The 54,042-nt window shown below is 63.9% G+C and carries 58 protein-coding genes and 2 tRNA genes (2 of these 60 cut by a window edge); 30 read left to right on the top strand and 30 right to left on the bottom strand.

The features are described 5' to 3' along the window. The 5 genes from EG244_RS11885 to EG244_RS11865 form a co-directional block, all read right to left on the bottom strand. A protein-coding gene (locus EG244_RS11885; protein ID WP_124965211.1) for a SixA phosphatase family protein crosses the window boundary here: on the bottom strand, positions 1–478 show its 5' portion. 35 nt of this gene lie to the left of the window's left edge; only the first 478 of its 513 coding nucleotides appear in the window; the start codon lies at positions 476–478; the stop codon falls past the left edge of the window. 679 nt (positions 479–1,157) lie between these two features. Continuing rightward, positions 1,158–2,036 carry an acetylglutamate kinase gene (gene argB / locus EG244_RS11880; protein ID WP_124965225.1) on the bottom strand — a complete coding sequence of 293 codons (879 nt, stop codon included), beginning with the start codon at positions 2,034–2,036 and terminating at the stop codon, positions 1,158–1,160. A gap of 106 nt (positions 2,037–2,142) precedes the next feature. Further along, on the bottom strand, positions 2,143–2,847 hold the full coding sequence (locus EG244_RS11875; RefSeq protein ID WP_124965210.1) for a hypothetical protein: 705 nt from the start codon (positions 2,845–2,847) through the stop codon (positions 2,143–2,145). Positions 2,848–3,060: 213 nt separating this feature from the next. Further along, on the bottom strand, positions 3,061–3,711 hold the full coding sequence (locus EG244_RS11870) for an OmpA family protein (protein WP_124965209.1): 651 nt from the start codon (positions 3,709–3,711) through the stop codon (positions 3,061–3,063). 315 nt (positions 3,712–4,026) lie between these two features. Further along, positions 4,027–4,854, bottom strand: coding sequence for a bifunctional helix-turn-helix domain-containing protein/methylated-DNA--[protein]-cysteine S-methyltransferase (locus EG244_RS11865; RefSeq protein ID WP_124965208.1), 828 nt, complete (start codon positions 4,852–4,854; stop codon positions 4,027–4,029). 194 nt (positions 4,855–5,048) lie between these two features. Between EG244_RS11865 and nth the strand changes: the two genes are divergently transcribed. Both nth and EG244_RS11855 read left to right on the top strand, forming a co-directional pair. After that, a complete protein-coding gene (nth, locus tag EG244_RS11860) occupies positions 5,049–5,693 on the top strand; it encodes an endonuclease III (protein ID WP_124965207.1) in 645 nt (214 codons plus the stop codon). Further along, positions 5,690–6,676, top strand: coding sequence for an adenosine kinase (locus EG244_RS11855; protein ID WP_124965206.1), 987 nt, complete (start codon positions 5,690–5,692; stop codon positions 6,674–6,676). Before nth ends, EG244_RS11855 begins: the two co-directional genes overlap by 4 nt. 45 nt (positions 6,677–6,721) lie before the next feature. On the opposite strand, the gene EG244_RS11850 is transcribed toward EG244_RS11855, so the two are convergent. The 7 genes from EG244_RS11850 to EG244_RS11820 form a co-directional block, all read right to left on the bottom strand. Beyond that, positions 6,722–7,699, bottom strand: a complete 978-nt coding sequence (locus EG244_RS11850; protein ID WP_124965205.1) for an ABC transporter substrate-binding protein — start codon at positions 7,697–7,699, stop codon at positions 6,722–6,724. Between the two features lie 25 nt (positions 7,700–7,724). Next, positions 7,725–8,669 (bottom strand): ABC transporter permease, encoded by a 945-nt coding sequence (locus EG244_RS11845; RefSeq protein ID WP_124965204.1) that lies wholly within the window; start codon positions 8,667–8,669, stop codon positions 7,725–7,727. Beyond that, positions 8,666–9,559 (bottom strand): ABC transporter permease, encoded by an 894-nt coding sequence (locus EG244_RS11840; RefSeq protein WP_124965203.1) that lies wholly within the window; start codon positions 9,557–9,559, stop codon positions 8,666–8,668. Before EG244_RS11840 ends, EG244_RS11845 begins: the two co-directional genes overlap by 4 nt. Before the next feature lie 117 nt (positions 9,560–9,676). Further along, positions 9,677–10,474, bottom strand: coding sequence for an ABC transporter ATP-binding protein (locus EG244_RS11835; RefSeq protein ID WP_124965202.1), 798 nt, complete (start codon positions 10,472–10,474; stop codon positions 9,677–9,679). A gap of 53 nt (positions 10,475–10,527) precedes the next feature. Further along, a complete protein-coding gene (locus EG244_RS11830) occupies positions 10,528–11,223 on the bottom strand; it encodes an SDR family oxidoreductase (RefSeq protein WP_124965201.1) in 696 nt (231 codons plus the stop codon). Between the two features lie 9 nt (positions 11,224–11,232). After that, entirely contained in the window at positions 11,233–12,687 is a 1,455-nt protein-coding gene (hydA, locus tag EG244_RS11825) for a dihydropyrimidinase (protein WP_124965200.1), read from the bottom strand. 121 nt (positions 12,688–12,808) lie between these two features. Beyond that, positions 12,809–14,059, bottom strand: coding sequence for a Zn-dependent hydrolase (locus EG244_RS11820; protein WP_124965199.1), 1,251 nt, complete (start codon positions 14,057–14,059; stop codon positions 12,809–12,811). A gap of 410 nt (positions 14,060–14,469) precedes the next feature. Here EG244_RS11820 and EG244_RS11815 point away from each other — a divergent pair, with 410 nt between their 5' ends. The 4 genes from EG244_RS11815 to EG244_RS11800 all read left to right on the top strand — a co-directional run bounded on the left by EG244_RS11815 (position 14,470) and on the right by EG244_RS11800 (position 18,660). Continuing rightward, positions 14,470–15,645, top strand: coding sequence for an acetyl-CoA C-acyltransferase family protein (locus tag EG244_RS11815; protein WP_124965198.1), 1,176 nt, complete (start codon positions 14,470–14,472; stop codon positions 15,643–15,645). A 440-nt stretch (positions 15,646–16,085) separates the two neighbouring features. Beyond that, positions 16,086–17,132: an alanine racemase gene (alr, locus tag EG244_RS11810; protein WP_124965197.1), complete on the top strand. Its 1,047-nt coding sequence runs from the start codon at positions 16,086–16,088 to the stop codon at positions 17,130–17,132. Then, complete coding sequence (locus EG244_RS11805; RefSeq protein ID WP_124965196.1) at positions 17,129–17,917, top strand: MlaE family ABC transporter permease; 789 nt, start codon at positions 17,129–17,131, stop codon at positions 17,915–17,917. Before alr ends, EG244_RS11805 begins: the two co-directional genes overlap by 4 nt. Beyond that, entirely contained in the window at positions 17,914–18,660 is a 747-nt protein-coding gene (locus EG244_RS11800; RefSeq protein ID WP_124965195.1) for an ABC transporter ATP-binding protein, read from the top strand. Before EG244_RS11805 ends, EG244_RS11800 begins: the two co-directional genes overlap by 4 nt. A gap of 3 nt (positions 18,661–18,663) precedes the next feature. Here EG244_RS11800 and EG244_RS11795 read toward each other — a convergent pair whose 3' ends face one another. After that, a complete protein-coding gene (locus tag EG244_RS11795) occupies positions 18,664–19,890 on the bottom strand; it encodes an MFS transporter (protein ID WP_124965194.1) in 1,227 nt (408 codons plus the stop codon). 166 nt (positions 19,891–20,056) lie between these two features. Here EG244_RS11795 and EG244_RS11790 point away from each other — a divergent pair, with 166 nt between their 5' ends. The 3 genes from EG244_RS11790 (at position 20,057) to EG244_RS11780 (ending at position 22,504) form a co-directional block, all read left to right on the top strand. Next, the gene (locus EG244_RS11790) at positions 20,057–21,088 is read left to right on the top strand and encodes a lysine-2,3-aminomutase-like protein (protein WP_124965193.1); all 1,032 of its coding nucleotides are present in this window, start codon (positions 20,057–20,059) and stop codon (positions 21,086–21,088) included. A gap of 67 nt (positions 21,089–21,155) precedes the next feature. Beyond that, positions 21,156–21,950 (top strand): inositol monophosphatase family protein, encoded by a 795-nt coding sequence (locus tag EG244_RS11785; protein ID WP_124965192.1) that lies wholly within the window; start codon positions 21,156–21,158, stop codon positions 21,948–21,950. Between the two features lie 92 nt (positions 21,951–22,042). After that, positions 22,043–22,504: a GNAT family N-acetyltransferase gene (locus EG244_RS11780; protein ID WP_124965191.1), complete on the top strand. Its 462-nt coding sequence runs from the start codon at positions 22,043–22,045 to the stop codon at positions 22,502–22,504. On the opposite strand, the gene EG244_RS11775 is transcribed toward EG244_RS11780, so the two are convergent. Beyond that, positions 22,492–23,628 (bottom strand): GNAT family N-acetyltransferase, encoded by a 1,137-nt coding sequence (locus tag EG244_RS11775; RefSeq protein ID WP_124965190.1) that lies wholly within the window; start codon positions 23,626–23,628, stop codon positions 22,492–22,494. The genes EG244_RS11780 and EG244_RS11775 overlap by 13 nt on opposite strands. A gap of 173 nt (positions 23,629–23,801) precedes the next feature. Here EG244_RS11775 and EG244_RS11770 point away from each other — a divergent pair, with 173 nt between their 5' ends. From EG244_RS11770 to EG244_RS11760, 3 genes are all read left to right on the top strand, one after another. After that, positions 23,802–24,419 carry a queuosine precursor transporter gene (locus EG244_RS11770; protein WP_124965189.1) on the top strand — a complete coding sequence of 206 codons (618 nt, stop codon included), beginning with the start codon at positions 23,802–23,804 and terminating at the stop codon, positions 24,417–24,419. A gap of 285 nt (positions 24,420–24,704) precedes the next feature. Next, entirely contained in the window at positions 24,705–25,157 is a 453-nt protein-coding gene (locus EG244_RS11765; RefSeq protein WP_124965188.1) for a YcgN family cysteine cluster protein, read from the top strand. Then, on the top strand, positions 25,157–26,173 hold the full coding sequence (locus tag EG244_RS11760) for a threonine aldolase family protein (RefSeq protein ID WP_124965187.1): 1,017 nt from the start codon (positions 25,157–25,159) through the stop codon (positions 26,171–26,173). Before EG244_RS11765 ends, EG244_RS11760 begins: the two co-directional genes overlap by 1 nt. A gap of 363 nt (positions 26,174–26,536) precedes the next feature. Here the strand turns inward: EG244_RS11760 and EG244_RS11755 are convergent, their stop codons facing one another. The 6 genes from EG244_RS11755 to miaB all read right to left on the bottom strand — a co-directional run bounded on the left by EG244_RS11755 (position 26,537) and on the right by miaB (position 31,604). After that, positions 26,537–27,403, bottom strand: coding sequence for a CBS domain-containing protein (locus tag EG244_RS11755; RefSeq protein WP_124965186.1), 867 nt, complete (start codon positions 27,401–27,403; stop codon positions 26,537–26,539). Positions 27,404–27,450: 47 nt separating this feature from the next. Next, on the bottom strand, positions 27,451–27,948 hold the full coding sequence (gene ybeY / locus EG244_RS11750; RefSeq protein WP_124965185.1) for an rRNA maturation RNase YbeY: 498 nt from the start codon (positions 27,946–27,948) through the stop codon (positions 27,451–27,453). Beyond that, complete coding sequence (locus tag EG244_RS11745) at positions 27,938–28,936, bottom strand: PhoH family protein (protein WP_124965224.1); 999 nt, start codon at positions 28,934–28,936, stop codon at positions 27,938–27,940. The genes ybeY and EG244_RS11745 overlap by 11 nt, the downstream gene beginning before the upstream one ends. A 202-nt stretch (positions 28,937–29,138) precedes the next feature. Continuing rightward, entirely contained in the window at positions 29,139–29,504 is a 366-nt protein-coding gene (locus EG244_RS11740; RefSeq protein WP_124965184.1) for a hypothetical protein, read from the bottom strand. 2 nt (positions 29,505–29,506) lie between these two features. After that, the gene (locus tag EG244_RS11735; RefSeq protein WP_233588994.1) at positions 29,507–30,127 is read right to left on the bottom strand and encodes an OmpA family protein; all 621 of its coding nucleotides are present in this window, start codon (positions 30,125–30,127) and stop codon (positions 29,507–29,509) included. Positions 30,128–30,245: 118 nt separating this feature from the next. Beyond that, complete coding sequence (gene miaB, locus EG244_RS11730) at positions 30,246–31,604, bottom strand: tRNA (N6-isopentenyl adenosine(37)-C2)-methylthiotransferase MiaB (protein WP_407644046.1); 1,359 nt, start codon at positions 31,602–31,604, stop codon at positions 30,246–30,248. A 118-nt stretch (positions 31,605–31,722) separates the two neighbouring features. Here miaB and EG244_RS11725 point away from each other — a divergent pair, with 118 nt between their 5' ends. Next, complete coding sequence (locus tag EG244_RS11725; RefSeq protein WP_124965183.1) at positions 31,723–32,592, top strand: hypothetical protein; 870 nt, start codon at positions 31,723–31,725, stop codon at positions 32,590–32,592. Between the two features lie 13 nt (positions 32,593–32,605). On the opposite strand, the gene EG244_RS11720 is transcribed toward EG244_RS11725, so the two are convergent. The 3 genes from EG244_RS11720 to EG244_RS11710 form a co-directional block, all read right to left on the bottom strand. Continuing rightward, positions 32,606–33,559, bottom strand: a complete 954-nt coding sequence (locus EG244_RS11720) for an MYG1 family protein (RefSeq protein ID WP_124965182.1) — start codon at positions 33,557–33,559, stop codon at positions 32,606–32,608. Between the two features lie 78 nt (positions 33,560–33,637). Further along, entirely contained in the window at positions 33,638–34,033 is a 396-nt protein-coding gene (ybgC, locus tag EG244_RS11715) for a tol-pal system-associated acyl-CoA thioesterase (RefSeq protein ID WP_124965181.1), read from the bottom strand. Further along, entirely contained in the window at positions 34,020–34,664 is a 645-nt protein-coding gene (locus EG244_RS11710) for a hypothetical protein (protein WP_124965180.1), read from the bottom strand. The genes ybgC and EG244_RS11710 overlap by 14 nt, the downstream gene beginning before the upstream one ends. A gap of 105 nt (positions 34,665–34,769) precedes the next feature. On the opposite strand from EG244_RS11710, the gene EG244_RS11705 reads away from it, so the two are divergent. After that, positions 34,770–35,465, top strand: a complete 696-nt coding sequence (locus EG244_RS11705) for a M48 family metallopeptidase (RefSeq protein ID WP_124965179.1) — start codon at positions 34,770–34,772, stop codon at positions 35,463–35,465. A gap of 5 nt (positions 35,466–35,470) precedes the next feature. On the opposite strand, the gene EG244_RS11700 is transcribed toward EG244_RS11705, so the two are convergent. Next, positions 35,471–36,121 (bottom strand): GntR family transcriptional regulator, encoded by a 651-nt coding sequence (locus tag EG244_RS11700; protein ID WP_124965178.1) that lies wholly within the window; start codon positions 36,119–36,121, stop codon positions 35,471–35,473. A gap of 30 nt (positions 36,122–36,151) precedes the next feature. Beyond that, positions 36,152–36,847, bottom strand: coding sequence for a M48 family metallopeptidase (locus EG244_RS11695; RefSeq protein ID WP_124965177.1), 696 nt, complete (start codon positions 36,845–36,847; stop codon positions 36,152–36,154). 103 nt (positions 36,848–36,950) lie between these two features. Between EG244_RS11695 and EG244_RS11690 the strand changes: the two genes are divergently transcribed. From EG244_RS11690 to EG244_RS11680, 3 genes are all read left to right on the top strand, one after another. Then, entirely contained in the window at positions 36,951–37,271 is a 321-nt protein-coding gene (locus tag EG244_RS11690) for a TIGR02300 family protein (RefSeq protein WP_124965176.1), read from the top strand. 97 nt (positions 37,272–37,368) lie between these two features. Beyond that, positions 37,369–37,444: transfer RNA gene (locus EG244_RS11685), tRNA-Ala, on the top strand. 597 nt (positions 37,445–38,041) lie between these two features. Next, positions 38,042–38,117: transfer RNA gene (locus EG244_RS11680), tRNA-Ala, on the top strand. Between the two features lie 131 nt (positions 38,118–38,248). On the opposite strand, the gene EG244_RS11675 is transcribed toward EG244_RS11680, so the two are convergent. Together EG244_RS11675 and truA are read right to left on the bottom strand one after the other, a co-directional pair. Further along, positions 38,249–38,860, bottom strand: a complete 612-nt coding sequence (locus EG244_RS11675; protein WP_158617295.1) for an outer membrane protein — start codon at positions 38,858–38,860, stop codon at positions 38,249–38,251. Positions 38,861–39,228: 368 nt separating this feature from the next. Continuing rightward, positions 39,229–40,002, bottom strand: coding sequence for a tRNA pseudouridine(38-40) synthase TruA (gene truA / locus EG244_RS11670; protein WP_124965174.1), 774 nt, complete (start codon positions 40,000–40,002; stop codon positions 39,229–39,231). A 122-nt stretch (positions 40,003–40,124) separates the two neighbouring features. Here truA and EG244_RS11665 point away from each other — a divergent pair, with 122 nt between their 5' ends. The 3 genes from EG244_RS11665 (at position 40,125) to EG244_RS11655 (ending at position 43,124) form a co-directional block, all read left to right on the top strand. After that, positions 40,125–41,573 carry a TrkH family potassium uptake protein gene (locus EG244_RS11665; RefSeq protein WP_124965173.1) on the top strand — a complete coding sequence of 483 codons (1,449 nt, stop codon included), beginning with the start codon at positions 40,125–40,127 and terminating at the stop codon, positions 41,571–41,573. A 53-nt stretch (positions 41,574–41,626) separates the two neighbouring features. After that, on the top strand, positions 41,627–42,067 hold the full coding sequence (gene irrA, locus EG244_RS11660; protein WP_124965172.1) for an iron response transcriptional regulator IrrA: 441 nt from the start codon (positions 41,627–41,629) through the stop codon (positions 42,065–42,067). 202 nt (positions 42,068–42,269) lie between these two features. Next, positions 42,270–43,124, top strand: a complete 855-nt coding sequence (locus EG244_RS11655; protein WP_124965171.1) for an alpha/beta fold hydrolase — start codon at positions 42,270–42,272, stop codon at positions 43,122–43,124. On the opposite strand, the gene EG244_RS11650 is transcribed toward EG244_RS11655, so the two are convergent. Then, positions 43,100–43,462, bottom strand: a complete 363-nt coding sequence (locus tag EG244_RS11650) for an ArsR/SmtB family transcription factor (RefSeq protein WP_124965170.1) — start codon at positions 43,460–43,462, stop codon at positions 43,100–43,102. The genes EG244_RS11655 and EG244_RS11650 overlap by 25 nt on opposite strands. A gap of 317 nt (positions 43,463–43,779) precedes the next feature. On the opposite strand from EG244_RS11650, the gene EG244_RS11645 reads away from it, so the two are divergent. The 5 genes from EG244_RS11645 to EG244_RS11625 all read left to right on the top strand — a co-directional run bounded on the left by EG244_RS11645 (position 43,780) and on the right by EG244_RS11625 (position 46,334). Then, entirely contained in the window at positions 43,780–44,106 is a 327-nt protein-coding gene (locus EG244_RS11645) for an AtpZ/AtpI family protein (RefSeq protein ID WP_124965169.1), read from the top strand. A gap of 35 nt (positions 44,107–44,141) precedes the next feature. Further along, a complete protein-coding gene (locus EG244_RS11640; protein WP_124965221.1) occupies positions 44,142–44,852 on the top strand; it encodes a F0F1 ATP synthase subunit A in 711 nt (236 codons plus the stop codon). A 60-nt stretch (positions 44,853–44,912) separates the two neighbouring features. Further along, positions 44,913–45,149 carry a F0F1 ATP synthase subunit C gene (locus tag EG244_RS11635; RefSeq protein ID WP_124965168.1) on the top strand — a complete coding sequence of 79 codons (237 nt, stop codon included), beginning with the start codon at positions 44,913–44,915 and terminating at the stop codon, positions 45,147–45,149. 83 nt (positions 45,150–45,232) lie between these two features. Continuing rightward, positions 45,233–45,775: a F0F1 ATP synthase subunit B' gene (locus EG244_RS11630; RefSeq protein ID WP_124965167.1), complete on the top strand. Its 543-nt coding sequence runs from the start codon at positions 45,233–45,235 to the stop codon at positions 45,773–45,775. A 4-nt stretch (positions 45,776–45,779) separates the two neighbouring features. Then, complete coding sequence (locus EG244_RS11625) at positions 45,780–46,334, top strand: F0F1 ATP synthase subunit B family protein (protein WP_124965166.1); 555 nt, start codon at positions 45,780–45,782, stop codon at positions 46,332–46,334. 121 nt (positions 46,335–46,455) lie between these two features. On the opposite strand, the gene EG244_RS11620 is transcribed toward EG244_RS11625, so the two are convergent. Next, complete coding sequence (locus EG244_RS11620; RefSeq protein ID WP_233588993.1) at positions 46,456–47,022, bottom strand: TlpA family protein disulfide reductase; 567 nt, start codon at positions 47,020–47,022, stop codon at positions 46,456–46,458. Between EG244_RS11620 and argH the strand changes: the two genes are divergently transcribed. From argH to EG244_RS11600, 5 genes are all read left to right on the top strand, one after another. Next, positions 47,021–48,427 (top strand): argininosuccinate lyase, encoded by a 1,407-nt coding sequence (argH, locus tag EG244_RS11615; RefSeq protein WP_124965164.1) that lies wholly within the window; start codon positions 47,021–47,023, stop codon positions 48,425–48,427. The genes EG244_RS11620 and argH overlap by 2 nt on opposite strands. Beyond that, positions 48,424–48,591, top strand: coding sequence for a hypothetical protein (locus EG244_RS20415; RefSeq protein ID WP_158617294.1), 168 nt, complete (start codon positions 48,424–48,426; stop codon positions 48,589–48,591). Before argH ends, EG244_RS20415 begins: the two co-directional genes overlap by 4 nt. A 17-nt stretch (positions 48,592–48,608) precedes the next feature. Beyond that, positions 48,609–48,782 carry an argininosuccinate lyase gene (locus tag EG244_RS11610; RefSeq protein ID WP_124965163.1) on the top strand — a complete coding sequence of 58 codons (174 nt, stop codon included), beginning with the start codon at positions 48,609–48,611 and terminating at the stop codon, positions 48,780–48,782. Between the two features lie 78 nt (positions 48,783–48,860). After that, entirely contained in the window at positions 48,861–50,126 is a 1,266-nt protein-coding gene (gene lysA, locus EG244_RS11605; RefSeq protein WP_124965162.1) for a diaminopimelate decarboxylase, read from the top strand. Positions 50,127–50,151: 25 nt separating this feature from the next. Continuing rightward, positions 50,152–52,650, top strand: a complete 2,499-nt coding sequence (locus EG244_RS11600) for a DUF4175 domain-containing protein (protein WP_124965161.1) — start codon at positions 50,152–50,154, stop codon at positions 52,648–52,650. A gap of 385 nt (positions 52,651–53,035) precedes the next feature. Here EG244_RS11600 and xseA read toward each other — a convergent pair whose 3' ends face one another. After that, positions 53,036–54,042 carry the 3' portion of an exodeoxyribonuclease VII large subunit gene (gene xseA / locus EG244_RS11595; protein ID WP_124965160.1) on the bottom strand. Its footprint extends 565 nt past the window's final position, so 1,007 of the gene's 1,572 nt are visible here — the last part of the coding sequence; the start codon falls outside the window, past its right edge; the stop codon is at positions 53,036–53,038.

The raw sequence follows: 54,042 nt of genomic DNA, 5'->3' as shown, positions 1-54,042 counted from the left end.
TCACCGCGCCCGAGCCGGGGGTGACCTCCGCCCAGGTCTCTGCCTCAAACCCCGCGACCAGGGTGGCACCGGTCGGATAGCGGGTAAAATCGCTGTCCTGCGGCGCCCGCGCCAGCAGCCGTGCCGCAAATTCCGCGATGCCGGGGTTGTGGCCGATCATCATCACCACCGGAGACTTTGCCCCGCGCAGCACCGCCAGCATGACATCTGCGGGCGCGTGATAAAGCGCAGGCTTCAGCACCAGTTCGGGAGGATGGGTGGCGAAATGCGGGGCCATCAGCTCCCAGGTCTCGCGGGTGCGCAGCGCGTCCGAGCAGAGCACCTCGCCCGGCAGATCGCCGCGGGAGACCAGCCAGTCCGCCATGAGGCCCGCCGCGCGGCGGCCGCGGGCATTGAGCGGGCGGGCCTGATCTGCGGCGGTGGGGTCGCCCCAGTCAGATTTGGCGTGGCGGGTCAGGATCAGGCGCAGGGTGCTCATGGATAAAATTCCTCATATGCCAGGCCATTGCCCCTCCACTCTGGCATGAGCAACCAGGAGCGGGCAAGCGCGGCGCATCGCACCGGAGGCATTCCGCACCCCAGGCGCTTTCCGGCCACGGGCGACGGCACGGCACTCCCGCATCGCGGGTCCTGTAAAGGACCTGAAGCCGGCGGATCTTCCACCGGGTCAGACGGCAGCTCTTTTCCGCACCAAACCCGTCCGTGATGAAGCGCGGGTTTATATTTCCGGACCCTGCCGGGAAATTCCGAAGGCGCGGCCAAAGCCTGCGATCCGGGAAAGTGGTCCTGAAACAGAAGCGCAAAGGAAGATCTGCCCCCCTCAATGAGGGCGTTTTCTGCCAAAGTTCGGGGCAGTCTCAGCAGGTGCGATGGCACGACGGGCGCCCCCCCCCTGCCACGCGCCTGTCACAGACCTGCCCGCCTCAGCCACCAGCGCCTTCAGACAGCGCCTCTGACACGCCGGGCAGCCATCCCCTGCGCCTCACGCGACTGAAGGCTTCGTCTGGAGGACGGAGGCCCTGTAAGATCCGCCAAGCGGTCTGCGCGGCGCGCAAAGCCCGACCGGCAAAAGCAAACGGCACCCCCTGGGGTGCCGTCAAAGGACTTAAGCTGAGATTGGCAAAGGCGGCGCTGACGCCTCCCGGTTGCGGCGGACCTCAGACCTCGCGCGGTTTTACCCGCGGCTCGGTGGTGCGGATCATCGAGCCCGCGCCCTGGTCGGTGAAGAGTTCCAGCAGGCAGGCATTGGGCACCCGGCCATCAAGGATGACCACGGCGCGAACGCCCTCTTCCAGCGCCTTCAGCGCGGTTTCGGTCTTGGGGATCATGCCGCCCGCGATCACACCATCGGTGGTCATCTGCACGACCTCTTCCGGAGTGATCTGCGTCATGACTTCGCCGCCGGCGTTTTTGACGCCTGCCACATCGGTCAGCAGCAGCAGACGATCAGCCTTCAGCGCGCCCGCGATGGCACCGGCTGCGGTGTCGCCATTGACGTTGAAGGTCTCATTGTCGTTCATTCCGGTGGCCACCGGGGCCACCACCGGAATGATCCCGGCGCTGAAGAGATCGCGCAGAACCTGCACGTTCATCTCCACCGGGCGACCCACGAAGCCCAGCTCGGGATCATCCGCCTCGCAGACCATCAGGTCGTCGTCTTTGCCCGAAAGACCGACCGCACGGCCGCCTTCATCCATGATGGCCTGAACGATGCGCTTGTTCACCAGACCGGTCAGCACCATCTCAACCACCTCAACGGTGGCTTTGTCGGTGACGCGCTTGCCGCGCACGAATTCCGATTTAATGCCCAGACGGGCCAGCAGATCATTGATCATCGGCCCGCCGCCGTGCACGACAACCGGGTTCACACCCACCTGGCGCATCAGCACGATATCGCGGGCAAATTCTGCCATCGCCGCTTCATCGCCCATGGCATTGCCGCCGAATTTCACCACGACAATGGCGCCGGCATATCGCTGCAGATAGGGCAGAGCTTCAGAGAGGGTGCGGGCAGTGGCGGCAGGATCGCGCGTCATGGCAAGCTGCTTTTTCATTGGGGCTCGGGTCTCCGGGCGGTGATTTCGGGGGAAAGGACTAGCCGCCTTCGCCCCCCCTGCCAAGCCTCAATGCGCGACGCCCGCCTCAGAACAGCCCAAAGCGTTTGCGCGGTCGCGCCACCACGGGCGGCACCTCGCGCATAATCTCAAGATAGCGGGCAAAATCATGGCGCCCGCTGACAACGCCTTCCGCCACCGCGCAGAACAGCTCAACCGGACTTTGCAGCCGCGCCTCAAAGAGGTGAAAGAAATCCAGATCGCCGTAGAAGGTGCCAATGCCGAAAACGCCCCTGTCGCCCAAAGCCCATTTCGGCGCGATGGCAAAGCGCGGCGCGATCACCTCAACGCCCGAGCCTGCGGCGCGGGCCGCCACGGTAAAGGCCTGGGCGACATCCACCGCCTCTGTGGCACGCGAGGCCGGACGACCCAGCCGCTGCCAGAGCCCGGCAGGGGCCGCCAGAAACATCGGCCCGGCATAGGGCGCGCGGTTTGTGACATGGTTGGCCACCTGCTCAAGCCCGGTCAGAACACCGCTGCGGGCCCGCCCGACCATCGCGGCAAAAGCGGCTGTGTTCAAAGGAAAGGCATCGATATCGCAGACCACCACGACCTCATCCGAAGTGCCCCCGAAGCTGCGGTCGAGCCAGTCGGCATGTTTCATGCCCTTCTCCAGCTCCTGCTGCAGCTCAATCCCCAGATGCGCGAAAACCATCCGCTGCGCCTCCAGCAGCTCCCGGGAAATGTTTTCACGGTAAAAGGTCTTTACCGGCGGCAGGTCACCACGTCTCATCAGGTACGTTACTCCAGGCAAGGCAGCGACAATCCGATCCGCCCCGGACCCCGGATTGCAATCTAAAGAAATTGTCGCTTCAAATCGGACACTTATATAAAGAGGCTGCCTCCTGCGTCAAACCTCTATCCCGTTTTGCTGCAATCTTGTCGCGCCAAAAGAAAACGCCCGCCGCAGGCTTCTGCGGCGGGCGTTTTTAAACTTTGGGATGCCTTACTGGTAAGGACGGATCAGGATTTCCACACGGCGGTTCTGCGCGCGGCCTTCCGGCGTCAGGTTCGAGGCGATCGGCGCATCTTCACCGCGACCGATGGTCTGCAGACGGTTCGACGGCACACCCGACCCCATCAGCACCGAGGCCACAGCCGAGGCGCGACGCTGCGAGAGCTGGCGGTTGTAGCCCGCATCACCGGTGCTGTCGGTATGGCCAATGATCTCGACATTGGAGTTCGGATACTGACGCAGGTTTCCGGCAACGGCGCGCAGATCGTTTTGCAGATCCGGACGCACCGAGGCGCTGTCGGTCGCGAACAGCAGATCCTGCGGCATGGTCACGATGAGATGGCTGCCCGCGTTCACCACGCCGATATTGCCAGAGGTCGCGGCCTGCAGCTCAGCCGCCTGACGGTCAAGCGAGGCGCCAATGCCGCCGCCCACAGCCGCGCCCACCGCCGCACCGGCCAAAGCCGCCAGCGGACGGGTGGAGCTGTTCGAAGTGGCCCCGATAGCGCCGCCGATCAGAGCGCCGGTCATCGCGCCGGTGCGGGCGCGGGTGTTGTAGGGGTCGCCCTGAGGATAGGGATCACAGGCGGTCAGACCAATCAAAGCCACTGCAGCAATGAGGGCGGGGGTCTTGAGTTTCATCTTTATCTCACTCCGATAACGGCCCGGAGCCCGGGCGCGATGGTGCTACACGGGCACAGCCCAAAGCTGAACCCTCGCCACATCCGGCACGCGGTTTTCCGCCCGCTGAGCTTTGTTAATGTCTCAGGGGGCGATGCGCCGGACAAGCCAGGATCCGTTCTTCGGCCATAGCGTCTGCCTCGACAACTCCCGAGTGAAATACCGGTTCCCTGCACGCAAACTCGCCAGAGAACCCGATGTACCGGCTAACTCCACAGGTCTGGCGATGAAAGCCACCTGACAATTTAACGCCCGTAAATTGCAAATTTTGCGCATTTACTGCGATACGGCAGCAACGCCCTCCCGCTGCAAAAGCCCGGCCTTCACGCCCGCTCCCCAGTGGTATCCGCCAAAGGCCCCGGTCGCACGGATCACCCGGTGACAGGGGATCAGCAAAGCCACCGGATTGGCTCCGACCGCCTGGCCCACCGCCCGTGCCGCCCCCGGCTGGCCAAGAGCCCCGGCCAGCCCGCCGTAACTCAGCACCTCGCCCGGAGGGATCGACAAAAGCGCCTCCCAGACCTTCAGCCGGAAGGGCGCGCCGATCAGATGCAACGCGGCTCCACCGCCGGAAAACGCCGCCTGCGCCAAAGGTTCAATCCGCGCAGAGGCCTCCTCAAACTCAGCCCCCGGCCAGCGGGCAGTGAGATCGGCAAAAACCGCAGCCTCACTCTGCTCAACGGCAAACCCCAGCCCGCAGATCCCGGTCCCGGTGGCCATCACCAAAGCCCGCCCAAAGGGGCTGTCAACAAAGGCCCAGCCGATCCGCCGCCCCTGCCCCCGCCGCGCGTAGTCTCCGGGCGTCATCGCCTCCCAGCGGATCATCAGATCATAAAGCCGCCCCGTGCCGGACAGATCCAGCGCTTCCGCCACCTCCGGCAAAGCCAGTTCACTGCGAAGCAGCGCGCGGGCCGCCACAAGGCGCCGGAACTGCTGATACTGCTTCGGCGAAATCCCCGCACAAGCGCTGAAAACGCGCTGAAAATGCGCAACACTCATCCCGCATCTCTGCGCCAGCGCGGCAAGTGACATATCCCCCTGCCCCGTCTCCAGCACACCGATCGCCCGGGCGATCACCTGATAATGATAGCTCTCGTCACCCATCCCAAACTCCGATCGCCCCTCCGTCCCGCCCCTTTGCACCGGGGAAGTCTGAAGGGGGCCCTTCGCCCCCTTCAGGCGGGGGTGCGGGGGCGGCAGCCCCCGCTTCTCCCCGTGATCTTACCCCGAACGCCCCCCTGCCCCGACCCGGAATTTGCGCATTGCTGAACATGGGTGATCTGAGGCAAAAGCAGCCTATGACCGCTCAGCTTCCCTATGCCGCCATGCATGAGATCTTCTCCCGGTTTCAGGCCTCCGAGCCGGAACCAAAGGGAGAGCTCAACCACACCAATGCCTATACGCTGCTCGTGGCCGTGGCGCTTTCCGCCCAGGCCACCGACATCGGCGTCAACCGCGCCACGGCGAAGCTCTTTGAGATCGCCGATACGCCCGCCAAAATGCTGGCGCTTGGCGAAGAGGCGCTGATTGAACATATCAAGACCATCGGCCTGTTCCGCAATAAGGCCAAAAACGTCATGAAGCTCTCAGAGATCCTTGAGCGCGACTACGGCGGCGTGGTCCCGTCATCACGCGCGGCGTTGGTTTCGCTGCCCGGTGTCGGTCGCAAAACCGCCAATGTGGTGCTGAATATGTGGTGGCGCATTCCGGCTCAGGCGGTCGATACCCATATCTTCCGCATCGGCAACCGCACCGGCATCTGCCCGGGCCGCGATGTCGATCAGATTGAGCGCGCCATTGAAGACAATATTCCGGCGGAGTTTCAGCAACACGCCCACCACTGGCTGATCCTGCACGGCCGCTACATCTGCGTTGCCCGCAAGCCAAAATGCGGTGCCTGCATCATTGCTGACCTCTGTCACAGCGAGGACAAAACCATATGAAATCCTATCAGGTCACCGGCATCGGCAATGCCATTGTCGATGTGCTTACCCGCATGGACGACGAGGGCCTCGCCGCTCTGGGCATCACCAAAGGCGTCATGACCCTGGTCGATCAGGCGCGCTGCGAGGCGCTTTATGCCGGCATGGAGGATCGCAGCCAGATCCCCGGCGGCTCGGTCGGCAATACCGTCGCGGGCCTGGGCGCGCTTGGTCTGCGCACCGCCTGTATCGGCAAAGTGGCCGCCGATGAGATCGGCCATTTCGCCGTTGATGCCCTGGCCGCCGAAGGCATCGCCTTTCCGGTCGCGCCGGTGCAACATGCAACGCTTCCCACCTCGCGCTGCATGATCTTCGTCTCGCCCGATGGTGAGCGTTCGATGAACACCTATCTTGGCATCTCGGCGGAATTCGGCCCCGAAGATCTGCCCGAAGAGGTGATCCGCGACAGTGAGATCCTCTTCCTTGAGGGCTATCTTTTCGACAAAGACCCCGGCAAAGCGGCCTTTCTGAAAGCGGCGCGCCTGTGCCGTGAGGCGGGCGGCCGTGCGGGGCTGTCGCTCTCGGACCCCTTCTGCGTCGACCGCCACCGCGGGGATTTCCGCGCCCTGGTGCAGGAGCTCGATTTCGTCATCGGCAATGAGCACGAATGGGCGGCGCTTTATCAGACCGAAACCCTGACCGAGGCGCTGGATCTGGCCGCCGCGCAGTGTCCGCTGGTGGTCTGCACCCGCTCGGGCGAAGGCGTGACGATCCGTCAGGGCGCGACCTCAATCGACGTGCCGGTCAGCCGCATCGCGCCGCTCGATACCACCGGCGCGGGTGATCAATTCGCCGCTGGCTTCCTTTATGGTCTCGCCACCGGGCGCGATCTGGAAACCGCAGGCCGCATGGGCTGCATCGCCGCCGCCGAGGTGATCACCCATTTCGGTGCCCGCCCCGATGAAAGCGTGCTCGACCTCTTCCGCAAAGCCGGACTTCTGTAACAAAACCGCCCCCCGGATCACCTCCGGGGGGCGGTTTGCTGAGGCTTATTTCAGCGCCAGATCCGTGACCGCATGGGTCCAGGCCCCTTCGGGTTTTTTGGTGATCACCGGATCAGAGCCACCGGCCATCAGCGCCGCGACCGTCCGGTCATAATCGGCCTCAATCAGCGCCCCGTTTGAACCTGCGGTCAGCTTGGCCACTTCGCGCGCCATGCGTTTTTGATGCTCCTCGGTCTGCGCCCCGGTTTCGTCGTTTTCCAGAACCATTTCCGCCGCTTCATCCGGATGCTCTTCGGCGTATTTCCAGCCCTTCATCGAGGCGCGGACGAATTTCGCCATCTTCTCCACAAAGGCCGGATCTTTCAGCTTGTCCTCAATGACATAAAGCCCGTCTTCGAGGGTCGCGACGCCCTCATCTTCATATTTGAAGGTGATCAGATCCTCAGGCTTCACCCCCGCATCAATGACCTGCCAATATTCGTTATAGGTCATGGTTGAGATACAGGCGGCCTGTTTTTGCAACAGCGGATCGACGTTGAAGCCCTGCTTGAGCACCGTCACATCAGAGCCATCGGTCTTCAGGTTCAGGCGGCTCATCCAGTTCAGGAAGGGATATTCATTGCCGCCAAACCAGACGCCAAGGGTCTTGCCCTTAAAATCCGCCGGGGTGGCGACGCCGGATTCCTTCAGACAGGTCAGCATCATGCCCGAAGACTTAAAGGGCTGCGCGATATTGACAACCGGGGCGCCCTGCTCACGTGCCGCCAGCGCCGAGGGCAGCCAGTCCACCATGACATCCGCGCCGCCGCCCATCAGCACCTGCACCGGCGCCACATCCGGCCCGCCCGGCTTGATGGTGACATTGAGCCCCTCTTCTTCGTAAAAGCCCTTATCCAGCGCCACGAAATAGCCCGCGAACTGCGCCTGGGTCACCCATTTCAGCTGCAGCGTCACATCTTCTGCCGCCTGGGCCGCCCCCGTGAGGGCCAGCACGGAAGCTGCTGAAAGCATCCAGTTTTTCATTGCAACACCTCTCCTGTCGGGCCGCTCAGCGGCCTCGTTGTGACGGGTGCCAGAATGTCACCCGTTTCTCCGCCAGGGCGATTGCCCCGTAAAGCGCAGTCCCGGCGAGTGCCGCGACCAGAATTTCCGCCCAGACCATATCAAGCCGCATCCGCCCGGCCTCAGCCGAGATCCGAAAGCCCATGCCCACCACCGGAGAGCCAAAGAACTCCGCCACAATCGCCCCGATCAGCGCCAGGGTTCCCGCGATCTTCAACCCGTTGAAAATAAAGGGCATGGCCGCAGGCAGCCGCAGTTTCAAAAGCGACTGCCCCCAGCCCGCGCCCCAGGTCTGCATCAGATCGCGCTGCATGGGATCGGCGGCCTTCAGCCCTTCGACGCAGTTCACCAGCATCGGGAAAAAGACCATGACGACGACCACCGCCGCCTTAGAGTGCCAGTCAAAGCCGAACCACATCACCAGGATCGGCGCGATGCCAACGATCGGCAGCGCCGCCACGAAATTCCCCACCGGCAAAAGCCCGCGCTGCAAAAAGGGCGAGCGGTCGATCAGCACCGCCGTCAGCAAAGCGACGCTGCACCCGATCACCCAGCCCGACAGCGCGCCCTTCAGGATCGTCTGCACGAAATCCGCCCAAAGGATCGGACCCGAAGCCACAAACTGCGCCGCCACCGCCGAAGGCGCGGGCAGGATCACCGGCGAGATCTGATAGACCCGCACCGTCACCTCCCACAGCAGCAAAAGTGTGGCCCCGAACAAAAGCGCCACACCGCCACGGGTCGCACTGCGCAGCGCGCAATCGGCGATCTTTGCATTGACCGCCCAGGCCGCACCCCAGATCGCAAACAAAAGCCAGAACCGCCCGTCGGCGAGAAGATTGCGCGGCCCCTCGCGGAAAAGCGCTGCCAGGCCAAGGAGCAGCAGACTGCCCCCTGCCCCATAGATCACCGGTTTCAGCCAAGCCCTCATGCCCGGAACCCCATCCGTTTCAGCGTCAGCCGCTGCACCAGCCCCACAGCCCCCACCATCAGCAGCGCCAGCAGCGCCGCCGCGATCAGCGTGGCCCAGATCTGAATGGTCTGCCCGTAATAGCTTCCCGCCAGCAGCCGCGTGCCAAGCCCCGCGCCCCCGACCGGCAGCTCCGCGACAATGGTGCCCACCAGCGCCGCCGCGATCCCCACCTTCAGCGAGGCAAAGAGAAAAGGCACCGAAGAGGGCAGCCTGAGCCGCATCAGCGCCTGAAAGCCGCTGGCATTCCAGGTCCGCAAAAGGTCGGTCTGCATGGCATCGGGACTGCGCAGCCCCTTCACCATGCCGACCACCACAGGAAAGAAACTTAAATAGGCCGCAATGATCGCCTTGGGGATCAGCCCCGCCACACCGACCGAGTTCAGCACCACAATGATCATCGGCGCGATCGCCACGATGGGCACGGTCTGGCTGGCAATCGCCCAGGGCATCACGCTCAGATCCATGGCGCGGTTGTGGACGATCCCCACCGCCAGCAGGATCCCAAAGCCCGAGCCGATCACAAAGCCAAAAGCCGTAGCCGTCAGCGTCGCCAGCGCGTGATGGATCAACCCGCGGTTGGAAAAGCTGCCGGATTTCACAAAGCCCCGGCGGCCCTCGGTCTCTTCCTCCCAGGTCAGCTTGTGAAACTCCTGGGCGACCTGATGCGGGGCGGGCAGTTTCGGCCGCTCCTGCGACAGGGTCTGGCTGACCAGCTCAGAAAAGGGCAGGTCCGCCCCCGCGCGCTGCGCCTGATCGCGCGCCCAATCCGCGTTCAGCCAGATCGCCGCCAGATACCAAAGCGCGAGAATCGCCGCCACCACCGTCAGAACCGGCACCAGCGCCCTCATCGCCCCGCCCTCCGTAAGAACCGCGCGAAGGCTTTGGCTTTTTCAAAATACTCCCGGGGGGTGAATTGACCCGCAGGGGCAAGAGGGGGGCAGGCAGCCCCCCTGTCTTTGGGCAGATCACTCATCGATATGCCCCGCCCGCAACCCTTCCCGCACGCGGTTGGCGATAGCCAGAAACTCCGGACTGTCGCGGATCTCCAAAGGCCGCTCGCGCCCGAAGGGGCTCTCGATAACATCGGTAATCCGCCCCGGACGCGGGCTCATCACCACGATGCGGGTCGAAAGATAGACCGCCTCCGGGATCGAATGGGTCACGAACCCCACGGTCTTTCCCGTCGCCGCCCAGAGCTTCAAAAGCTCTTCGTTCAGACGGTCGCGCACGATCTCATCCAAAGCGCCAAAGGGCTCATCCATCAGCAAAATATCGGCATCAAAGGCCAGCGCCCGCGCGATTGAGGCGCGCTGCTGCATGCCGCCTGACAGCTGCCAGGGAAACTTTTTGCCAAAGCCCTGAAGATCGACCAGCTCCAGCACCCTTTGCACCCGCTCTGCCTGATCGGCCCTGGAAAAACCCATGATCTCCAGCGGCAGGCGGATATTTCCGGCGATGGTGCGCCAGGGATAAAGCCCCGCCGCCTGAAAGACATAGCCATAGGCCCGGCTCTGCCGCGCCGCCTCGGGCGAGAGGCCATTCACCGTCAGCCGCCCCGAGCTGGGTTTCTCCAGCGCGGCGATGCAGCGCAGAAAGGTGGTTTTCCCGCAGCCGGAGGGGCCGATGAAACTCACGAACTCCCCCTTGCGGATCGTCAGTGAGACATCGCGCAGCGCCTGAACCGGGCCGTCTGCGGCCTGAAAAATCAGGTTCAGCCCTTCGGCTTCGATCACCGGCTCGGCCAGGCTTAGTGTATCCTTCATCGCTCACCCGTGTCGCATGTCCCGAACTCTGACGGTCGGGTTCTGGTGTCAGATCAAACGCTTCTCATCAGCCCGCCGTCGACCCTCAGGCTTTGGCCGGTGATGTAACCCGCCGCCTCAGAGGCCAGAAAAGCCACCGTTTTGCCGATCTCTTCCGCCGTGCCGTAGCGCTTCATCGGCACTGACCCCGCGCGCTCCTCCTTCATCGGCAGGCTGTCGATCCAGCCTGGCAGCACATTGTTCATCCGGATGCCCTGGGCCGCATATTGATCGGCAAAAAGTTTGGTAAAAGCGCTCAGCCCTGAGCGCGCCACCGCCGAGGTCGGGAACATATCCGAGGGCTCCGCCACCCAGGCGGTCGAGATATTCACAATCGCCCCGCCGCCCTGACGCTCCATGACCGGGGTGACCAGCCGCACGGCCCGCACCACATTCAGGAAATAGATGTCAAAGCCCTCGCGCCAGTCGTCTTCCGTCAGATCCAGCAGCGGCCCTTTCGGCCCGTGCCCGGCTGAGTTGACCAGCACATCGATGCGGCCCCATTGCTCCATCGCCCGATCGACCAGCCCGCGCAGATCCGCCTCTGAGCGGTTGGAGCCGGTGACCCCGATGCCGCCCAGCTCCGCCGCCAGCGCCTCGCCTTTGCCCGAGGAAGACAGGATCCCGACGCGGTAGCCTTCCTCCGCCAGCGCCCGGGCAGAGGCTGCCCCCATGCCGCTGCCGCCTGCCATGATGAGTGCCGTTTTCATGAGCCCCCCTCACACGCCACTGGCGGGGATGCCGCTGCGGCGGACCGGGCGCGGCGCGCTGAGTTCCTTCCAGGCCGAAAGCGCGCGGTTCACCGCCGGGCGCGGCGCGCGTGGGGTGAACTGGCCCCAGCCCGGCTCGGGCTGCACTTTGCCGTCTTCAAAAGCCACCCGCCCGCGGCTCAGGGTATAGCGCGGCAGGCCCTTCAGTTTCTGGCCCTCAAAGACGTTGTAATCGATGCTCGATTCCTGGCTCGCGGCAGAAACCACCCCCTCTTTTTGCGGATCCCAAATCACCAGATCCGCATCGGCCCCGACAAGGACTGCGCCCTTTTTCGGGTACATATTCAGGATCTTGGCAATATTGGTCGAGGTGACGGCGACAAATTCATTGGGCGTCAGCCGCCCCGTATTCACGCCCTGGGCCCAAAGCACCGGCAGACGGTCCTGCAGCCCCCCGGTGCCATTCGGGATCTTTGAGAAATCCCCCAGGCCCGTGCGTTTCTGATCGGTGGTAAAGGCGCAGTGATCGGTCGCCACACAACTCAGCGAGCCTGACTGCAACCCGGCCCAGAGGCTGTCCTGATGCAGCTTATTGCGGAAGGGCGGTGACATCACCCGCCGCGCGGCGTGATCCCAGTCGGCGTTGAAATATTCGCTTTCATCCAGCACCAGATGCTGGATCAGCGGCTCGCCCCAGACGCGCTTTCCGGCCTGACGCGCGCGCCGGATCGCCTCATGGCTGTCTTCGCAGCTGGTGTGCACGACATAAAGCGGCACCCCCGCCATATCGGCGATCATAATGGCGCGGTTGGTGGCCTCTCCCTCAACCTGAGGCGGGCGGGAATAGGCGTGACCTTCGGGGCCGGTGTTGCCCTCGGCCAGCAGCCGCGCGGTGAGTTCGGCCACCACATCGCCGTTTTCAGCATGGACCATGGCCAGACCGCCAAGATCGCCCACCCGCCGGAAGGACTGGAACATCTCATCGTCATTGACCATGAGCGCGCCTTTATAGGCCATGAAATGCTTGAAAGAGGTCATGCCCGCCTTCACGCTTTCGGCCATATCTTCCCAGACCTTTTCACCCCACCAGGTGATCGCCATGTGAAAGCTGTAATCGCAATGCGCGCGGGTGGATTTATTGTGCCAGCGCTGCGCGGCCTCCATCAGACCCTGGCCCTGATCGGGCAGCACGAAATCGATGACACAGGTGGTGCCGCCTGCGACCGCCGCGCGGGTGCCGCTTTCGAAATCATCCGCCGAATAGGTGCCCATGAAGGGCATTTCCAGATGGGTATGGGGGTCAATCCCGCCCGGCATGATATAGCAGCCTGCCGCGTCCAGCACCTTGTCACCGCTGAGGTTTTTGCCGATCTCAACGATCGTGCCCCCCTCAATCTTCACATCAGCCTCATAGCTGAGATCCGCCGTGACAATCGTGCCGCCCTTAATCACCGTGCTGGCCATTGTGAGCCCTCCCCCGTCCTTCTTGCAGGCAACAGTCTTCCGGGCCGCTGTCTGCGAGAGAGCGGGCCGCCGAATAGTCGTGTCGTCAAAGCCGCCCCTGAGAGTGCCGGGGCGGCAGGGATCATGCGATCACACCCGCCACTTCGAGAACGGAATGCAGCAGCACATCGCTGCCCGCCGCCGCCCATTCGGGGGTGATCTTCTCTGCCTCATTGTGACTGAGGCCATCAACGCAGGGGCACATAATCATCACCGTGGGGGCCACGCGATTGACCCAGCAGGCGTCATGCCCCGCGCCTGAAACGATATCCATATGGCTGAAGCCCAGCGCCTCAGCCTGCGCGCGCACCACCTTCACAAGGTCCGGATCAAAGGCGACCGGATCAAAATGCCCGACGGCCTCCAGCTCCACCCCAAGGCCAAGGCCGCGCGCGATGTCCCGGGCGGCGCGTTCAACTTCGGCGCGCATGGCATCGAGCTTGCCCTGATGGGGCGAGCGGATATCTACCGTGAAGACCGCTTTGCCGGGGATCACATTGCGCGAATTCGGCCAGACATTCATCTGCCCCACCGCGCCGACCACATCGGGCTGATGGCGCATGGCGATCTGATGGACGGCCTCAATCATCTGCGCGACGCCGCGGCCTGCGTTGACGCGCATCGACATCGGCGTTGAGCCGGTATGCGCATCCTTGCCGGTATAGGTGATCTCCAGCCACCAAAGGCCCTGGCCATGGGTCACAACACCGATGTCTTTCGCTTTGGCCTCAAGGATCGGGCCCTGCTCGATGTGCAGCTCAAACATCGCGTGGAATTTCTCTGCGCCGACAGGCTCTTCGCCGCGCCAGCCGATGCGGTCCAGCTCAGCCCCGAAGGTCTTGCCCTCGGCGTCCTGACGGGCATTGGCATAGTCTTCCGTCAGCATCCCGGCATAGACGCCGCTGGCCAGCATGGCGGGGGCGAAGCGCGCGCCCTCCTCATTGGTCCAATTGGTGATCATGATCGGATGACGGGTTCTGACGCCCATATCATTGAGCGTGCGCACCACTTCCAGCGCGCCTAAGACCCCCAGAACCCCGTCGTATTTCCCGCCCGTCGGCTGGGTATCAAGGTGAGAGCCCATGGCCACCGGCAAAAGTCCCGGCTCTGCGCCCTCGCGCAGGAAGAACATATTGCCCATGCGGTCGAGCTTCATGGTCATCCCCGCCGCTTCCGCCCAGGCGCGGAAGAGGTGGCGCCCCTCGCTGTCGGCATCGGTCAGGGTCTGGCGGTTGCAGCCCCCGGCGATGCCAGGACCCACTTTGGCCATTTCTTCGAGACTGTCCCACAGCCTTGCGGGATCAATCCGCAGGTTCAGGCCGGCTGGCGTCATCGCTTGCTCCCCGGGGTCGCGGCAGGGGCGTTTTGCCCTTACACGCCTGGTAATGTCCGAATCCAAATCTGACCAATCGGTCAGGTCTGAGGCTACACCAGCGCCCCAGGCGGTCAACGAATTTCTCGGGAAGGCTCTGGCCCCTCGCCCCCGGTTTTCCGAAAGATCCGCGCAATATTCAGGCGCCGCCCCGGGCGGGCGCGCAAAATTTCACCCCTTTCGGGCTGCCCGCGCACTCCTGCACCGCAGAAATTATTCTGCAACGCAGCGTCGCGACGCACCGGAGAGCTTGACCAGGCATCCGCAATGGGCAGGAATACGTCCAGCAGGGAGGGAGGCCCGGCCAGAGCCAACGGGAGGAGCCCGCCTCTGACACCCCCTTCTGGCAGCGCTTTACAGAAGGTTATTCCATGTCTGATATCGTCATCCTCTCCGGCGCCCGCACCGCCATCGGCAGCTTTGGCGGCAGCCTGTCCAACACGCCGCCCTGTGAGCTTGCGACCCTGGTGTCGAAAGCCGCCATTGAACGCGCCGGGATTGACGCCGCAAAGATCGGCCATGTGGTCTTTGGCCATGTCATCAACACCGAGCCGCGCGATATGTATCTCTCGCGCGTTGCCGGCATTGAGGCGGGCATCCCCCAGGAGACCCCGGCGATGAACGTGAACCGCCTCTGCGGTTCGGGCGTTCAGGCCATTGTTTCGGCAGCACAATCGCTGATGCTGGGTGATGCAGACTTCGCGCTGGCCGGTGGCGCTGAGGCCATGAGCCGCGCGCCCTATAACCTGCCCTTCGCCCGCTTTGGCCAGAAGATGGGCGACGGCAAGGCCGTGGATATGCTGACCGCCACGCTGCATTGCCCCTTCGGCACCGGCCATATGGGCGTGACCGCCGAGAACCAGGCCAAAGACGGCAATATCACCCGCGAAGAGCAGGATGCTTTCTCGGTGGAAAGCCAGCGCCGCGCGATTGCCGCCATTGAAGCCGGTCACTTCGACAGCCAGATCGTCCCGGTAGAGCTGAAATCGCGCAAAGGCGTGACGCTCTTTGCGAAGGATGAACATCCCAAGGCCTCGACCATGGAAAGCCTCGGCGGTCTGAAGGCGGTCTTCCAGAAAGACGGCACCGTGACCGCGGGCAATGCCTCGGGTATCAACGATGGTGCTGCGGCGCTGGTTCTGGCCCGCGCCGATGCGGCCGCCGCTGCCGGTCTGAAGCCGCTGGCGCGCATCCTGGGCTATGCCCATGCCGGTGTGGACCCGACCCGCATGGGCAATGGCCCGATCCCGGCGGTCAAAGCGCTGCTGGAAAAGACCGGCCTGAAGGTCTCGGATTTCGACGTGATCGAATCAAACGAGGCTTTCGCGGCTCAGGCCCTCGCGGTCTCGCGCGGTCTCGGTCTGGATCCCGCAAAGGTGAACCCGAACGGCGGCGCGATTGCGCTGGGCCATCCGGTCGGCGCGACCGGCGCGATCATCACCATCAAGGCGATGTATGAGCTGGAGCGCACGGGCGGCAAACTCGCGCTGATCACCATGTGCATCGGCGGCGGTCAGGGCATTGCCCTGGCGATTGAGCGCCTCTGATCCTGCAGGGCCGCCCCCATGAGGGGCGGCCCGCACCCACCGTCCCGCGGCCCGTTACCTTTCGGCCCAGGGCATTGAGATCATGGGTCTTCGCCCGGCAATGCACGCCCCGGCAGGCCTTCACTCACGCGGGCGCTTTGTTCCTCTGACCGCGCGAGCCGGTCTCTGTTTGATGAGTATGCAGCATGCAGGCAGCCGCTTTCCCCGGGTTTCCCGACCTTTGGGCCGAGGTGCTGGCCACATGGATCTTCGGCCCGCTCAGCCCGGCTCTGTTCCATGCGGTCTTCGCTTTTTGACCCGGTCTGTCCGCTGAGCGTGCCCCGGCGCCAGCCGCGATCCGCCGCCCTGTGACTGCGCAGCCCGGCGCAGCTCTGCCATGCGGGAAGGCTGCCTTTTGATTTCGCGCTTGACCTTCGCGGTGGCGGTGTCAAAACCGCGCTATGGCTACCGGTATCCTCTCCATTGACCTCGCTGCGATCTGCGCCAACTGGCGCGCGATGGATCGTGTTTCTGCTGCAACCACTGAGACCTCTGCTGTGGTCAAGGCGGACGCTTACGGCCTTGGGGCCGGAACGGTCGCCCGGGCGCTGGCAGGCGCAGGCGCGCGACGCTTCTTCGTCGCCGTCGCCGAAGAGGGCGCGCAGGTCCGTCAGGCACTGGGCGATGGCTTTGAGGTCAATGTACTCGGCGGGCATTGCAGCGGTGATACCGCGCTGATCCGCGATTTCGGCCTGACGCCGATGCTGAACTCCGTTGAGCAGGTCACCCGCCATTTTGAGAACCTGCCGGGCCATGCTTTCGGCATTCAGCTGGATACCGGGATGAACCGTCTGGGTCTTGAGCCGGACGACTGGGCGGCGATCGCCGATATCGTGCTCGATGCGCGCCCGACCCTGCTGATGAGCCATCTGGCCTGTGCCGATGCGCCCGATACGGCCCTGAACCGCGACCAGCTGGAGACCTTCCACACGCTGACCGATGGTCTGGGCATCGCGCGCTCGCTTGCGGCCACCGGGGGCATTCTGCTGGGGCCGGACTATCATTTTGACGTGACGCGCCCCGGTGTGGGGCTTTATGGCGGGCTGCCCTTTGACGGCGCTTCGCCGGTGGTCACGCTGTCGCTGCCGGTCATTCAGCACCGTCTGGTGCAGCCGGGGGAATATGTCGGCTATTCGCTGGGCTTTCGCGCCACGCAGCCGACCCGTGTGGCGACGATTGCCGCTGGTTACGCCGATGGCCTGAGCCGCGCGCTTTCCGGCAAGGCGACCCTCTGGGCGGGGGATGTGCCCTGCCCGCTCCTGGGCCGCGTCTCGATGGATCTGATGACCGTCGATGTCAGCCACCTCGACCAGGTGCCTGAGACGCTTGATATTCTCGGGCCGCACCAGGGGGTTGACGCCTTAGGCGGCGTGGCCGGCACCATCGGCTATGAGATCCTGACCTCGCTTGGGCACCGCTACGCGCGGCGCTACCTCGGCGCGGCATGAGCCGGGCTCTGACGCAGCCGCTGGCGCAGCTGGGCCGGTTTACCCTTGATCTGATCGGGGGGCTGGGCCGGGTGATGATCTTCACCGGGCGGGTGGTCTCGCATATCCTGCGGCCGCCGTTTTATGGCCGCGAACTGCTGAGCCAGCTTCTGGCCATCGGCTGGCTGTCGCTGCCGGTGGTGGCGCTGACCGCGCTCTTTACCGGGGGCGCGCTGGCGCTGCAGATCTACTCGGGCGGCGCGCGGTTTCAGGCCGAATTTGCCGTCCCTTCCATCGTGGCCATCGGCATGGTGCGCGAGTTAGGCCCGGTTCTGGGCGGGCTGATGGTGGCCGCAAGGGTGTCCTCCTCCATCGCGGCTGAGATCGGCACCATGAAGGTGACCGAGCAGATCGATGCGCTGACCACGCTGTCGACCAACCCGCTGAAATATCTGGTGGTGCCGCGTGTTCTGGCCGCCACTGTCTCGATGCCGATCCTGGTCGCGGTGGGCGATATCATCGGGATCATGGGCGGCTGGCTGGTCGGCACCACGCGGCTTGAGTTTAATTCGGGCAGCTATCTTTACAACACCTGGACCTATCTTGAGGCCTGGGATGTCGGCTCGGGCCTGGTCAAAGGTGCGGCTTTCGGGGCCATTGTGGCGCTGATGGGCTGCTATCACGGCATGATGTCGGGGCGCGGGGCCCAGGGCGTGGGTGCTGCCACCAAATCGGCGGTTGTGGCCTCGTCGATCCTGATCCTTGCTGCCAATTATGCGCTGACGGAAGTGTTCTTTACCTCATGATCCGGCTGCGCGACGTTCATAAATCCTTTGGCTCAAACCACGTGCTGCGCGGGGTCAGCCTTGAGGTGCCCAAAGGGCAGAACCTTGTGGTCATCGGCGGATCGGGCACCGGGAAATCGGTGCTGCTGAAGACCATTCTGGGCCTGGTGCCGCAGGATAAGGGCAGCATTCTGGTCGATGGCGCCGAGTTGACAGCTGCCAACCGGGACGATTTTCTGCAAACTTTCGGGATGCTGTTTCAGGGCGGCGCGCTGTTTGACTCGCTGAAGATCTGGGAGAATGTCGCCTTCCGGCTGCTGCGCGGCCCGAAAAAGCGCCCCCGCGAAGAGGCCCGGGCCCTGGCGATTGAGAAACTCGGCCGTGTGGGCCTGCCCGAACGGGTGGCCGATCTTTACCCGGCAGAGCTGTCAGGCGGCATGCAAAAGCGCGTGAGCCTGGCGCGGGCCATTGCGGCGGACCCCTCGATCATCTTCTTTGATGAGCCGACGACGGGCCTTGATCCGATCATGTCAGGCGTCATCAATGATCTGATCCGCGGCCTTGTGACCGAGATGGGGGCGACCGCCATCTCCATCACCCATGATATGACCTCGGTGCGGGCGATCGCCGATCAGGTCTGCATGCTTTATCAGGGCCGCGTGCAATGGCTGGGGCCGGTGGCGGATCTCGACCACTCGGGCGATCCTTACGTCGATCAGTTCATCAACGGCCGCCCTGAAGGGCCGATTGCCACTTTGCGTTAAGGCCTATTCCTCCGGGCGGCGCGGCTTGCGCATCAGCCGCCCGAAGAGAAACGAGGTCTTGGGCCGATAGGTCCAGGCCGTCGGATGCTCCGGCTGCCGCCCGACCCGCATCCGCATCAGACCAAAGACCAGCAGGGCAAAATGCGCCGCTGCGATCAGCGCAAACATGCCGCCGGGGCCGAAGCGCTCCATCAGTGCAGAGGCAACGACCGGGCTGGCAATCGCGCCAATGGCATAGAGGAACAGCAGCGCTGCCGAGAGTTCCACCCGCTCATCGTCGTTGGAAAAGTCATTCGCATGGGCCGCTGAGATCGAATAAAGCGGCATGGTCGTCAGGCCAAAGAGCGTGGCCCCCGTAAAGACCGCCCAGAGGCCGAAATCCTGAGCGAAGACCGTAAAGACGCAGGCCACAACCGACCCCGCCGAAAGCCAGGCGAGAACCGTCCGGCGGTCGTATTTATCCGACAGCCAGCCCATCGGAAACTGCGCCACCGCGCCACCGATGACATAGGCCGAGAGAAACGCCCCGATCTGTTTGGGATCAAGCCCCACGGCGACCCCGTAAAGCGGGCCCACCATGCGGAAGGCCCCGCCGGTGACGCCTGAGACCACCACCCCCACCGCGCCCAGCGGAGAGCGTTGCCACGCCAGGATGGGCCGCAGCCGCGGCGCAAGGCTCGACTTCGGGGCCTCTGCCTTGGTCAGCACCAGCGGGAAAAGCGCGGCACAGGCCAGAAGTGCCAGCAGATTATAGGAAAAATAGCTCGCAGGTGCCAGAAAGCCGATCATCATCTGCGCCGCCAGACTGCCGCCGATATCGACGATCCGATAGACCCCCATGGCGCTGCCGCGGTTCGCATTGGTCAGCTTGCCCTGAAGCCAGGCCTCAATGATCGTATAGCAGCCCGCCGCGGACAGGCCGGTCGCCATACGGAAGATCCCCCAGGCGATGGGATCGGTGACCATCATATGCGCCAGAATGCCGATGGTGCCCGCCGCCGTCAGCGCCGCAAAGGCCCGCGAATGCCCCACCTCGCCCATCAGACGCGGCGTCCACCAGCAGCCGATCAGAAAGCCTAAGAAATGCGCCGAGCCGATCAGACCGATGGCCGAGGCCGAAAAGCCCAGCTCGACCCCCGAGAGCGCATCGAGCGGCACCACTCCGCCCGAGCCCAGCTGCATCAGAATGACAGAGACGAAAATGGCGGCAAAAGAAATCAGCAGGCGCATGGCAACCGTCTTGTGGAACAGGCTCAGGTGACCCTGGTCTGCGCCAAAGGTCCAGCGCCAAAGGCATCTGTCAAAGAACAGGCGCCAATGCGCCGCTTGCAGGCGCGCGCGCCACGCCCTACATCAGCGCCTTCACCTGCCGCGCCCCCGCCCCCCGGAGTTTCCCATGTCACAGGCCCTGAGCAGCATTGCGCAGCTCTCCCGCGCGGGGCTGACTGACCCCGGGCAGTCCGAACCGCTTGAGCGTGTGGCGGCAGAGTTCCGCGTGCTGATCTCTCCGGCCATGCACAGCGCGATTGCGGCCCCGGGGGATGGCGTCGGACGGCAGTTCGTGCCGAGTTTGGATGAGCTGGTGGTCCATGAGGGCGATCTGGCCGATCCGATTGGCGATCACGCCCATGAGCCGGTTCCGGGGCTGACGCACCGCTATCCGGACCGCGCCATTTTGCATCTGACGCAGACCTGCGCCGTTTATTGCCGCTTCTGCTTTCGCCGCGAATCAGTCGGCGACAGCGGCACCCTGGCGATGGAAGCGATTGAGCGCATCTGCGACTATCTGCGCGCCACGCCCGCCATTCGCGAAATCATTCTGACCGGGGGCGATCCGCTGGTCCTGTCACCGCGCCGTCTGGGGCTGGTGCTGGAGAAGCTGCGCGGGGTTGGCACGCTCGATCTGCTGCGCATCCACTCGCGCGTGCCGGTGGTGGCCCCTGAGCGCATCACACCAGAGCTGCTCGACGTGCTGAAGGGCGAAGTGCCGGTCTGGATCGTGGTGCATACCAATCACGCGCAGGAGCTGACCGCCGAGGCGCGCGCAGCCCTTGCACGCCTGGCGGATGCGGGTTTTCCGCTGCTGTCGCAATCGGTTCTGCTGCGCGGCGTGAATGACACCAGTGAGGCGCTGGAGGCGCTGTTTCGCACGCTGCTGCGGCTGCGCGTCAAACCCTATTACCTGCATCACTGCGATCTGGCGCGCGGCGCCGGCCACTTCCGCACCACCCTGGAAGAGGGCATGGCGCTGATGGCTGCGCTGCGCGGTCGCATCTCGGGCACCGCACTTCCGACCTATATCCTCGACATTCCCGGCGGCTTCGGGAAAGTGCCGATTAACCCGCAGTATTTCACCAAAACCCCCGGGGGCTGGTCGGTAACGGACCCCAGGGGCGGAAAACACCATTATTCTGACCCGCTGCGCTGAACCGCCCCCTTCCATTTCCGGGCTGATCGCCCTATAGCCCCCCTCTGACCCCCGACAGGAGACGCCCATGCAAGGCAGCGCCAATCTCAACCTGATGATCAAGGCCGCGCGCAAAGCGGGGCGTTCGCTCGTGAAAGACTTCCGCGAAGTCGAAAACCTGCAGGTCTCTTCCAAGGGCCCGGGCGACTTCGTGTCGAAAGCCGACCGCGAAGCCGAACGCATCATCAAGGAAGAACTGCTGGGCGCGCGCCCGACCTATGGCTGGCTCGGCGAAGAGACCGGCGGCCAGGACGGTGCAGACCCGACCCGCCGCTGGATCGTTGATCCGCTCGACGGCACCACCAACTTCCTGCACGGTCTGCCGCATTGGTCGGTCTCGATCGCGCTGGAGCATAAAGGCGAGATCGTCTCGGCTGTGGTCTTTGACCCGGCAAAAGACGAGATGTTCGTCGCTGAAAAAGGCGCTGGTGCCTGGCTGAACGACACCCGCCGTATCCGCGTTTCGGGCCGCAGCAAGATGATCGAATCGATCTTCGCGACCGGCGTGCCTTTTGGCGGCGTTGGCCCGCTTCCGGCGACCCTGCAGGATCTGGCACGTCTGATGCCGGTCTGTGCCGGTGTGCGCCGCTTTGGCTCGGCCGCCCTCGACCTCGCTTATGTGGCCGCCGGCCGCTACGAGGGGTACTGGGAGCGTTCGCTGAACGCCTGGGACATCGCAGCAGGTCTGCTGATCGTCAAAGAAGCCGGTGGCATGGTCGCTCCGGTGCGTGAAGGCGACGAGATCCTGGAGAAAGGCTCGCTCATCGCGGCCAACTCGGACATGTTCGACCCGCTGGTCAAAATCATCCGCAATCAGGACTGAACCTGATCTGCCCAAAAACACCCGCCCCCGTGGCGGGTGTTTTTTTATGCGCTGAGCCTGCTAAACTGCGGCCGGATACGGGAGAAACCGCCATGATCGCCATTGCCCTTGAACATCCGGTTCAGGATGACCTGAAGCTGCTGCACACCCGCCACACCGAGGCGATGCATGCTGAAACGCCGCCCGAATCCATTCATATGCTGCCCGCCGATGCCCTGGCAGCGCCGGGGATCCGCTTTTATGTGATGCGCAAAAACGGCGAGCCCGTCGCCATGGGCGCGTTCAAAGAGATCGACGCCCGCCATGCCGAGATCAAAAGCATGCATCTGCTGACCGAGCATCGCGGCGAGGGTCTGGCGCAGAAAATGCTGGAGCATCTGCTGATGGAAGCCGAAGGCGCGGGCTATCGCCGCCTCAGCCTTGAAACCGGGGCCGAGCGGATCTTTGCCCCGGCGCGCGCGCTTTATGAACGTGCGGGCTTTCAATACTGCGGCCCCTTTGAGGGCTATAGCGATGACCCCAACAGCGTTTTCATGACGCTTCAGATCGGCTGATCGCGCCGGAAGGGCCCGAGATCCGTCAGCGCGGCGATATCTTCAGAGATGGCCTCGGCTTCGCCCTTCAGATACGCCGCCACCGCCCGGCGAAAGCCCTGATCGGGCAGATGATGCAGCGACCAGACCGGCACCGGCAGATAGCCCCGGGCGAGTTTATGCTCGCCCTGGGCACCGGCCTCAACCCGCGAGAGGCCGCGCGCAATCGCAAAGTCGATGGCCTGATGATAGCATAGCTCGAAGTGCAAAAAGGGGTGCTCCTCAACCGCGCCCCAGTAGCGGCCATAAAGCGTGTCGCGCCCGATGAAATTCAGCGCCCCCGCCACATAACGCCCCTCGCGCTCGGCCAGAATCAGCAGGATGTCATCGGCCATGGTGGCGTGGATTTCGTCAAAGAACGCCCGGGTGAGATAGGGACGGCCCCATTTGCGCGCGCCGGTGTCCTGATAGAAGTCCCAAAAGGCCGCCCAATGCTCCGGCTGCAGATCCGCACCGCTCAGATGCAGAATGCGGCCGCCAAAATCTTTGGCGGCGGCGCGCTCTTTGCGCAGGGCTTTGCGTTTTCGGGACGACAATTGCGCGAGGAAATCCTCGTAGCTGCCGTATCCGGCGTTTTGCCAGTGAAACTGCTCTCCCATACGGCTGAGCCAGGGCGCGCGGGCGGACTGCGCCTCCCCGGGCGTGCAGAAAGTGACATGGGCAGAGCTTAAGCCTTTCTGCGCCGCCACGGCCTCCAGCCCCTGCAAAAGTGCTGCGCGGCCCCGCGCCTCATGCCCCGGACGCACCAAAAGGCGCGGCCCTGTGGCGGGGGTAAAGGGCACCGCTACCTGGAGCTTCGGGTAATAGCTGCCCCCCGCGCGCTCAAAGGCATCGGCCCAGGCGTGATCGAAGATATATTCCCCCTGCGAGTGCAGCTTCAGATAAAGCGGCGCGACCGCCAGCACTTCGCCCGCCTCGCGCAGCACCATGGGGCGCGGCAGCCAGCCCGTGCCCTCCCCCACACTGCCCGAGCGCTCCAGCGCGGTCAGAAAGCGGTGGCTGGTGAAGGGGTTGTCGCTGCCTGCACAGGCGTCCCACTCTGCCGCGGGGATGGCGCTGACACCTTCGCCAAGTGAAATTTCCATATCGTCCGGACCCTTCGGCGCAGCTTCGCCAGAGCGCAGGATGGCGCGCGCCCCGGCCAGGGTCAAGCGAGGGACTTGCCGCGCTGCACCGGCGGGAGTATGAGGCCCGCGTCGGCTGCGCATCGGGTGCGGCGGGCCAAGTCTCCGCGACCTTGATAAAACGGATCATCGCTATGAAACTCATTCCCGGAATCCTCGGGATGGCTGCCGTTGTGGTGGCCTCTAATATCCTCGTTCAGTTCCTGCTGGGGCAGTGGCTGACCTGGGGGGCCTTTACCTATCCCTTCGCCTTTCTGATCACCGATCTGACCAACCGCTTTTACGGCGCGAAAGCCGCGCGCAAAGTGGTGGTGGCGGGCTTTATCACCGGGTTGATCTGCTCGTTCATCGGCACGCAGATTGAGGGCGAATTCGGCCCCCTGGTGACCGGCCGTGTGGCCTTTGCTTCGGCCATGGCGTTTCTGCTGGCGCAGATGCTGGATGTGGAGATCTTTGACCGCCTGCGCCACGGCAGCTGGTGGCGCGCGCCGCTGATCTCTTCGATCTTCGGGGCGATGCTGGACACGTTTCTTTTCTTCACCGTGGCCTTCTCTGCCGCGCTGATCTGGCTGGAGCCCGCCAACGACGTGAGCTGGGCTGGTGGCATGCTGCCGCTGCTGGGCTACGGCCCCGAGGTGCCGCTCTGGGTCTCGCTGGCGGTGGCGGACTGGGGCGTAAAAATTGCCCTCGTGGTGATCACGCTGATCCCTTTCCGCGCGGTGCTGCGGCGCGCGCGGGCAGATATGGTGTAATTTTATTTGACATACGCTCCATCTGTGCCAGCCTGAGCCCAACGGCAACGCATTGAAAGGAGGTGGTCCAGTGTCGAGAGTGATAGTGGAGAGAGGTGTCGGGACAGTCAGGGCGGCCGTGGCCTGAGGGCAGCCCCAAGGGTTCAAGAACCCTGACTGGGACCGTGAGGATCTTCGATCCCTAACCGGACCATCTCCGTAGATCTCGGAAAGGGTTGCGTCGCCGCGCAGCCCTTTCTCTTTTTCCCCCTTCCCAAAGCCGCCCCCAGGGCGCAAAACGCCCCAATGTCTGATTTGCGTCCGAAATACTGGGAAACCGTCCCGCTCACTGAGATGTCGCCCGAAGAATGGGAGGCGCTCTGCGATGGCTGCGGCAAATGCTGCCTGAATAAGCTTGAGTTCGAAGATGACGGCGAGGTCTGCTTTACGCGGGTTGCCTGTCGTCTGCTCGACGGGCAAAGCTGCCGCTGCAAGCACTATCCCATCCGTCACCAGTTCGTTCCCGACTGTGTCTCGCTGACGGCGGAAAAGCTGCCCGACGTGGCCTACTGGCTGCCGAAAACCTGTGCCTACCGGCTGCTGCATGAGGGTAACCCCCTGAAATCATGGCATCCGCTGATCTCAGGCGATCCGCAGTCCGTGCATAAGGCCGGGGCTTCCGTCAAAGGCTGGACCGTGCCGGAAACCGAGGTCGATGAAGAGGATTGGGAAGACTATATCATCGAGGAGACGCCCTGATGTTTTTCGCCTCTGACAACGCCGCGCCCTGCCCGCCTGAGGTCATGGCGGCGCTTTCTGCCGTCAACCAGGGCTTTGCCATGCCCTATGGCAATGACGCCCATACGGCGCGCGCGGTGGATGTGATTCGCACCCTCTTTGAGGCGCCGGAGGCGGCGGTCTATTTTGTCTCCACCGGAACGGTTGCGAACTGCCTGTCGCTGGCCACGGTCAGCCCGCTTTGGGGCGCGGTGTTCTGCCACACCAATGCCCATGTCCAGGAAGACGAATGCGGCGCACCGGAGGTGTTCACCGGCGGCAAACTCCTGCTGGTGCCGGGGGCCCATGGCCGTATGGAGCCGGCCGCGCTCGACAAAGCGATTCGTGCCCAGAAACCCGGTGTGGTGCATTCGGTGCAGCCCGGCGCGGTCACGCTGACCAATATCACCGAAGGCGGTACGCTTTATTCGGTGGCAGAGACCCGTGCGATCGCAGACGTGGCGAAGGCCCATGGCCTGCCGCTGCATCTGGATGGCGCGCGTTTTGCCAATGCGGTGGCCGCCTCCGGCGCGACCCCGGCGGAGCTGACCTGGAAGGCGGGCGTTGATATCGTCTCCTTCGGCGGCACCAAGGGCGGGCTGATGGGGGCCGAGGCGGTGATCTTCTTCAACCCCGAGAAAGCCTTTGAGTTTGAGCTGCGCCGCAAACGCTCGGGGCATCTTTTCTCAAAGACCCGCTATCTGGCGGCGCAGTTCGAGGGCTGGATCGAAGGCGGCCGCTGGCTGGATCATGCCCGCCACGCCAATGCCATGGCCGCGCGTCTGGCTGAGGGGCTGGCGAAGATCGAAGGCGTGACGGTCGCGCCGGAAGCCGCCGCCAATATCCTCTTCGTTAAACTTCCCGCAGCAACGGTGGGCAGGCTGCGCGAAGCCGGCGCGGTCTTTTACCTGCGCGGCGATGACTATGCGCGTCTTGTGACCAGCTGGGCCACCACGGAAGAAGACTGCGACCGCTTTATCGCGCTGGCCTCTGAATGAACCAAAGGCCGCAGCGAAAGCTGCGGCCTTTTGGATCTGAGGCACCGATGTGCCCGGGCTGCGGGTTTCGAAGATTTTTCAGCCGATTCGCCCGATGCGGCGCAGATAAAAGCGCAGCCGCATTGCAGCCTGGATCGGACAGGGCGCCGGGCCTCTGGCGGAGGGTTTCAAAGATCCGTCAGCTGATTCTTCACGCGAAGCACAGAATTCTGGAAACCGCCGCAGCGCTTTGAATATGACGGATGCCTGCACCGGCCCCGAAACCCACCAGACAATCGCCCCGCATCCCAGGCTGCCGGCGACATGAAAAAGCCGCAGCAATGCTGCGGCTTCAGGCTTCAGGCTTCAGAGCAGGTGCCCGGATTACATCACGGCAGCTTCCGGCAGACGCAGGCGCAGCGTGTTGATCCGACGAGCCTCCGCATCCACCACCTCAATCAGCGCTCCGCTTTCATGGGTGATCACCTCACCCGTCACCGGAACCTGACCGGCGCGCAGATAGATCAGGCCACCTAAGGTGTCGATCTCTTCGTCCCCGGCCTCAACCCGAAGCTTCTGACCGATCGCGGCTTCAAAATCTTCCAGCGGCGCCGTTGCCTCCACCAGCCAGACGCCAGGCGCCTCCTGGACCCAGGCCGGGGTCTCTATAACATCATGTTCATCCATGATGTCTCCGACCACGGTCTCCAGCAGATCCTCAATGGTCACCACACCGTCAACGCTGCCATATTCGTCGATCATCAGCGCCATATGCGTCCGCTCAGCCTGCATTTTATGAAGCAGATCGACCAGTTGCATGGAAGGCGGCGCATAGATCAGCGGGCGCAGCAGGGCCCTGAGATCGAAATCCCCGACGGCAGTCTTCAGCGCGTAATTCAGCGCAAAGTCTTTGAGGGTGACCACGCCCAGCGGCTCATCCGGCGAGCCGTCATAGACCGGCAGCCGCGAGAACCCATGTTCGCGAAACACCTCCGTCAGCTCATCACGGCTGATGGTCAGCGGCACGGAGATGATATCGGCCTTGGGGGCCGCCACATCTTCCACCCGCAGACGGCGGAGGTTCAAAAGCCCGGCCGCAGCAGCAGTCTGCGTGTCGCCGTTGTGGCCATAAGCCACGGGGGTGAGGGCCTTACGGAAGAGGCGGGACAGAAGTCCGCCCTGTCGTTCCTGTTCAGGCTCAGCTTCCGGCGCGCTCTGCGCTGCCATCAAGCCATCGGTGCTACTGCCCATCGGTCCTTTCCGGTCTGAAAGCGCCCCGGTCGGGGCGCGGGTGAAGATCAATATGGGTCGGCGATGCCCAGTCTTGCAAGAGCCCGCGTCTCAATTCCTTCCATGAGAGCGGCGTCCTGCCCGGTCATGTGGTCATAGCCGAGAAGATGTAAGAATCCGTGAAGAACCAGATGCGTCACATGGTCTTCAAAGCTTTTGCCCTGATCCTGCGCTTCCGCGACGCAGACGTCATAGGCGATGGCGATATCGCCAAGCTCTTCCGGGTCGTCTTCATCGCCCGGTTCGGGCAATTCGGGAGTTTCGCCCGGGGTCTCAACGCCGCGCTCCTCAGAGGGCCAGGACAGGACGTTGGTGGGCTTGGGCTTGCCGCGGAAGTCGGCGTTCAGCTCAGCAATCCGGGCATCATCGCAGCCCATGATGCAGACCAGAAAGCCCTCAGGCGGCAGTCCCAGCTCCTCCAGCGCCGCCGTGCAGGCGCGCTCAGAGAGGGCTTCAAGCCCCGCGGTTTCCCAGCGGGGCTCCTCGATTACAATATCAACCAGCATGTTGTTCATCATCGCGCTCATAAGCCTCGATGATGCGGGCGACAAGCGGGTGACGCACCACATCGGATGCGGTGAAATAGTTAAAGGCGACGCCCTTCACCCCTTCCAGAATGCGCTCAGCATCGCGCAGACCGCTTTGCACGCCGCGCGGCAGGTCGATCTGGGTGCGGTCACCGGTGATCACCATGCGCGAGCCCTCGCCCAGACGGGTCAGGAACATCTTCATCTGCATGGTCGTGGCGTTCTGCGCCTCATCAAGCACCACAAAGGCGTTCGACAGCGTGCGCCCGCGCATGAAGGCCAGCGGCGCGATCTCAATCCGCTTGTCGATCATCAGCTTTTCCACCTGTTTCGAGGGCAGAAAATCATTCAGCGCGTCATAAAGCGGCTGCATATAGGGATCGACTTTTTCCTTCATATCGCCGGGCAGAAAGCCCAGACGCTCGCCCGCCTCAACAGCCGGGCGCGACAGGATGATCCGCTCAACCTGACCGCCGATCAGCATGGTGACGCCCGCTGCGACCGCCAGATAGGTCTTGCCGGTGCCGGCCGGGCCGATGCCGAAGTTCAGCTCACTGCGAAAGAGGCTCGCCACATAGGCCTTCTGCGCCGCGGTGCGCGGCGCGACAGGCTTTTTGCGGGTCCTGAGTTCAAAGCCTTCGGCCGAGAACATCTCCATCTGATCGGCGGGCGCCGTGCCGGATGCGGGGCCAAGGCGCAGCATACCGTCAAGATCCCCGGCGCTGACGTCGCGCCCTTCCTCAAGACGGGCATAGGCGGCGCGCAGGATCCCGGCGGCCTGCTCGCGGGCGTCGGGCTCTCCGAGCACGGTCAGCTGGTTGCCGCGACGCCGGATATTGACCCCGGCCTCCTGTTCAATCTTCACCAGATTGCGGTCGTATTCCCCACAAAGCGTGATCAGAAGGCGGTTGTCCGGAAATTCGAGAACCGTCTCGGGCACAGGCGCGGAACGGCGGGACGGGGTCATCGGGGTGCTGCCCAAACGGATCTCCCTGGCAGTTGGATGGAACGCAGCCAGTCTGCGCCCACAATCTCACCGGAGCAAGCGCGCGTCCGGCCCTGCTCTTGTGCCACCGCCCGGGATGAAGGGCCATGCGCAAAAATCAGCCGAGGCCATAAGAAAAGGCCGCAACCCGAAGTTGCGGCCCTGTTTTCGACTGTCTTGGCGCTCAGTTCCGGGCGGCGCTGCGGCGGCCCGGGATCCAGTCCCGCATACCGCTGTTGGGCGATTGATAATTGCCGATCACCGAGCCCGGCGGGAAGTGGTTGTTGCAGACATTCGCCATACCCGTCGAAGGGTCAAAGCGCGGCGAGGAATAGCCCTCAACGCCGTCGTCGATGATCCAGTTCTGGCAGCCATCAGGATCATAGGCGATGGCAGCGCGCTGGTTGATGATTGCGGTTTTATCCGAGCCACGGTCTTCGGCCACAGCGATATAGGCATCCGGATCCCCGGTATAGGGACCGAGCCCGCCACAGCCGGAGACGAAGAGAGCCGCGAGAAGCGAAGCGCCTGCGAAAGGTTTCATCATCATGGTCACCACCGATAGCAGACGATTTCAACGCGGCGGTTCTGCTGCATACCCGCTGCGGTGCCGTTGGTTGCGCGGGGCTGGCGCTCTCCGTGCCACTCCACACGCTCAACATTGGCGCCGACCGCGCGGGCCACATTGGCGACCGACTGCGCACGGCGCTTGGACAGATCCATGTTGTAAGCATCCGAGGCGCGGCTGTCGGTATGGCCATAAATGGCGTAGCCAAAGGCGCCCTGGTTGCGGAAGAGGCTCTCAAGACGCGCGCGGCCATTGGCGGTCAGACGGGCGGAATCGGTTGAGAACAGGGTATCGGTGCCTTCAACAGCGCAGGTATTGCGCTTGAGGCAGACCGCTTTGCCGGTTTTCGGATCGCGGCGGGGCACCATATAGCCCTCAAGACCGCCATCGGCCCACCAGTGCATACAGCCATCCGGGTCGATCCACAGACCCCAGTCAATACGCCCGGTCACCCGCGGTTTGCCATCCGGCCCAAAGGTCTCTGCCGTGGCCGGATTATAAACCGGCGCAGACTGCGCCAGGACCGGCGCGCCGGAGCCAATCACCCCCGCCACAAGAAATGCCCCGGTAATAAACCGCAGCCTCTCTGAAATACCGCGTTTCACCGAACCTGTCTCCCCGTGGAAAAATCACAGAATGAAATAATCCTGTGATCTTGCCGGGGTGGGGCGAAAAGTCCAGTAATTTATGCCCCACTTTCGCGCATTAAAAGTTATTGCACGATCAGGAAACAATCCGCTCGCCGGTCAGCGAGTTCTGCAGCGCCTCGGTGATGCGCACGCGCACCAGATCGCCGGGCTTGCCTTCAGGATCATGGACATGGACGGCGTGCAGGTAATCCGACTTGCCCGCCATCTGCCCGTCCAGACGGCCGGGCTTTTCGTAAAGCACGGTGACTTCACGGCCGACCATGCTTTGCTGAACGGCGCGCTGCTGCTCGGTCAAAAGCGCCTGAAGGCGTTGCAGGCGCGCATCCGCAACCTCAACCGGGACGGGAGTTTTCTCCGCCGCAGGGGTGCCCGGGCGGGCGGAATATTTGAAGCTATAGGCCATGCCGTAGCCCACGGCGCGCACCAGATCCATCGTGGCCTCAAAGTCCTCATCCGTCTCGCCGGGGAAGCCCACGATGAAGTCAGAGGTCAGCACCATATCCGGGCGCACCGCGCGGATCCGCTCAATGAGACGCAGATAGTGCTCAGCGGTATGCTTGCGGTTCATCGCCTTCAGAATGCGGTCAGAGCCGGATTGCACCGGCAGATGCAGATAGGGCATCAGCTTTTCGCAATCGCCATGCGCCGCGATCAGATCATCATCCATATCGTTGGGGTGGCTGGTGGTATAGCGCAGCCGCTCGATTCCCTCGATCTGCGCCATCTCGCGCAGCAGGCGACCAAGGCCCCAGGTCTCACCGTCAAAGGTGCCGTGATAGGCGTTGACGTTCTGGCCCAGCAGCGTCAGTTCGCGCACGCCCCGCGCGGCCAGATCGCGGGCTTCGCGCAACAGCCGCTCCACCGGGCGCGAGACTTCGGCCCCGCGGGTATAGGGAACCACGCAGAAGGCGCAGAACTTATCGCAGCCCTCCTGCACCGTCAGAAAAGCTGCCGGAGCCGAGCGGGTGCGGATTTTCGGCAGATGCTCGAACTTATCCTCGGTCGGGAAATCGGTATCCAGCGCGCGCTGCCCGGCATCGACCTGCTTCATCATCTCGGGCAGGCGGTGATAGGCCTGCGGGCCGACAACCAGATCCACCGCCGGGGCGCGGCGCTGAATCTCAGCTCCCTCGGCCTGGGCCACACAGCCCGCCACACCGATCTTCAGATCGGGCTTCACGTTCTTCATCTTGGTCAGACGACCAATATCCGAGTAAACTTTCTCCGAGGCTTTTTCGCGGATGTGGCAGGTGTTCAGCAGCACCATATCGGCGTCATCTGCTTTATCCGTCAGCACATAGCCCTGCGCGCCCATGGTTTCTGCCATGCGCTCGCTGTCATAGACGTTCATCTGACAGCCATAGGTCTTAATAAAAAGACGCTTCGGTGCAGAGATTTCCCCGGTGACGGGATCGTTTTTAACGTCAGACATGGCATACCCCAGAGTTCAGGGGGCTTTTACACCACCCCTGCCCCTGGCCGCAACGCTTGCATCCCGCGCCGGGCTGAGGGAATTTGTCCCGGGTTCCGCCAGCAGGATTTGAGACCGCATGATTTTCGACGGAATGGATAGTTTTCTCGCAGCCCATGCGGCAGAGTTTCAGGCCCGCCCCGCGGCTCTGGTCTTTGCCGAGGATGCCGTGGAACTTGCGTCAACGCTGCAGCATCTGGCCAATCTGGGCTTTGGGCGGATCGGCGTGTTGTGCGATGATCTGCTGGTCTGGCCGGAGGGTGCACCCGAGCGGGCGCACCGCATCCGCTGTGATATTTTCCAGGATGAGGCGCTGATCCTTGCGGTCAACCGCATGATCGCGGCCGCGCCCGGGGCCTGGCTGCATTACTGCTATAACGGCGAATATCTGCATTATCCCTTCTGCGAGAGCCGCAGTGTGCTCGATGTCACCACCTTCCAGTCCGAAGAGCGCCGCGACACCATCGTGACGCCGGTGGTTGATCTTTATGCCGCCGATACGCAGCGCAACCCCGATGGGGTCTGCCGCAAAACCGCGATGCTTGACCGCATCGGCTATTACGCGCTGGAGCGCGGCGATCCGCTGAAGAACTGGGAGCCAAAGCCCCGGCAGGTCGATCTTTTTGGCGGGCTGCGCTGGCGTTTTGAAGAGCATGTGCCCTGGACCCGGCGCCGGATTGACCGGGTGAGCCTCTTTCGGGCGGTGCCGGGTCTGGCGCTGCGCGAGGATCACACCTTCACGATTGAGGAATATAACACCCTCAACTGCCCCTGGCATCACAACCTCTCAGGGGCGGTCTGCTCTTTTCGCACGGCCAAGGCGCTGCGGATCAACCCCGGCTCGCGCGAGGCCATCGGCAGCTTCACCTGGGCGCATTCGGTGCCCTTTGAGTGGTCTTCGCGCCAGTTGATGGAACTGGGGCTGATGGAGCCCGGTCAGTGGTTCTGACCGGGCCTTTGGCTCAGAGGCCCTGAGCTTCGGCCTCAGCCACAGCCAGTTCAGCCATGCGGAGCGCCGCTTCGCGCGAAGAGGCCACGGCGATAAAGCGGCCGTTGTGGCAGAATTTCGCGCCAGGCACGCCGGAGGCGGCTTCCAGCTCGCCATCCGTCAGCCCGGCCCAGGCCAGCGGCAGATCGGCGCGCTGTGCGAAATCATCGTTGTTCTTGCGGATGCCGCCGAGGGTCCATTCTGCCGGGCCGCGCGGCGTGACGACGAAGAGCATATGATCCGCCCCCGCCTTCAGCACCGCCGGACGGAAGGGCATGCCGCGCGGCAGCTCCAGCACGCGGTTGCTGCCTGCGGCTTCAATGGCCGCCATGACCTGCGATTCGGCGCGGGCTTTCGCGGCCTTGCGCGCGATAGAGGCCTCTACAAAAGCGCGGGCCACGGAAAGCGCGTTCCGGAACGCACGGTCTTCGGCCCCTTCGGCATCGTCATCAAAGACCGACTTCAGGCTTTCCAGCAGCAGCGGCAGCGTCAGATCGCCCAGCTGCGGACAGGCCGCCGAGGGGCTGAGCGCGCCATTGTCGACCAGATCGACCGGCAGCACAAAGCCGATGTCAAAAGACCGCAGGATCGAGCCCTGATGCTCTTCCGGCACGCCAAAGGCGGTCAGATAGGCCGGGCCAAAATGCTTCCAGATCAGACCGAAGGACGAATAGGGCTGGCCATCTTCGCGCAGCGGCGCGTCTTTTTGATGGTGGTCAAAGATCCGCGCCTCAGCGTCATAGCCCCGGCCCACATCATAGATGATGCGGTCATCGGCCGGGGTGATCGCGGTGGCATCCCGCGTCCGCAGGATCTCAGCTTCCGGGAAAATCCGCGTCAGGATCACCGAGGAGAGCAGTTCATCCGCGTGAAAGCCGCCCGAATGGGTCACGAGGAATTGGGGCGTGCGCAGCAGATCAATGCTCATCAGAAGTCCTTTGGGTCATGCAGTCAGAAGGCCCGCCTTCTAAGCGGCGGGACCGGGTTTGTCACAGCAAATCTGTGGTCAGCTCAGCGCGGCATAAGCCTCGCGCACGGGCTTTGGCAGACGGGTCGGCCCGCCTGCGGCATTCAGCGCGACCAGCGTCACCTTTGCCTCAAAGAGACGCTCCTCCCCGCGCATCACCCGCTGCACCAGCACCAGCCGCGCCGGTGAGAGGGTGTCGAGCGTTGAAACCACGCTCAACTCATCGTCATATCTGGCAGAGGCGATGTAATCCGCCTCAACCCGCCGCACGGCGAAGACCGTGCCGGTTTCCTCTTTCAAAGCGCGCTGATCAAAGCCCAAGGCGCGCAGCCACTCACTGCGGCCGCGCTCAATGAACTTCAGATAATTGGCGTAATAAACGATCCCGGCAAGGTCGGTGTCCTCATAATAGACGCGCAGATCAAAGCGGTGCATCACCCACCCCCATGCTTTGCGCCCGCGCAAAAAGCCGCAGCGCGTGGCTGGCATCTTTCGCCACCGCAGGCAGCACCGGATCATAGGCCGCGCGGATCACCGCCGCGAGCGCAGGATCCAGAACCGTATGCGCGCCCGCCTTCACCAGAGTGCCCTTCGGGAAAGCATTGTCGCCCCAAAGGCAGATCATCCGCACCGCCTGATCGAGTGCCAGATCCTCTGCCGGAACTTCAGCCAGGTCTTTGTCGACGCGGATAAAGACGAAAGCCGCGCGGATGGCACCGGCCTCATCAAAGCGGAACATGCGGTATTGATTGGCATCCGCCCCCTGCAGGCGCGTCACCAGATCCGGCAGCCCGTCGATCAGCCGCTCCAGGTTCGGCACGCCGATCAGATCCTGCCAGTCGCGGATGAAAAAGATCATCAGGTTGGCGCCAAGCTCGGTGTCCTGCTCGGCCATTTTATGGCCCGCAAGCGCCACCACGGCCTCAATGGCGCCTTTCAGCACAGCAAGGGTGCTTTCCTCAACACCGAAGACCACCGGCACGATCGGGCGGCCCCAGCGGGCAAAGGTATAGTCACCGGCGCGGGTGAACAGAGCGGCAATCTCATCAGGGGTGGTCAGGGTCATGGCTCTCTCCATCGTCTCGGGCTCTTCAAAACAGCGACAGGCGCGGGGATGCAAGAGTGAAGCGGGTGGTTTGACATCGCGAAGCCGCGATCCCAGATTGCAGATATGATAAAACTGATCCCCCTTCTTCTCGCCATCGGCTGGGGCCTTGCGGCCTATATGTTCTCGGCCTGGCGCACGAAACAGATTCTCGATGCGCAATCCGTGCCGCTGAAAGACGCTGAGCTGGAGCGGCTGACGCGGCGCATGGCCGCGGCGCTCGATCTGACGGAGATTAAGGTCCATCTCTTTAATATTGAGCCGGTGAACGGGCTGGGAGCCCCCGACGGGCGGATCTTTCTGACCAGGGGATTTTACGACCGCTTCCGCGCCGGAGTGGTGACGGCAGAAGAGCTGGCCTCGGTCATCGCGCATGAACTGGCGCATGTGGCGCTTGGCCACACGCGCCGCCGCATGATCGATTTCTCGGGGCAAAACGCGGTTTTCGTCTCGCTGGTGGTGCTGTTTTTGCGCGTCATTCCCGTGGTCGGGCCGCTGATTGCGATGTTCATGGCCAATATGATCACCGGGGCGCTGGCCGCGCGGATGTCACGCCGCGATGAGTTTGAGGCCGATGCCTGGGCCTCTGCGCTTCTCATTAAATCGGGGATCGGCACCGCGCCGCAGATCTCGCTTTTTGAAAAGCTGGAGCGTCTGACCGGCAGCCGCATGGCCGCCGCCCCCGCCTGGGTGCTCAGCCACCCGAAATCCGCCGAGCGGATCAAGGCCATCCGCAGCAATGAGGCGCGCTGGACGGCCTGACCCTCTCAGGTCGCCAGATGCCGTAACCCTTGGGTCACATCGGTGCGCACCGCAAGGCGCAGGCCTGGCTCATCCCCGGCGCGCAGGGCGGCCAGAATGGTGCGGTGATGCTGCGGCGGCTCATTGCGGCGCACGCGGCCGTAAAGCGCGGACATGGTGGGGCCAAGCTGCAGCCAGACCGTCTCGGTCATCGCCAGCATGGCCGGGGCCTGGGCGCGCAGATAAAGCGTGCGGTGAAACTCCAGGTTCGCGCGGATATAGGCGATGGGATCTTTCATCAGCACGGCCTGGGCGATCAGATCATTGATCGCCGACAGCCGGTCAATCAGCGCGAAATGGGCGCGGGGCAGCGCACGGGCGGCCAGTTCAGGCTCCAGCATGGCGCGGATGGCGGCCAGCTCTTCGATGCGCTCATTGGTCAGCTCCGGCGTGGACACCCGCCCGGAGGACGACAGCGTCAGCGCCCCTTCCGCCACCAGCCGCTGCAGCGCCTCGCGCACCGGGGTCACCGACATCTCAAATTCCTTCGCGAGCCCGCGCAGAGTCAGCGCCTGGCCAGGCGGCAACTCACCATGCATCACCCGCGTGCGCAGCACACGGTAGAGCCGGTCATGAGCGGAGAGAGCGGAATCGGAGGGGCGTGCACGCAAAACCATGGCCTATTGTCGCCCCCTCTGATCCCGGCTTCAATCCTCAAAGCGCAAAGCCTGCAACCGGTTGCCATGCGCCTTCAGCCAGGCCCGCTGCGCCTGCCAGCCGGGAGAGAGCCGCTCCACCACCGCCCAGAAGCGCGCAGAGTGATTCATCTCGGCCAGATGCGCCACCTCATGGGCTGCGACATAGGCGAGCACTTCGGGCGGTGCCATGGCCAGCCGCCAGGAATAATTCAGCGCCCCCGTGGCCGTGCAGGAGCCCCATCGCGAGCGGGTATCGCGCAGCGTGATCGAGGCATAGGGCCGCCCCAGCAGCCCCGCATAATGATCGGTCGCCGCAATCAGCCGCTGCCGCGCGAGATGCTTCAGAAAGGCCTGAACCCGCACCGCAGGGGAAGATCCCGGCACGATCAGCTGATCGCCCTCAACCCGCACCGCGCCGCGCGGAGCGCCGGTGATCAGGGTTAACTCCCTGCCTTCGACCGGAATAAGCGCCCCATCCGCCACTTTTTCGACCGGGGCGACCCGCGCCATGGCGCTGACGATCCAATCCGCGCGCTCGCGCGCAAAGGCCAGACCCTCGCCCGCAGGGACCTGCGGCGGCAGGGTCAGCGTGACCGCGCCGTCGCGCCCTGAGACCCTGAGCGAGATGCGCTTTGCCCGCGCAGAACGGCGCAAAGTGATCTCCAGCTCTTCTGGTCCGCCTGCCGGACCTTTGATGCGCGCCATTGACAGCTCCCCGCCGCTTACCCACTTAGGGATTTGACAGGAGCCGGAGCTTGTGACAAGGGACGTCGATCCGGCCCATCCAACACTTGCAGGGGAACACAAAATGCCCAAGGCAGAATGGGGCACGAAACGCATTTGCCCGACCACGGGTAAGCGTTTCTACGACCTGAACCGTAACCCGATCGTCAGCCCCTATACCGGCGAGATCGTTGACATTGAGACCGTACGCCGCAAGGCAGCCGGTGCAATCATCGCGCAGGAGGCAAAAACCTCTAACCTGCTCGATGATGAGCTGGATGCAGATGATCTGATCGAAGCCGATGCCGATGATGCGGACATCGATGAAGAGCTTCTGGAAGATGATGATGAGACCGTCTCGCTGGACGATCTCGCAGATGTCGCCGGCGGCGAAGACGAGAACTGAGAATTTGCGTGAGGGGTGCATTTTGCTCTTGCACCCCTCCGCGCCCTCAGGCAAATACGCCGCACGAGGCCGGAACGCTCCGGCACCGTGAAAAGGTGGGGCCATAGCTCAGCTGGGAGAGCGCTTGCATGGCATGCAAGAGGTCAGGAGTTCGATCCTCCTTGGCTCCACCAAACTTCCTCTTAAACTCTGAAACCGATCCGACAGCCCTGCCCCGCAGGGCTTTTTGCGTTTCAGTCTCAGCCTTTACGGCGGGCGCGACAGTCCGGCCCCTGGATCCGGCGCGCAAGCCCGAAGATCGCCCCTGCCCTGCGCGATCCGCACCAGGACCATCAGGCAGCCGGCCGAGAGCCTTCGTCGTGCCCTCCCGCGTCGCCACCAGACCGGCAGCAGCGGGATGGTCGTCCGAAGGAAGGCCGTGCCCCACCAGCCCGGGATTGCCACCCCCGCCAATGTGCCGGGGGTCAGACCCGGCAGGAAGCCGGGCAGATCCGCAGAACGGGAACCGCCCGCAGCGCCGTCCGGAACGCATGGCTGAGCCCCGAAGGGGGCGCGCGGTGACGGGCCGTCCAACCTGTCCGGCGCTCCATAGCCGCCCGCTCATCTTTGCGGCGCTGGCGGCAGCGCCGCCCCTTCGCCCGACCAGAGATCCGCAGCCCAGGGCCAGGGCGCTGAAAGAAAATGATCTTTTGGCGCAAATTCCCTCTTGCACCCAAAGCGGCCCACCCGTAAATACGGCCTCACGAAGCAAGTGATTGCTTCAGAATGGTGGGGCCATAGCTCAGCTGGGAGAGCGCTTGCATGGCATGCAAGAGGTCAGGAGTTCGATCCTCCTTGGCTCCACCAAATTTTCCTTCAAAGTGACCGTCAGCCCTGCTTTTGCGGGGCTTTTTGCTGTTGCGATCCTCACGGCCCGATCCGGCAAAGAAAAAGGGCGCCCCGGGGGCGCCCTCCTGTGATCCCTGAGGATCGTCAGATCAGAAACGGTAGTTTACACCGAGTTTGACCTTCTGCATGTCAGCTTCGATGCCGGGTGCAGTCGAGGAGATCTCGCCGAAGTTGGTGTGCGAGATTTCAGCATAGCCAGCCCAGTTCGGGGTGAACTTGCGCTCAACACCCAGACCGATGGTGTAGCCGTTAACGGTTTCGCTGAAGCCACCGGTGGCTTCCATTTTCGCCCAGGTGTAGCCAAGCGATGCATAGGGCAGCCAGCCGTTTGCGTCATAACCCAGACGGGCAAAGATCGTACCGGCGTTTTTCAGAGCAACTTCGTTACCGGCGAAGTCACGCTTCTGCTTGCCGAAGTCGTAGTCAGCGCCCAGACCGAAAACGGTGTTCCCGTTCTGCCAGTCATAACCACCGCGCAGCGCAATGCCCGCACCATCAAGGTCATCAGGAGCGGTATCGATGCCGACTTTACCCCAGGAGAGGTTCGCACCGGCATAGCCGCCCTGCCATGCGCCGACCGGAGCCTGAGCCACGACGACCGGAGCGATAATCGGTTCCATAACCGGAGCAGCAACACCACCCGCCAGAGCGGAACCAGCGGTTGCGACAACGGCAGCAGTCGAGAGCAGAATCTTTTTCATTGCATCACCTATATGCTCAGGAGGGGTAAGCCTCGGGGCATCCTCACTATCCAATATTAACCTCCGTGCCTTTTGCGGCAGCGGCTGTCTCTCGCGCCAGGCACTCTGGCCGGCTGCGATGACAACGATGTAGGGGCTAAGATTGTTCCGTGAAAGATGCACGAGGGTCACTAAACTGTGTGAATCCTGCCACGGCTGAAACACGCCGGAATCCGGCTGCTTCATCGGCAAAAAGCCGTGTAATCCCTTAAAATCGCAGAAATGTGATTAGATCCTATCGGGAGAATCTCCACACCTCAGGTTGATACGGTGGTAAATTTAGCACGCAAAAAGAGCAATCCCCGCCCTTGCCCTGCCTCGCCCGCAGCTCAGATGTCAAAGGGATCAATCGGATAGACAGCCCGTGTCAGATAAAGCCCATCGGGCGGACAGACGGGGCCGCAGGCCGCGCGGTCGCGGCTGTCCAGCGCGGTCTTCACCTGCAGGGGCTCCCAGGCTCCGGCCCCGACACGCTCCAGTGTTCCGACGATGGAGCGCACCTGATTGTGCAAAAACGACCGCGCGCGCAGACGGAACTGCACTTCCATGCCGCCCGTGACCGGATGAGAGGTCACAGAAATGCTGTCGATGGATTTCACCGGTGACTTCGCCTGGCACTGGGTGGCGCGGAAGGTGGTGAAGTCATGCAGCCCGATCAGATGCTGTGCCGCTTCGGCCATGGCCGGAACGTCAAGCTGATGCGGCACCTGCCAGACCAGCCCGCGGTCATGGGTGGCAGGCGCGCGGCGGCACAGAAGCCGGAAGAGATACTGCCGCTCGACCGCGGAGAAGCGCGCGTGGAAATCCTCCTCCACCCGCGCCACAGCAAGGATGGAGACCGGATGCGGGCGCAGATGGAAATTCAGCGCTCCGGCCAGTTTGAAGGGATCCCATTCGCGCGTCAGATCGGCATGGGCCACCTGACCCGTGGCATGCACCCCGGCATCGGTGCGACCCGCTGCGGCAATCGTCGGCGCATCGGGGCCGATCTTGGTGAAAGCCGCCTCAATCTCGCCCTGCACCGAGACCTGCCCCCCGGCCTGGCGCTGCCAGCCGCTGAAGGGTCCGCCGTGATAATCGATGAGCAGCGCATAACGCGGCATGGCAGGGCCTCTGGTCAGCTGGGAACGGGTGTCAGCGCGGCCATAGCCTGATCCCGCGCCACCGCGCAAGTCGGTGCAAAGCCGCGCTTGACACCGCCCCCGGCCAGGAGACAGTCAGGGCCATGCTGGACCTGCGCCCCATCGGATATGTGATCGGCCTTCTTACCGCGACGCTGGGCGCGCTGATGCTGCTGCCGCTGATGGCGGATCTGCTGTCCGGATCAGAGAACTGGCGCGCTTTTGCCGGGGCGGCGGCCATCACCTTTTGCACCGGGCTTTTCACGGCCATTGCCTGCCGCAATGCCATCGCGGGCGGTCTCGATCTGCGGCAGAGCTTTGTGCTGACCACCGGGGTCTGGGTGGTGCTGCCGCTTTTTGGCGCGCTTCCCTTTGTGACGGGGGCCCCCGGCCTCAGCGCGACCGATGCGGTCTTTGAGGCCATGTCGGGTCTGACCACCACGGGCACCACGGTCATTGCGGGGCTGGATGCGCTGCCGATGGGGGTCAACCTCTGGCGGGCCATGCTGAACTGGCTCGGCGGGCTGGGGATCGTCATTGTGGCGCTGATCTTCCTGCCGGTGATGAAGGTGGGCGGGATGCAGTTTTTCCGCACTGAGGGGTTTGACACCTTAGGCAAAGTGCTGCCGCGCGCGCTTGATATCTCGCGGGCGCTGCTGAGCATCTATCTGGTGATGACGCTCAGTTGCGCGCTGGCCTATCGCGCCTTTGGGATGGAGACCTTTGAGGCGGTGGTCCATGCCATGAGCGCGCTGTCGACGGGGGGCTTTTCGAACCGCGACACCTCGTTTTCAGAGTTTGCGGTGCCTTTGCATTATGTGACTGTGGTGGCGATGATCCTTTCCACCCTGCCGTTCATCCGCTTCATTCAGCTGTTCAGAGGTGAGGTGAAACCGCTCTGGCAGGATCTTCAGGTGCGCGCCTATCTGCGCTGGACGCTTTATGCCGTGCTGATGGTGCTGGCCTGGCGGGTGATCCGCGAAGAGGAGGCCTTCTGGCCGGCCCTGCACCAGAGCCTCTTTAATGTGGTCTCAATTTTCTCGGGCACCGGGCTTCTGAGCGGCGATCCGGGGCAATGGGGGCCCCTGCCCTTTATGGTGCTGCTGATCGTGGGCTTTATCGGGGGCTGCACCTCCTCGACCGGCTGCTCAGTGAAGGTGTTTCGCTATCTCATTATGTTCCGCGCCATCACCACGCAGATCCGGCGGCTGCTGCAACCGGCCGCCGTGCATCCCCTGCGCCTTCAGGGACGCCGGGTCGAGGAAGAGGTGATCAGCTCTGTCATCGTCTTCTGTACGCTCTTTATCGCCACCTTCGCCGTGCTGGCCATCGCGCTTTCCATGACCGGGCTGCAGCCGCGCACCGCTCTGACCGCGGCCTGGACGGCAATTGCCGATATCGGCCCGGTCTGGGGGCCGGAGGTCGGGCCCACCGGGGCGGTCGGCGGCTTCCCCGATCCGGCCAAATGGATCATGACCATCGGCATGCTTCTGGGCCGTCTGGAGCTGCTGTCGGTTTATGTTCTCTTCACCACGAGATTCTGGGCCCGCTGAGCGCGCGGGATTTATCATTGAACCCGCGCCGCAGCGGGCCTATCTCTCAGCTTATGTATGATGCTCTCTCGACCCTCACCCCGGCGACCCTGGACCGTGCCACGCTCTGGCTTGGCCGTGGGGGTCTGCGCCCGACGCGCCAGCGCCAGACCCTTGCCGCGCTGCTGATCGGCGACGGCGGCCACCGCCATGTGACCGCAGAGAGCCTCTTTGCTGCCACGCGTGACGCGGGTGAAAAGGTCTCGCTGGCGACCGTTTATAATACGCTGAAGGCCTTTTGTGATGCCGGGCTTCTGAATGAAGTCTCGGTCGATGGCGCGCGCAGCTATTTCGACACCCGCATGGATGAGCATCCGCATTTCTTCTGGGAAGACACCGCCGAGCTGACCGATGCCCCCTCTGAGGGTCTGCAGATCACCGGTCTGCCCCTTGCGCCGGATGGCACTGAGGTCAGCCGCGTGGATGTGGTGATCCGCATCCGCCGCAGGACCTGAGCCAAAGCCCGGGCCCTGCGCCAAAGATCCGACCTTACCGGAGGGAAGACCGCGACCGCATCTGAAGCGCGGCGCGGTCGCGGACAAACCCGGTTCAGATGACTTTCAGCCCTCCGGCCCCGCTGCGGGGGCTTTTCGCGGCGCGCGCCCCGTGCCAGTCTGACGCGGACATGATGCGAGAGCCCTGGGGAGAGCCGCTGCCATGACTGCAAAGTCCTTTTTCACTGCCTCGGATGGCGCGAAGATCGCTTATCTTGATGAGGGCGAAGGGGCCGCGCTGCTCTGCCTTTCGGGTCTGACGCGCAATACCTCGGACTTTGACTATATGATGCCGCATCTGCCGCAGGGCTGGCGGGTGATCCGGATGGACTACCGGGGCCGTGGCGAATCCGACTGGAGCGGAGCGGAGAGCTATACCGTGCCGCGCGAAGGCCGGGATGCGATCGAACTGCTGGATCATCTCGGGATCGGCTCAGCGGCGCTGCTTGGCACCTCGCGCGGGGGGATGATCTCGCTGTTCCTCGGGGCGACTGCGCGCGACCGGGTGGCCGGGATCTGCCTCAATGACGTGGGACCTGAGCTTCTGGAAGAGGGGTTGGCGCGGATCAACGAATATCTCAGCGTCAATCCGACCGCCCGGACGCCGGAAGACTACGCCCGCGCGCTGGAGGCGGGAAACCCCGGCATGGATAATGTCCCCGCAAGCCGCTGGGCAGAAGAGGCGGCACGCCACGCACGCCCCGACGGCAGGGGCGGGCTGCAGATCAATTACGACCCCGCCCTGCGCGAGGCTTTTCTGGCCGCTTTCGCCAAGGGGTCGCCGAACCTCTGGCCGCTTTTTGACAAATGCGCCCCGATCCCCATGGCACTGCTGCGCGGGGCCAACAGTGATCTGCTGGGCAGTGCCGCGACCGAAGAGATGCTGAAGCGCCGCCCCGATATGATTTACGCCGAGGTCCCCGACCGCGCGCATATCCCCTTCCTCGACGAGCCGCAGTCCGTCGATGTGCTGACCCGCTGGCTCGGGGCGATTCAGGCTTCGGGCAGGCTTGGCTGATCCTCAGCGGGCTCGGCCAGTTCGCTTTGCAAAAACCGCTCGAACCCGTCGAGATCGACGGGATCGAACTGGCCAAAGCCCTGCATCCAGACGGAGGCTGCGCGCAGCCCGTCGGGCTCGAGCTTGCACCATTTCACCCGGCCGCGTTTTTCCTGGCTGATCAGCCCCGCCTCAGCGAGCACCTGGAGGTGTTTGGAGATCGCTGCCAGCGACATGGCGAAGGGTTCGGCCACATCGGTCACCGCCATATCATCCTCCAGCAACAGCGCGAGGATGGCGCGACGTGTCGGATCGGCGAGTGCCGAGAAGGTGGATGAGAGGGGATCTTCAGGCGTCATGGCAGCTCTCTCCGAGGACCCGGGAGGGGGCGCTGCCCCCCGCGGCCCTGCGGGCCTCCCCCCGGAGTATTTAGAAAAGCCAAAGCGCGCAACCCTGGCACTTCAGAGCGCCGGGGCGCACTTTGACTAAAGGTTAACCGGGAGGTTGAATTTGCTGCGGGCCGGACGGAGGGCGGCAGGCTGTGGAGAAAGAATCGCGCCATGTGATTTATTGTTATTTATCATGCACTTATGAGATCAGTTTTTCTGGCCGCATTACTTGACTCACAGGGGGGGGGTCACTAGGTTGCCCCCAACTGCACCGGAGGGCCTTTGCGATGTCGCATGATCCCGATCCTGAGCGGCTGAAAGCGCTGGAAGAGCGTCTGGAGGCCCTGAAGGGACGCGAGAAGAAGGTTTCCGGTGGTATGGGCGGCGTCGGCGGCGGTGAAATGGCCTGGCGCATGGTTCTGGAACTGGTGACGGGCATGGGGCTCGGGCTGGGACTGGGATACGGGCTGGACAGTCTCTTTGGGACAAAGCCCGTTCTGATGATTGTTTTCGTTCTGCTTGGCTTTGCGGCCGGGATCCGGACGATGCTCCGCACCGCGTCGGAGCTTGGCAAAAAAGCCGGGGGCAACCCCGACAATGAGATGAGGGATTAAACGTGGCGGCTGAAGGCGGTCTTCCGATCCATCCGATGGACCAGTTCATCGTGAAGCCTCTGTTCGGGGAAGGCCCCGTGCATTGGTACACGCCGACCAACGCAACGCTCTGGCTGATGCTGGCAGTGGCCGCGGTGGGTCTTGTGATGGTGATCGGCACCAGCCGCCGCGCGGTTGTTCCGGGCCGCAGCCAGTCGATTGCCGAAGTGTTTTACGGCTTCGTGCATGACATGGTTGAGGATGTCGCAGGTCATGCGGGGATCAAATACTTCCCCTATGTGCTGACGCTGTTCCTCTTTGTTTTCTTCGCGAACGTTCTCGGCCTCATCCCGATGAGCTTCTCGCCCACCAGCCAGATCGCCACCACGGTGACGCTTGCGCTGCTGGTCTTCTTCGGCGTGACCCTGATCGGTCTGGCCCGCAAAGGCGTCGGCTTTCTGTCGATGTTCTGGGTGTCGTCGGCGCCGCTGGCGCTGCGCCCGATCCTTGCCGTGATTGAAGTCATCTCGTACTTCATCCGCCCGGTTTCGCATTCGGTCCGTCTTGCAGGCGCTATGCTCGCAGGCCACGCCGTTCTGAAAGTTTTCGCAGGCTTCGCTGCTGCCACCGTGGTCGCTCCGCTCGCATTTGCCGGTATGGTCGGCATCTATGCGCTGGAGCTGCTGGTTGCCGGCGTCCAGGCCTACGTTTTCACCATTCTGACCTGCGTCTACCTGAAAGACGCTGTGGGTGACGCGCACCACTAAGGTGCGCCCATCCCGGGTAAGAACATCCTATCTCAGCCATTCCAACCAAGGAGACACGACATGGAAGGCGAACTCGCTCTTATGGGCAAATACATCGGCGCAGGTCTCGCGGCTTTCGGTCTCGCAGGTGCTGGCCTCGGCGTTGGTAACATCGCTGGCAAATACCTCGAAGGCGCGCTGCGTAACCCGGCTGCTGCCTCGAGCCAGACCGCGACCCTGTTCGTCGGCATCGCATTCGCTGAAGCTCTCGGGATCTTCTCGTTCCTGATCGCTCTGCTGCTGATGTTCGCAGTCTGATCCAGGACACCATCCGAACGGAAGCGGCGCTGGTTTGAGCCAGCGCCCTTTCCGATCAAGAATGGTTCCGATGGAGGACTGACATGGCAAACCAAACTACTCAAGTGGCGGGTGCCTGTGTCGATCAGAATGGTGGTGCCCTTGGCCTGCCGCAACTCTGCGTAGACTGGCTCCCGAACCAGATTTTCTGGGCCCTTGTCGCCCTGGTCCTGATTTTCGTCCTGCTGAAAGTCTTCGCGATGCCCCGCATCGGTTCGGTTCTCGCCGAACGCAAAGGCCTGATCACCAATGATCTGGCGGCTGCTGAGGAACTGAAGCAGAAAGCCCGTGACGCCGAAGCCGCTTATCTCAAGGCTCTGGCAGATGCGCGCGCCGAATCGGCACGTTTCATCGCGCAGGCAAAAGCGGAAATCCAGGCACAACTCGATGCAGCCACCGTTAAGGCGGATGCAGAGATCGCCGCACGCGGTGCTGAGTCAGAACGCCGGATTGGTGAAATCCGCGCCTCTGCCCTGGCCAACGTGACTGAAGTTGCAAAAGACACCGCTAAAGAGCTTGTTCTGGCTCTCGGCGGTACGGATGCAGCTTCCGTAGATGCGGCCGTGGCCGCGCGACTGAAAGGCTGAGGCAATGCGTTATACCATTCCCGCCCTGCTTCTCGGTGCGCTCCCGGCTCACGCAGCCTCGGGTCCGTTCTTTACGCTGCAGAACACCGACTTCTCGGTTCTGATTGCCTTCCTGATTTTCGTAGGCATTCTGCTGTACTTCAAAGTGCCGGCTCTGGTTATGGGTCTGCTCGACAACCGTGCAGCAAAAATCCGCGAAGATCTGGAGACGGCCCGCCGTCTCCACGACGAAGCCAAAGCTCTGGTCGCCTCCTATGACCGGAAGCTGAAGGACGCCCGCGAGCAGGCCGAGCGCATTGTCGCAAACGCCCGCTCCGACGCCCAGGCCGCCGCCGCTTCTGCCCAGGCAGAGCTGCAGGCCACCATCGCCCGCAAACTGCAGGCGGCGGAAGAGCAGATCACTGCGGCAGAAACCGCAGCGATCCGCGAAGTGCGTGAAGCCGCCGTCGCCGTGGCAATTGCCGCAGCCGGTGATGTCCTGGCCGCTCAGATGTCGCCAGCAAGCGCCGGCGCCCTGATCGATGCGTCGATTACTGAAGTCGGTCAGCGCCTCAACTGAGGCGCCCGATCAGATCAGATCAAGCCCGGCTCAGGCCGGGCTTTTTCATGGCCCGCCCCCCTTCGACTTTGGCTTTTACCAAAATACTCCGGGGTCCGGGGCAGCGCCCCGGGGCTTCCCCTCAGCGCGCGGCCAGATCCTTCAGCACCGCCATAGCCTCCGCTGAAGCCCAGTCCGCCTCACCGATCATCCGCGCGGCCTCCCGGCCCTCTTTGTCGAGAACCACCGTGACCGGAAGCCCCACCACCCCCAGGCCCCGCGCCACCGCCGATTTCGGATCGAGCAGCAGCGGCAGATCGGTGATCCCGGTCTCTTCATAAAACTTATCAAGCGCGGGCCGCAGATTGCGCCCGGTGGCAATGGTCAGAACCGCCACCTCGGGCATCTCCCGCGCCAGACGGTCCAGTCCCGGCATCTCCGCGCGGCAGGGCGCACACCAGGTCGCCCAGAAATTCACCACCCGCACCCTGCCCTGCCAGTCTGCAAAGCGTTTCACCGCCCCCGCACCATCGGCAAAAGCGATCTCCGGCACCGACTGCGGCGTTTCATGAACCACCAGCCTGCGCATCTCGCCGACCCTCAGCGCCGTCAGCGCCGCATCCGCCAGGGCAGGATTTGCACCAGGCCCCAGGGCGGTGTAAAACCCCGCCAAAGCCAACATCACCCGCAATCCAGACAGGCCTGCCATGACCTCTGCTCCTTCCGATACCAAAGCCTCGAATGCCATGTGGGGCGGGCGCTTCACCGCTGGTGTCGACGCGATCATGGAGGCGATCAATGCCTCGATCGGCTTCGATAAGCGCCTCGCATTTCAGGACATCACCGGCTCCCGCGCCCATGCCGCCATGCTGGCCGCTCAGGGTATCATCACCGATAAAGACGCCGAGGCGATCCGGGAAGGCCTTCTCACCGTATTGTCAGAGATTGAGACCGGGAAATTCACCTTCCGCACCGATCTGGAAGACATCCACATGAATGTGGAATCGCGCCTGAAGGACATCATCGGCGAGCCGGCGGGCCGTCTGCACACCGCGCGCTCGCGCAATGACCAGGTGGCGGTCGATTTCCGTCTCTGGGTCCGCGATCAATGCGATGCCACCATCGACGGCATTGAAGCACTTCTGCGTGCCTTCCTCGCCCAGGCCGAAGCGGGCGCGGATTGGGTCATGCCGGGTTTCACCCATCTGCAGACCGCGCAGCCGGTGACCTGGGGCCACCATATGATGGCCTATGTGGAAATGCTGGCGCGGGATCTGTCGCGCTTCAAAGACGCGCGCAAACGCATGAACGAATGCCCGCTCGGGGCGGCGGCACTGGCCGGGACTTCCTTCCCGATCGACCGCTTTGCCACGGCTCAGGCGCTCGGCTTTGACCGCCCCACCGCCAACAGCCTCGATTCGGTCTCGGATCGGGACTTTGCGCTGGAATATCTCTCGGCCGCTTCGATCTGCGCCATGCATCTGTCGCGCTTTGCCGAAGAGCTGGTGATCTGGTCCTCAGCACAGTTCCGCTTTGTGCGCCTGTCGGATCGCTGGACCACCGGCTCTTCGATCATGCCGCAGAAGAAAAACCCCGATGCGGCTGAACTCATCCGCGCCAAAATCGGCCGGATCATGGGCTCGACGGTGGCGCTTTTCACCATCATGAAGGGCCTGCCGCTGACCTACTCGAAGGACATGCAGGAAGACAAAGAGCAGGTCTTTGACGCCGCCGATTCGCTGCTGCTGGCACTGGCCGCGATGACCGGCATGGTCTCGGATATGGCCGCCAACCGCGAGAGCCTGGAAAAAGCCGCAGCTTCGGGCTTCTCGACCGCGACGGATCTGGCGGACTGGCTGGTGCGCTCGCTGAACCTGCCGTTCCGCGATGCCCACCACGTCACCGGCAGCCTTGTGAAACTGGCCGAAGACAAGGGCGTCGATCTGCCCGATCTTTCGCTCGCAGAGATGCAGTCGCAGCACCCCGGCATCACTGAGGATGTTTTCACCGTTCTCGGCGTCGAAAACTCGGTCCGCTCGCGTCAGTCCTATGGCGGCACGGCGCCGGATCAGGTTCTGGCCCAGGTCGCGCGCTGGAAAGAGCTGCTGGCATGAGCCTGCGCGCCATCCCCCTTGTGCTGCTGATCGTCCTGCCGCTGGCGGGCTGCGTGACGCAACCCCGCCTGAACGCAGGGATTTCACTCGGCACCGGGGGGCTGGCGGTCTATCCTTCCCTTTCGGGGCGGGTCGGCGGTGCTCGCATCGCCGTCAGCCCCTGACCAAACGGAGTATGACCATGCCTTACTTTCCCGCCCTTCTGATGACCGCCGCGCTGGTGCTGAGCGCCTGTGGCGCCGATGGCCCGCCCGTCCCCCCGCAGGAGGTCTCGCGCCAGAGTGATGGCCTGTCCATTTCCGGCACGGCGCGGATGGGTCTGACCTATAACAGCCAGCCCGGCCTCAGCGACTGAGATCACGCGCGGGGAGCCGTTGAAGGGCCGGAGGCTTCTGCTATACCGGGCCGGAACCATCTGATCCGGCGAGGCACCATGGACCACTTCCTCTATCGCAACGGCGAACTCTACGCGGAAGATGTCGCGATCCGGGACATCGCGGCAGAGGTGGGCACCCCCTTCTACGTCTATTCCGCTGCCACGCTTGAGCGCCACTTCCGCGTCTTTGACGAGGCGCTCTCGCCCAATCCGCATCTGGTCTGCTTTGCGGTGAAATCAAACTCCAACATCGCCGTTCTGCGGGTTCTGGCAAAACTCGGCGCGGGGATGGATGTGGTCTCGGGCGGCGAATACCGCCGTGCGCTGGCTGCGGGCGTGCCGGGCGAAAAGATCGTCTTCTCCGGCGTTGGCAAGACCCGCGAAGAGATGCGCTTTGTGCTGGAGCACGGCGTGCGCCAGTTCAACGTCGAATCAGAGCCGGAACTGCTGGTCCTCTCGGAAGTCGCCGCCGCCATGGGCAAGGTCGCGCCGATCACCCTGCGGGTGAACCCGGATGTTGACGCCAAAACCCATGAGAAGATCTCGACCGGCAAGTCGGAAAACAAATTCGGCATCCCGATCGCCAAAGCGCGCGAGATCTACAAAATGGCCGCCACCCTTCCGGGCATTGATGTCGTGGGCGTCGATATGCATATCGGCAGCCAGCTGACCGATCTTGCGCCCTTTGAAGAGGCCTATACCAAGATGCGCGCGCTGGCGCTGGCGCTGCGCGAAGACGGCCATAACATCCGCCGTCTCGATCTCGGCGGCGGTCTGGGCATCCCCTATACCCGCTCGAATGAGGCCCCGCCGCTTCCGGCGGAATATGGCGCCATGGTCAAACGCGTACTCGGCGATCTCGGCTGTGAGCTGGAGATTGAGCCGGGTCGTCTGATCTCGGGCAATGCCGGGCTGCTGGTCTCCTCGGTCATCTATGTCAAAGAGGGAGAGGGCCGCGATTTCCTGATCCTTGATGCGGCGATGAACGATCTGGTGCGCCCCTCGATGTATGGTGCGCATCACGACATCCTCCCGGTCATTGAGGCTGAGGCCGGGGTTGAGCCGCAGCCCTTCGACGTGGTGGGCCCGGTCTGTGAGACCGGCGATACCTTTGCCAAGGGCCGGAACCTGCCCGCGCTGCAGCCCGAGGATCTGGTCGCCTTCCGCTCAGCCGGGGCTTATGGCGCGGTTATGGCTTCGGAATATAACACCCGCCCGCTGATCCCCGAAGTTCTGGTCTCAGGCGATCAATTTGCGGTCATCCGGGCGCGTCCGACGTTTGACGAAATTCTCGCGCGCGATACCATCCCGCAATGGCTGTGACTCTCACCGCCTTCGGGACGGGTGAATGACGAAAAACCAAAGCGCTGATCTTCTGAACTCTCCGCGTCTCCGCCTTGTCCTGGCGCTGACGCGGATCGGCCTTTGGCTGGAACGCGGCGCCCGGGCCTTCTGGCCGCTGGCGGCGCTTTTGCTCACCGGATTTGGTCTGGCGGCGCTTGGGGGGCTGCACGGGCTGCCGTTGGTGGCGCTTTGGTCCGTGCTGGGGCTTTTTGCCCTGACGGCGCTGGCTTTGCTGGCGGTCGGGCTGCGCCGGTTTCAGCGCCCCCGCATGGCAGAAGTCTTTACACGGGTCGATGCCCGTCTTCCGGGCCGCCCGCTGGCGGCGCTGCGCGATGCCCAGGCCATCGGCACCTCGGATCCGGCTTCTGCGGCGCTCTGGCAGGCGCATCTGGCGCGCATGGCCCGGGCGGCCGCTGAGGCGCGCCCCGTGGCCCCGGCCCCGGATCTCACCTCCCGCGATCCCTATGCGCTGCGCCTGACCGCACTTCTACTGGCGGTTGTGGGCGGGCTTTTCGGCTCTCTGTCCTCGCTCAGCGATCTGCGCCCCGCCGGTGGCAGCGGCGCCGTTGTCGCCTCTGGTCCGGTCTGGGAGGGCTGGATCCGCCCGCCCGCCTATACCGCCCGCCCGGTGATCTATCTCAATGCGCTCACCGACACCGGCTTTGAGGTGCCGGAAAACTCTGAGGTCCTGCTGCGCTTTTACGGTGAACCGGGCGGCCTTGGGCTTGAGGAAAGCGTCTCCGGCAGTGGTTTGCAGGCCGAAGACGACGGCGCGACTTTCCTGATCCGCCACCACGGCAGCCTGAGCATCACCGGAGAGGGCGGGCAGACCTGGGAGATCGGCGTGCTGCCCGATCTGCCCCCCGAAGTTGAGCCACCGCCCGCCCCCGAGCGTCAGGCCGATGGCACCTTCAAGCTGCCCTTTGAAGCGCGGGATGACTATGGCGTGACCGCCGGTCAGCTGACCATCACCCTCGACACCGCCCGGGTGGATCGCCGCTATGCCCTCGCCGCTGAGCCCGAGCCGAGAGAGCCGATCCTGCTCGATCTGCCCCTGCCCTTCCGGGGGCGTCGGGCGGAGGTGAAGGGCGTTCTGACCGAGGATCTGGCCGCCCATCCCTTTGCCAATCTGCCGGTGATCCTGACCCTTCAGGTCACGGATGCCGCCGGACAGACCGCGGAAAGCGCGCCGCTGCAGACCCTGCTGCCGGGGCGGCGCTTCTTTGATCCGCTGGCCGCCACCGTGGCCGAAGTGCGCCGCGATCTTTTGTGGAGCCGCAGCACCGCGCCGCGCGGGGCACAGATCCTGCGCGCCGTCACCTGGGCCCCGGAGAATTTCATCCGCAATGACCGCGCCTTCCTGCGGATCCGCACCGCCATCCGCCAGATGGAGGCGGGCGGGCTGACCGATCAGGCCCGTGACGCTTTGTCAGAGGAGCTGTTTTCCATCGCGGCGCTGCTGGAGGAGGGCGATCTGAACACCGCGCTTGAGCGGCTGCGCCGGGCGCAGGACCGCCTTGATGAGGCGATGAAAAACGGTGCCAGCCCCTCTGAGATCCGCGAGTTAATGGATGAGCTGCGCAAGGCCCTGGACGATTACATGGAGCAGCTGTCACGCGAACAGGAGCGCGCGCCGTCTGAGCAGAGCGGCGATACCGAAAGCCTTGAGATGTCCGCCGATCAGCTGCAGCAGATGCTTGATAAGCTGGAGCAGCTGATGGCGGAGGGCAAAATGGCCGAGGCGCAGGAGCTGATGGAGATGCTGCGCCAGCTGATGGAAAACATGCAGGTCAGCCAGGGCGAAGGCGGGGAAGGCCGCGGCGAAGGCCAGGGCCGGATGCGCGATCTGGCCGACAGCCTGCGCGAGCAGCAGGGCCTTTCGGATGAGGCTTTCCGCGATCTGCAGCGCCGGTTTGACGGCACGGGCCAGGGTCAGGGTCAGCAGGGTCAGGGCGAAGGTGAGGCTGAGGGCGAAGGCTCCTCCCTTGCCGATCGCCAGCGCGATCTGCGAAACCGTCTGCGCGCGCTTGGCCAGACCGAAATGCCCGGCGATGGCGGCCCGGAAGCCGATGAGGGCCGCCGCGCGCTCGACCGCTCCCGCGAGGCGATGGAGGGCGCGGAGGAGGCTCTGCGCGGCGATAACCTGCCCGGCGCGCTCGACCGTCAGGCCGAAGCCATGGAGGCCCTGCGCGAGGGCATGCGCCGCTTTGAAGAGGCCGAAGCCCGCGAGCGCGGTGAGACCCGTCAGGGCCAGGCCGGAGCCGAGGGCCCCGAGGGGCAGCGCCCCGGCGAGGGTCGCGGGCGCGGCGGTCAGACCCGCGATCCGCTGGGCCGTCAGCCAGGCGCGTCGGGCGGCATCGGCAGCGACGACCCGCTGGGCGAAGCGATCGACCCGAACCGCCGCGCCCTGGATCTGCTGGAGGAGCTGCGCCGCCGCTCGGGCGAGCAGCACCGCCCGGAAGAAGAGCGCGATTATTTGCGCAGGCTTCTGGAGCAGTTCTGACAGGCTTTGCGGATGCTTATCCTGAACTGGCCAACTTCCGGCAGAGCCCTCCCCGCAAGGGCTCTGCCGGAAGTGCCGTAACTCATGCTTTCAGCACCCCAACGGTCTGAGGCCGCAGGGCAAACCCCTCACAGCCTCAGCCAGGGGTTGGCAGGCTGGTAAAACAAGGGTTCGGGGCGGGTTCTGACAGGCCTGGTCCGAACCGCCTGAACAAAGCGGCCATTCGCCCCGCCGGAGCCGCCACCGGGGCGAATGTTTGCGGCAGGCGCGACCGAGCTCACTGGCCTGCGCCAATCCTGTCAGTCCTGCATTGTGGAACAGCCAGTCCGCCCGCTCTCCGGCAAGGACGACGCCTCAGCCGCCTCCTGGCCGGGATCAGGCTGGCTCAGAACAGGCTGCCCTGATCGGGGGGCGGGGATTTGGGGCTGCGTTTTGGCGCGGCGGCTTTGGCCCCGGCGCTGATATGGCCATCGGCGAATTCCAGATCGAGCGCTCCGGCTTTCTCGGCGGCGGCGCGGGAGGTGACGACATGGCCGTCCTCACCGCGCACCACGGCATAGCCGCGCAGCAGGGTCTCACGGTGGCCCAGCGTCTGGCGCAGACGGTCGCGGGCCTCAAGCTGCTCGGTCAAACGGGCAATCTGGCGCAAAGGCGCCGCCTCAAGCCGCGCGCTCAGCGCGGTAAGGCGGCTCTGTGCCTCCACCGTGCGGCGTGCCTCATCGGCCAGCAGCCGCTCCAGCGCCGGGGCCAGCCGCTCAGAGAGCGTGCTCAGGCGCAGGCGGGCCTCCCCGGAACGGCGGGTCAGCGCACCGCTCAGACGGTGATCGCGCTCTGCCAGACGCTCGCGCGCGGTGGCGGTCAGCCGCACCAGGGCCATCGGACGCACCGAGGCCGCAAGCTCCGCCAGACGGCTGCGCCGCCGCGCCACACCCAGGCTCAGCGCCTGGGGCAGACGATCGGCCCAGAGATCAAACCGCTGGCGGGCGGGCTGCACCAGGCCTTCAGGGCGCGGCAGGGCGCGCGCCAGATCCAGCGCCCGCTGGCGGCGCTGGCTGAGCGCAAGGGTTACCCCGCGCGAGAGCCGCGCACCCATGGTGTCGAGATGCGACATCAACTCAAAGCGCACCGGAACCGCCATCTCCGCCGCCGCTGTGGGCGTCGGCGCACGGCGGTCGGCAGCATAATCGATCAGCGTGGTGTCGGTCTCATGGCCCACCGCCGAGATCAGCGGGATCTCAGAGGCGGCAGCGGCCCGGACCACCACCTCCTCGTTAAAACCCCAGAGATCTTCGAGCGAGCCACCGCCGCGCGCCACGATGATCAGATCGGGGCGCGGGACCGGCCCGCCCGGCTGCAGCGCATTGAAGCCGCGGATCGCCGCCGCCACTTCGG

Origin of the sequence: Falsigemmobacter faecalis (assembly GCF_003863335.1) — a bacterium.
GTDB lineage: Bacteria > Pseudomonadota > Alphaproteobacteria > Rhodobacterales > Rhodobacteraceae > Wagnerdoeblera > Wagnerdoeblera faecalis.
The sequence above is the reverse complement of the archived record's forward strand: the minus strand, read 5'-3'. Positions and strand labels throughout refer to the sequence as shown.

Bases quoted from the DNA above. Each gene is read 5' to 3' on its own strand.
- EG244_RS11840 (WP_124965203.1), bottom strand. From the start codon at position 9,559: ATGAGGGCGCTGGTGCCGGTTCTGACGGTGGTGGCGGCGATTCTCGCG.
- EG244_RS11865 (WP_124965208.1), bottom strand. From the start codon at position 4,854: ATGGGTGACGAGAGCTATCATTATCAGGTGATCGCCCGGGCGATCGGT.
- EG244_RS11690 (WP_124965176.1), top strand. From the start codon at position 36,951: ATGCCCAAGGCAGAATGGGGCACGAAACGCATTTGCCCGACCACGGGT.
- EG244_RS11875 (WP_124965210.1), bottom strand. From the start codon at position 2,847: ATGAGACGTGGTGACCTGCCGCCGGTAAAGACCTTTTACCGTGAAAAC.
- EG244_RS11675 (WP_158617295.1), bottom strand. From the start codon at position 38,860: ATGAAAAAGATTCTGCTCTCGACTGCTGCCGTTGTCGCAACCGCTGGT.
- alr (WP_124965197.1), top strand. From the start codon at position 16,086: ATGGCTACCGGTATCCTCTCCATTGACCTCGCTGCGATCTGCGCCAAC.
- EG244_RS11790 (WP_124965193.1), top strand. From the start codon at position 20,057: ATGTCACAGGCCCTGAGCAGCATTGCGCAGCTCTCCCGCGCGGGGCTG.
- argB (WP_124965225.1), bottom strand. From the start codon at position 2,036: ATGACGCGCGATCCTGCCGCCACTGCCCGCACCCTCTCTGAAGCTCTG.
- EG244_RS11710 (WP_124965180.1), bottom strand. From the start codon at position 34,664: ATGACCCTGACCACCCCTGATGAGATTGCCGCTCTGTTCACCCGCGCC.
- EG244_RS11855 (WP_124965206.1), top strand. From the start codon at position 5,690: ATGAAATCCTATCAGGTCACCGGCATCGGCAATGCCATTGTCGATGTG.
- EG244_RS11780 (WP_124965191.1), top strand. From the start codon at position 22,043: ATGATCGCCATTGCCCTTGAACATCCGGTTCAGGATGACCTGAAGCTG.
- ybeY (WP_124965185.1), bottom strand. From the start codon at position 27,948: ATGCTGGTTGATATTGTAATCGAGGAGCCCCGCTGGGAAACCGCGGGG.
- EG244_RS11870 (WP_124965209.1), bottom strand. From the start codon at position 3,711: ATGAAACTCAAGACCCCCGCCCTCATTGCTGCAGTGGCTTTGATTGGT.
- EG244_RS11760 (WP_124965187.1), top strand. From the start codon at position 25,157: ATGTTTTTCGCCTCTGACAACGCCGCGCCCTGCCCGCCTGAGGTCATG.
- EG244_RS11745 (WP_124965224.1), bottom strand. From the start codon at position 28,936: ATGACCCCGTCCCGCCGTTCCGCGCCTGTGCCCGAGACGGTTCTCGAA.
- miaB (WP_407644046.1), bottom strand. From the start codon at position 31,604: ATGTCTGACGTTAAAAACGATCCCGTCACCGGGGAAATCTCTGCACCG.
- EG244_RS11845 (WP_124965204.1), bottom strand. From the start codon at position 8,669: ATGAGGGCTTGGCTGAAACCGGTGATCTATGGGGCAGGGGGCAGTCTG.
- EG244_RS11785 (WP_124965192.1), top strand. From the start codon at position 21,156: ATGCAAGGCAGCGCCAATCTCAACCTGATGATCAAGGCCGCGCGCAAA.
- EG244_RS11705 (WP_124965179.1), top strand. From the start codon at position 34,770: ATGATAAAACTGATCCCCCTTCTTCTCGCCATCGGCTGGGGCCTTGCG.
- EG244_RS11630 (WP_124965167.1), top strand. From the start codon at position 45,233: ATGGCAAACCAAACTACTCAAGTGGCGGGTGCCTGTGTCGATCAGAAT.
- EG244_RS11720 (WP_124965182.1), bottom strand. From the start codon at position 33,559: ATGAGCATTGATCTGCTGCGCACGCCCCAATTCCTCGTGACCCATTCG.
- EG244_RS11620 (WP_233588993.1), bottom strand. From the start codon at position 47,022: ATGGCAGGCCTGTCTGGATTGCGGGTGATGTTGGCTTTGGCGGGGTTT.
- EG244_RS11800 (WP_124965195.1), top strand. From the start codon at position 17,914: ATGATCCGGCTGCGCGACGTTCATAAATCCTTTGGCTCAAACCACGTG.
- EG244_RS11765 (WP_124965188.1), top strand. From the start codon at position 24,705: ATGTCTGATTTGCGTCCGAAATACTGGGAAACCGTCCCGCTCACTGAG.
- EG244_RS11610 (WP_124965163.1), top strand. From the start codon at position 48,609: ATGCCTTACTTTCCCGCCCTTCTGATGACCGCCGCGCTGGTGCTGAGC.
- argH (WP_124965164.1), top strand. From the start codon at position 47,021: ATGACCTCTGCTCCTTCCGATACCAAAGCCTCGAATGCCATGTGGGGC.
- EG244_RS11635 (WP_124965168.1), top strand. From the start codon at position 44,913: ATGGAAGGCGAACTCGCTCTTATGGGCAAATACATCGGCGCAGGTCTC.
- EG244_RS11645 (WP_124965169.1), top strand. From the start codon at position 43,780: ATGTCGCATGATCCCGATCCTGAGCGGCTGAAAGCGCTGGAAGAGCGT.
- EG244_RS11640 (WP_124965221.1), top strand. From the start codon at position 44,142: ATGGACCAGTTCATCGTGAAGCCTCTGTTCGGGGAAGGCCCCGTGCAT.
- EG244_RS11625 (WP_124965166.1), top strand. From the start codon at position 45,780: ATGCGTTATACCATTCCCGCCCTGCTTCTCGGTGCGCTCCCGGCTCAC.
- EG244_RS20415 (WP_158617294.1), top strand. From the start codon at position 48,424: ATGAGCCTGCGCGCCATCCCCCTTGTGCTGCTGATCGTCCTGCCGCTG.
- EG244_RS11665 (WP_124965173.1), top strand. From the start codon at position 40,125: ATGCTGGACCTGCGCCCCATCGGATATGTGATCGGCCTTCTTACCGCG.
- EG244_RS11835 (WP_124965202.1), bottom strand. From the start codon at position 10,474: ATGAAGGATACACTAAGCCTGGCCGAGCCGGTGATCGAAGCCGAAGGG.
- EG244_RS11795 (WP_124965194.1), bottom strand. From the start codon at position 19,890: ATGCGCCTGCTGATTTCTTTTGCCGCCATTTTCGTCTCTGTCATTCTG.
- EG244_RS11805 (WP_124965196.1), top strand. From the start codon at position 17,129: ATGAGCCGGGCTCTGACGCAGCCGCTGGCGCAGCTGGGCCGGTTTACC.
- EG244_RS11695 (WP_124965177.1), bottom strand. From the start codon at position 36,847: ATGGCGCGCATCAAAGGTCCGGCAGGCGGACCAGAAGAGCTGGAGATC.
- EG244_RS11755 (WP_124965186.1), bottom strand. From the start codon at position 27,403: ATGGGCAGTAGCACCGATGGCTTGATGGCAGCGCAGAGCGCGCCGGAA.
- EG244_RS11815 (WP_124965198.1), top strand. From the start codon at position 14,470: ATGTCTGATATCGTCATCCTCTCCGGCGCCCGCACCGCCATCGGCAGC.
- irrA (WP_124965172.1), top strand. From the start codon at position 41,627: ATGTATGATGCTCTCTCGACCCTCACCCCGGCGACCCTGGACCGTGCC.
- EG244_RS11850 (WP_124965205.1), bottom strand. From the start codon at position 7,699: ATGAAAAACTGGATGCTTTCAGCAGCTTCCGTGCTGGCCCTCACGGGG.
- truA (WP_124965174.1), bottom strand. From the start codon at position 40,002: ATGCCGCGTTATGCGCTGCTCATCGATTATCACGGCGGACCCTTCAGC.
- EG244_RS11820 (WP_124965199.1), bottom strand. From the start codon at position 14,059: ATGACGCCAGCCGGCCTGAACCTGCGGATTGATCCCGCAAGGCTGTGG.
- EG244_RS11740 (WP_124965184.1), bottom strand. From the start codon at position 29,504: ATGATGATGAAACCTTTCGCAGGCGCTTCGCTTCTCGCGGCTCTCTTC.
- lysA (WP_124965162.1), top strand. From the start codon at position 48,861: ATGGACCACTTCCTCTATCGCAACGGCGAACTCTACGCGGAAGATGTC.
- hydA (WP_124965200.1), bottom strand. From the start codon at position 12,687: ATGGCCAGCACGGTGATTAAGGGCGGCACGATTGTCACGGCGGATCTC.
- EG244_RS11830 (WP_124965201.1), bottom strand. From the start codon at position 11,223: ATGAAAACGGCACTCATCATGGCAGGCGGCAGCGGCATGGGGGCAGCC.
- EG244_RS11725 (WP_124965183.1), top strand. From the start codon at position 31,723: ATGATTTTCGACGGAATGGATAGTTTTCTCGCAGCCCATGCGGCAGAG.
- EG244_RS11775 (WP_124965190.1), bottom strand. From the start codon at position 23,628: ATGGAAATTTCACTTGGCGAAGGTGTCAGCGCCATCCCCGCGGCAGAG.
- EG244_RS11700 (WP_124965178.1), bottom strand. From the start codon at position 36,121: ATGGTTTTGCGTGCACGCCCCTCCGATTCCGCTCTCTCCGCTCATGAC.
- EG244_RS11600 (WP_124965161.1), top strand. From the start codon at position 50,152: ATGACGAAAAACCAAAGCGCTGATCTTCTGAACTCTCCGCGTCTCCGC.
- ybgC (WP_124965181.1), bottom strand. From the start codon at position 34,033: ATGCACCGCTTTGATCTGCGCGTCTATTATGAGGACACCGACCTTGCC.
- EG244_RS11650 (WP_124965170.1), bottom strand. From the start codon at position 43,462: ATGACGCCTGAAGATCCCCTCTCATCCACCTTCTCGGCACTCGCCGAT.
- nth (WP_124965207.1), top strand. From the start codon at position 5,049: ATGACCGCTCAGCTTCCCTATGCCGCCATGCATGAGATCTTCTCCCGG.
- EG244_RS11655 (WP_124965171.1), top strand. From the start codon at position 42,270: ATGACTGCAAAGTCCTTTTTCACTGCCTCGGATGGCGCGAAGATCGCT.
- EG244_RS11770 (WP_124965189.1), top strand. From the start codon at position 23,802: ATGAAACTCATTCCCGGAATCCTCGGGATGGCTGCCGTTGTGGTGGCC.